Source organism: Streptomyces sp. NPDC088124, from assembly GCF_040685895.1.
GTDB lineage: Bacteria > Actinomycetota > Actinomycetes > Streptomycetales > Streptomycetaceae > Streptomyces.
Map to the genome: position 1 here is coordinate 114,533 of NZ_JBFBJB010000015.1, position 57,671 is coordinate 172,203.

Sequence of the window (57,671 nt, forward strand, 5' to 3'; positions counted from 1 at the left end):
TGGCCCCGGGGCGGCCCCGGAGCGGCTCTACCGCACGGGCGACCTGGCCCGGCGGGACGCCCGGGGACTGATCCACCTCCTCGGCCGCGCCGACGCGCAGCTCAAGGTGCGCGGCCACCGGATCGAACCGGGCGAGATCGAGTCGCTGCTGGTCTCCCTGCCGGGGCTGAGCCGGGCGGTCGTCACCGTCCGCGCCGACGCCCGCGGCGAGTCCGTGCTGTGCGCGTACTACGTCCCGGTGGCGGGCGCCGCGCCGGACGCGGGCGAGCTGCGCCGTCATCTCGCCACCCGGCTGCCCACCTATCTGATCCCGGCGCGCTTCACGGCGCTGGACGCCCTGCCGCTCACCGCGAACGGCAAGGTCGACGTCGCCGCGCTGCCCGAGCCGCCGGCCGAGTCCGGCGAGGAGAGCCACGAGCCGCCGGTCACGCTCTACGAGCAGCGGATGGCGGCGCACTGGGGGGCCCTGCTCTCCCAGGAACAGGTGGGGCTGCGCAGCGACTTCTTCGCCTCGGGCGGCAGCTCCATCAAGCTGATCGAGCTGATCCACCGGCTCCAGGCAGAGTTCAACATCACCGTGCCGGTCAGTCTGCTCTTCAAGGTCACGACGCTCCACGGCATGGCGAAAACGGTCGAGTCGATCATCACCGGCGAGATCTCCGGCGGAAGCCCGTATCTGACCTTCAACGCGGGCCGGGGTCCGACCCTGTTCTGCTTCCCGCCGGCGGGCGGGCACGGACTCGTCTACCGGCGGTTCGCCGAACACCTGCCCCAGCATGAGCTCGTCGCGTTCAACCATGTCGACGGCGACGACAAGGTGATCCGTTACGCGGATCTCATCGAGTCGCTCCGCCCGGACGGCGCCTGCTCGCTCTTCGGATACTCCCTCGGCGGCAATCTCGCCTTCGAGGTCGCCAAGGAACTCGAACGGCGCGGGCGCGCGGTCCCCCATGTGGTGATCATGGACTCGTACCGGATCGTGGAGGCCCAGGCGCTCGCGGACGAGCACATCGAGGCGTTCGAGAACGAGCTGCGCGGCCATCTGTACCGCCACACCGGCTCCACGGCGGTCGCCGACGCGACCCTCGCCCAGGCCAGGGAGTACCTGGACTTCTGCGGCCGTACGCCCAACACCGGCACCGTCTCGGGCACGGTCAGTGTGATCTCCGACGAACGGAAGACGGCGTTCTACGCGGCGGGGCAGCGCGGCACCTGGCACTCCACCTCGACCAGCCGTACGGAGCTGCTGCGCGGCCATGGCACCCACGCGGAGATGCTCGACGAGAAGTACCTGGCGCGGAACGCCGAACTCACCCTCGCCGTCATGACCGGAGCAACCGACCTCGCCGGAGATGAGCCCCATGTCGCGTGAGAACCGCCCCGTCTGGCACCCGCGTGAGCGGGTGCCGGGCGACCGTCCCCGCGTCATCGTCATCGGCGCCGGCATCGGTGGTCTGTCCACCGGCTGCTACGCGGAGATGAGCGGCGCCGAGACCCGGATCTTCGAGCGGCACGTCCTGCCGGGAGGGTGCTGCACGGCCTGGTCCCGGCAGGGGTACGTCTTCGACTACTGCATCGAGTGGCTCACCGGCACCGGCCGGAACAACGACGCCAACCGGTTGTGGCGGGAGCTGGGCGCCCTCGACGGCAAGAGCATCGCGAACTTCGAGATGTTCAACACCGTCGTCGACGAGTCCGGCCGGGCGGTGACCTTCTACAACGACCCCGACCGGCTGGAGGCCCATCTCCTGGAGATCTCGCCCGCCGACGCCCGGCCGATCCGCGCCTTCTGCCGCGACCTGCGGCGCTTCATCGCCATCAACCACTATCCGTTCCTCACCCCGCCGCCCCTCCAGTCGGTCCGGGAGAAGCTCGCCACGCTGCGGATCGTCCTGCCGGACTTCCTGCTGTTCTGGCGGACGGCGGCGACCCGGATGGAGCGGTTCACGGAGCGGTTCCAGGATCCGCTGCTGCGCCGGGCGTTCCCGTTCATCTTCTTCCAGGACCACGAGGTCTTCCCGCTGCTGCCCTACCTCTTCAACATGGCCAGCGCCCACCACAGCAACGCCGGCTTCCCGCAGGGCGGCTCGCTGGGGCTGGCGCGCTCGGTCGAGGAGCGGTACACCTCGCTGGGCGGGCGGGTGGACTACCGGGCGCGGGTGGAGCGCGTCCTGGTCGAGAACGACCGGGCGATCGGGGTGGAGCTGCGCGGCGGGGAGCGGCACTACGCCGACCATGTGGTCGCCACCTGCGACGGCTACACCACCATCAACAAGCTGCTGGGCGGCGCGTACTCCAGCCCGAAGGTCGACACCCTCTTCAACGAGATGATGGACCGCCCGGAGATGCTCTACCCGGGGGTCGTCTCCGCCTTCGTCGGCCTCCGGGGCGAGTTCGGCGAACGGGAGCGGCACAGCACCACCTATCTGCTCTCCGACGAGGACTGCGCGGCCCTGCCGAGCGTGCGTCAGAAGAGCCTGGTCGTGCAGCTCCGTTCGCGGTACTCGGACGGTTTCGCGCCGCCCGGGAAGTCCGTCGTGCACTGCACGTACTTCAGCGACTACGCGTACTGGAAGCAGTTGCGGCGCACGGACCGCAAGGGGTACTGGGCGCGCAAGCAGGAGGTGGCCGACTTCGTACGGGCCTTCCTGGAGCGTCACCATCCGGGCATCGGACCGTCCATCGAGGTCATCGACGTGGCATCGCCCGTGACCACGGAGCGGTACACGGGGGTGCAGGGCGGCTCGATCCTCGCGTGGAAGTCGTTCACCGACGCCGACGACGTGGTCACCGCGCTCGTCAACAAGGACCGGATGCGGCTGCCGGGGCTGCGCGGTTTCTCGCTGGCCGGGCAGTGGTTCGGCGGCGGGAGCCTGATCAAGGCGGCGTCGAGCGGACGGTTCGTGACGCAGTACCTCTGCGCGGAGCTGGGCCTGGAGTTCCGGGCCTGGGAGAGCGGCGGCACCGAGCCCTGGCACCCGGGAAAGCTGGGGAAGCTGCCGCAGCTCGAACAGCGGGGAGTCCGGTGAGCGCCCCCGCGGCCGGGAGACGGGAGCACGTGGCGGACCGTCGGGAACACACCGCCGGCCCCCGGGAACACCTGCAGGACAGTCGACGAGGACACCGAGGAGAGCACGGCATGGCGCCTGCCCGACCCCGCAGAAAATCCATGATCGTCATCGGTGGGGGGCTGGGTGGCCTGTCCACCGGGTGCTACGCGCAGATGAACGGCTACAGCAGCCAGGTCTTCGAGATGCACGAGATCCCCGGCGGCTGCTGCACCGGCTGGGGCCGCGGCGACTTCACCTTCGACTGCTGCATCAGCTGGCTGCTGGGCAACGGGCCCGGTAACGAGATGCATCAGATCTGGCTCGAACTCGGCGCCCTCCAGGGCAAGGAGATGCGTCACTTCGACGTGTTCAACATCGTGCGCGGCCAGGACGGCCGGGCCGTGTACTTCTACTCCGACCCGGACCGGCTCGAAGCCCATCTGCTCTCGCTCTCCCCCGCCGACGCCCGTCTCATCCGGTCGTTCTGCGCCGGGCTGCGCAAGTTCCGTACCGCCCTGCCCGCCTACCCGTTCCTCAAGCCGGTGGGGCTGATGGGCCGGTGGGAGCGGTGGCGCATGCTGGCCGGCTTCGTCCCGTACCTCAATCTCTTCCGCACGTCGATGTCCGTCCTGATGACGGAGTACTCGGCCCGGTTCAAGGACCCCCTGCTGCGGGAGGCGTTCAACTACATCCTGCTGGAGAAGCACCCCAACTTCCCCGTGCTGCCCTTCTACTTCCAGATGGCGTCGCAGGCGAACCAGTCGGCCGGGGTGCCGGAGGGCGGCTCGCTCGGGCTCGCCCGCTCCATCGCGGACCGGTACCGGCGGCTGGGCGGCGAGGTCACGTACAACGCGAAGGTCGAGCGGATCCTCGTGGAGAACGACCGCGCGGTGGGCGTGCGGCTGGTGGACGGGCGGGAGTACCGCGCGGACATCGTCGTCTCGGCGTGCGACGGCCCCGCCACCCTGATGAAGTTCCTCGACGGCCAGTACCTCGACGACGAGTACCGGCGGCTGTTCACCAAGACCATCGAGGAGCCGGGGATGGTCTTCCCCGGCTATGTCAGTGTGTTCCTCGGGCTCCGGGCGCGGTTTCCCGAGGGGGAGCCCACCACGACCCACCTCCTGGACGAGGCGACGGCCGCCAAGCTCACCGGGATCCGCCATCCGAGCATCAACGTCCAGTTCCGCAGCCGGTTCTACCCCGAGCTGTCGCCGGACGACACGACCGTCATCTACGCCACGTACTTCTCCGACGTCGAGCCCTGGCGGGAACTGAGCGAGGGGCCCGAGCAGTTCAGCCGGCTCCGCCGCGGCGGTGAGCTGCACACCCTGCCGGTGCGGCGGGGCCGTCCCTACTCGGCGGCGAAACGCCGCGTGCGGGACACCGTCGTCGACCTCCTGGAGGAGCGCTATCCGGGGCTGCGGAACTCCATCGCGGTACGTGACACCTCCACCCCGCTCACCCAGATCCGCTACACGGGCAGCTACAACGGGACCGTCCTCGGCTGGCAGCCCTTCGTCGAGAGCGGCGAGACGATGGAGGAACTCGTCAAGAAGCACGGTCCCGCCCTGCCCGGTCTGGAGAACTTCTACCTCTCCGGCGTCTGGGCCACCACCGGCGGTCTGATCCGGGCCGCCGCCGCCGGACGACAGGTCATGCAGTTCATCTGCCGGGACGACGGCGTCGACTTCACCGCCTCGGTCGACGACACCGCGCCACCGCCCACCCATGTCGTCGTGCCCGTAGGCCCGTAACCCGCAGGCCCATAACCCGCAGGCCCGTAACCCGTGGGCCCGTAACTCGTAAGCCCGTAAGCAGCTCCTTCCAGGACCGCGCAAGGAAAGGCGGACACCCCCATGTCTCCCCAGTCGCAACAGCAGTCCACGCAGCGCCCCGAACCGCTCTCCTACCCCTTCTGGAACCTCGGCGGTCTGGACCCGCACCCCGGATACCAGCGGTTGTGGGACCAGCCCCTCGCCCGGGTGCGCCTGGCCTACGGCGAGGACTCCTGGCTGGCCACCCGGCACGAGGACGTCCGCGCCGTCCTCTCCGACCCCCGCTTCAGCATCGGCGAGGCGGTCCACCGCGACCATCCCCGCATCGAGCGGATGCCCAGGATCAGCGGCGGCCTCCTCACCAGCGCGGACCAGGACCACGGCCGGATGCGCTCCCTGCTGAGCAAGGAGTTCACCGCACGCCGGGTCGAGCGCCTGCGGGACCGGATCAGGCGGACCGCCGACGGGCTGCTCGACCGTATGGAGGAGGCCGGGCCGCCCGCGGAGATGATCGAGGACTATGCCTTCCCCCTGCCCATGACGATCATCTGCGAACTGGTGGGGATCCCCTACGCCGACCACGTCCACGTACGGCACTGGGCGGACGTCGTCTGCTCGGGCAGCACCCCGCCCGAGACGATCCTGGAGGAGGCCGGCCTCTTCAACGCCCGGATGAACGGCTGGGTGGAGGCGCGCCGCCGGGAGCCGGCCGACGATCTGCTCACCATCCTGGTCCGCGGGCTCGACGAGGAGGGGATCATCGACGAGGGCGAGCTGATCGACATCCTCGGCGAACTCCTCATCGGCGGGTTCGTCACCACCACCAACCAGATCGGCAACTTCTTCTCGCTCATGCTGCTCCACCAGGAGAACGGCGACGACATGCTGGGCCGGCTGCGGGCCGACCCCGACCTCATCCCGAAGGCCGTCGAGGAGCTGCTGCGCTTCGTGCCGCTGCTCAACGGGGTGGTCCTGCCGCGGTACGCGATGGAGGACATCGAGCTGGGCGGTGTGCTGATCCGGGCGGGAGACCCCGTCATCGTCTCGCCGACCGCCGCCAACCGGGATCCCGGGGTCTTCCCGGAACCGGACCGGGTGGTGCTCGACCGTCCGGGCAACACCCACGTCAGTTTCGGGCACGGAGCCCACTACTGCCTGGGCGCGCACCTCGCCCGGCTGGAGCTCCAGGTGACGCTGGAGCAGGTGATCAACCGCTGGCCGGGGCTGCGCCTCGCCGTGGGGGTGGACGAGCTGCGCTGGCGGTCGAAGGAGTTCTTCAGCGGCCTGTACGAGCTGCCCATCACCTGGTGACCGGCCGGCCGCTCCAGCTCCGGTGACCGGCCGGCCGGCCGCCGCTCCCTTCCCCGAGACCGGCGGAACGAAGCGCTCCCGCCCCTCCGGGACGGGAGCGCTTCGTTCCGCGCGTCCGGCACGGGACAATAGCCCCATGACGCAAGGAAACGACGCGGCGACCGCCCACGCGTGGGCGGCGCTCGGCGGCCGGGACGGGCTCGCGCGGTCGGTGACGTACGAGGGCGCGGGCGAGGTGCTGGCCGCCCGGCTCCCCGTGCGGGAGCTGGCACGGGCGACCGTGGGCGCCTGCTCGCTGGCCGCCGCGGAACTGCTCGCGCTCCGCCGCGGGGTGTCCGTACCGGCGGTGCGGGTACGGGAGGGGGCGGTCGCCACGGCGTTCGTCAGCGAGCGGTACCTGCGGATCGACGGGCGGACGCCCACGGCGTTCGCGCCGCTCTCCGGGTTCTGGCGCACGGCCGACGGATGGGTCCGTACACACGCCAACTACCCGCACCACCGGGCCCGGTTGCTGGGCGCCCTGGACATCCGGGACGCGGGTGACACCCCGGCGACGACCCGCCGGCTCACGAAGGAGCTGGCGACACGCCCGGCCCGGGAGATCCAGGAGGCCGTCTACGCGGCGGGCGGCCTCGCCGTGGCCGTGGCGCCCACGCCGTCGGACCCCACCGTCCCCCTCTCCCCCGGCGGCGAGGCGCTGCCGCTGGCCGAGACCCGGGCGGCCGGGGAGGGCCCGCCCCGGGTGCTGCCCTCGGCCGCCCTCCCGGCCGAGGGCGTACGGGTGCTGGACCTGACCCGGGTCATCTCGGGCCCGGTCGCGACCCGGACCCTGGCGCTGCTGGGCGCCGATGTCCTGCGGGTGGACTCGCCCCGCCTGCCGGAGCAGCCCGACGCGCACACCGACACGGGTCCGGGCAAGCGCTCGACCCTGCTGGACCTCGCCGCCTCCCGCGACCGGCAGGTCTTCGAGGAACTGCTCGACACCGCGGACGTCGTGGTGACCGGGTACCGCCCCGGCGCGCTGGACCGGCATGGGCTGACCCCCGACGCGCTGCTGGCCCGGCGCCCCGGTCTGATCGTCGCGCAGCTCTGCGCCTGGGGCTGGTCGGGGCCGTGGGCGGCGCGGCGCGGCTTCGACAGCCTCGTCCAGGCGGCGAGCGGTATCGCCGCGAGCGAGGCGGCGGCCGACGGCACTCCGGGCGCCCTGCCGGCGCAGGCGCTCGACCACGGCACGGGATATCTGATCGCGGGCGGGATCCTGCGCGCCCTGACGGAACGTCAGACCACGGGCCGGGGGCGGCAGCTGCGGTTCTCGCTCGCGGGGACCGCGTCCTGGCTGCTGCACGGGGTCCGGCACGCGCCGGTGGAGGGCGGCCCGTACGATCCGGCGCCCTGGCTCACCGAGACGCCGTCCGCCTACGGGCCGCTGCGCCACGCGCTCTCCCCGGTGCACTACGCGGGCGCGCCGGTCACCTGGCCGGCCCCGCCGACGCGCTGGGGCACGGATCTCCCGCGCTGGCGCTGACGCGCCGCGACACCGCCGTACGGCATCGGCCCCACCTGCCCGCGCGACCCCCTACCCGGTCCCGGTGGACATGATCCGGTCGAGCACGTCCGTGTAGCGGGAGCGCCGGTCGGGGCGGGCGTGGTCGGCGGCGTGGCGCAGCGCGGGGATCGCGCGGGCGCCGAGCGTGGCGAGGCCTTCGGCGGCCGCGGCCCGTACGGCGGGATGGGGATGCGCGAGCCGTTCGACCACGGTGGGGATCGCGGATTCCCACGCGGCGCGGCAGAGGGTTCTGATCGCCATGCGCTGGATGTCGGACTGGGCGTCGTGCAACAGGAGTTCCGTATGGCGCAGATGGGCCGTACGGTCCAGCATCGCCCGGGAGACCCGGTGTGCGCGCAGCCGGATCGCGGCCCGGGGGTGGGTCAGCAACTCGGTGAGCACGGCGTGCAGTTCGGGATCCTGGTCCGGCCGGGGGCCGGTGTGCTCCTCGGCCAGCCGGGTGAGCGCCCGGCGGACCGGTTCCGGGGCGCCCGTGCGGGCCAGGTCCAGCAGCTCCCGCCGGGACGGCGGGGACGGCCGGGGGGCGTTCCCCGCCGAGGGGTGTTCGCGGAGCGCGGCGAGGGCGGCGGCGTCCTGCCGCTCTGCGTCGGGGCCCCGCAGCGGACCGGCCGCCAGGGTGAGCGCGTCGGCCCGTTCGCCGTGCCCTTCGGCCCGCAGCTGCCGGCGGAGCCGGCTGAGCGCGGGGGTGCGGAGCGGCGCCCGGCCGGCGAGGAGGTCCGCGAACCCCCGGGCGCCCGCGGCGAGCCGCTCCTCCAGGTGGGCCGCCAGGACATCGGCGCTCACCCTGCCGAGCAGCTCCGCGGCGGTGCGGCGCGCGTCGGGGGATCCGTGTTCCCACCGGTCGAGCAGCACGGGGAGCAGCGGCTCCAGCTCCCGGCCGGTGGCCGCGCGGGCCACGGAGCGCAGCCGGTCGTCCCGTATCCCGGCGCCGCTCAACTCGGCCCTCCCCTCCGCGGTACGGGCGAGCGAGGTCAGCGCGTGCTGGAGCCCCGTGGCGCCGGGCGCGGTGACCCGGCCCCGGAGGAAGGCGCGGAGGACGGTCCGGGCGGTGTCCGGCTCGGGCCAGGTCAGCAGTGTCACGGCGGCGGCGTTCCGGCGCTCCTCGGGCCCGTCCTCCAGCAGGGCCAGCAGGCGGGTGCGGAGGGCGTCGGAGCGCGGCTGGTCGAGGTCGTCGCCGCGTACGGTCCGCGGTGCGGGCGGGGGTGCGGCGGCGTCCTCGGCGAGGGTCCAGGGCGGGGTGCCGAGGGGCTGGAGTCCGGTCATCCGGTCGAGCAGGGCGGCGCGCTCCTCGGCCCCGCCGTCCGGGTAGCGCGCGGCCAGCGCGGCGAGCCGGTCGCGGGAGCGGGGCACGCCGTCGGCGCGGCGGAAGGGGTCCGGTGCGGTGCGGGCGGTTACGGCTGCGCCGTCGGGTGCGGTGCGTGGCGCGGGGGTGTCGGTCCGCCCGGCAGGCCGAACGCCGAACGCCTCGTGCAGTACGGCCTGTTGGGCGGCCGTGGGGTCGGCGGCGAGCCGGGCGGCGGCCAGCGCCCGGTCGAGATCGGCGCGGACCAGGACGGCGTCGCAGGCCCGCAGCAGGGAGAGCGCGGAGCGTGTTCCGGGGTTGGCCGGGGGCAGCGCCCGTACCGCGTCGGCGACGGCCGACCGCTCCAGGGCCGGCAGCGACGGCACGGCCGCTTCGAGTACGGCGACGAGGTCACGCGCGTAACGGTCCGCGCCGCCCGCGTCCCGCGGGTCCGCGTCCCGCCGGTCCATGTCTCCTTGTAGGTCGGCGAGTCCGGCGAGCAGGGTGCGGGCCGAGCGCCCGAAGGTGTGGCGTTCGTGGTCCGTCCAGGGCGCGGGACAGATCCGGAGTGTGAGCCGCAGGACGTTCTCACGGGTGGCGGGCGCCGATCCGGCCAGCCGGAGCCAGTCGCCCAGCATCGGTCGCAGCCCGCGCAGGAGTTGGGGGGCCGGCGGCAAGTCCCGTTCGGCGAGCCGCAGGGCGATCGCGTCCTGCCAGCCTTGGGAGAGCAGCGATCCGGCGTCCGGGTCCGCCGCGAGTCCGGCGGGCAGGCCGGAGGCGAGGCCGATCCGGCCGTCCGCCACCAGGGCGAGCAGCACGGGGCCCAGCGGTGACGCCTGGTCGGTCAGGGCGGTGACCGTGCGCGCCGTCAGCACCCCGTCGAGCCCGGCCGTCAACAGCCTCAGGTGGCGGGGCTCTTCGGGGTCGCGCTCGGCTGCGGCGAGCAGGGTCGCCAGGTACGCGTCGCCGAGGACGGCTCGCAGCGCCGCGACGAGTGCGGTGCGCAGCCCCGGGTTGGTCTCCCGGCCCAGGTGGCGCAGGAGTGCCGGCACCGCCGCGGGTGCGCCCGCGCGGGCCAGTACCCCGGCGGCGGTCTTCCTGATGTTCATGTTCGGGTGGTCGAGACACGCCGCGATCGCGGGCGACGCCCAGTGGGCCCGCGCGTGGCCGAGGGCCAGCAGCGCCTGGCGTACGGTCTGGATGTCCGGGGCGGTGGTCAGGGTGATCAGGCTCGCCGAGAGCGCCCGGGCGTCGTCCCCCGTGTCGTCCGCGGCGAGCAGCGCGATCACCTGCTTGCGTACGTGGCGGTCGCGGTGGCGCAGGAGGCGGTGCACCCGGGGTCGGGTCGCCTCGGACGGAACGGCGAGGAGCAGTCCGAGCAGGATCGCGCGTTCGCCGTCGGTCAGCCCCGGCCGGTCCAGCAGGTCGAGCGCCATGGTCGCGACGAGCGCGTGACCGGCCTCCCGGGCGTCGGCCGCGCCGAGCAGACAGACCGGCCGGATCCGGCGCCGCGCGTGGAGCCGGCCGCCGAGGACGCACAGGGCGTCCACGACCTCCTGGGGCACGGCGGGTTCGGCGGCGGGCGCGGTGGGCCGCCCGTCGGTGAACCGCCCCGCCTCGGGGCGGGCCGGCTCCGCACCGGGCTCCCAGGACGCCGCGCGTCCGGCCACGACGCGCAGCAGCAGATCGGCGAGGACCGGCACCGTACCGGAGCCGCCGTGCGCGGCCAGCCTGAGCAGCGCGGCGACCGGCTCGGCCGGGTCGAGATGGGAGCGGAGCAGGGCGAGTTCCCGCTCGTCGGGTCCGCCGAGGTCGGCGGCGATCCCGGGCGGGAGCCGGGTGGGATCGAGGCGCCCGAGGAGGTGCCGGCGCCGTTCCGGGTCGGTGTTCAGCGACCAGAGCAGCTCCAGGGCCCGGTGGCGCACGGCGCGCAGCGGTGGGGCGATGGTTTCCGCGCCCGCCTCCCGGGTCAGGCCGAGTCCGTCGGCCAGCATCCGTACGGTGCGCTCTCCCCCGAGCGCCTCCAGTGCGTCCAGGGCCGCCGCCGGCGCGGAGGGCAGTGCGGCGATGACGGCTTCCTCGGCTTCGGTGTGGCGCAGTTCGCGGAGCGCGTCGAGAAACGGCTCGGGCTCGGCGGCCGACGGCAGGACGCGGGTGATCGCGTCGCCGATCGGCAGCTCCCCCGCGCCCTGCCGGGCCACCTCGACGAGCAGGGCGAGCCGTCGTGGCCAGTCGGGGGCGTCCGCCGGCACGTCGACGAGCGCGTCGTACACCTCGCGTCGGCAGGTGAAGAGGACGGTGGCGAAGGCGCGGGGCTCGACCGTGTGGTCCGCGAGGGCCACTCCGACGAGCGCGGCGACGGCCGGGGGCGCCGGGAAGTGTCCGCGCCGGTGGAGCCCGCGCAGACAGGTCATCGTCGCTCCGCCGAGGAGCAGGGGGTCACGGGCGGCGAGGGCGGTCAGCCCGTGGATGTCCGCGCGTTCCGCGAGTTCGCCGAGCAGTTCCATGGCCCGCCGCCGCAGGGCGGGTGGCCGGGCCTGATCGGCGACGACCCGCCACAGCGGGTCCCGGTGCCCGTGGCGGGCGGCGACCAGGAGCGCGGCCTCGGACGCGGGGCCTCCGGTACCCGTGTCGGTGTCGAGGAGTCCGGACGGCTCTCCGGGCGGCAACGGCTCCAACGTCGCCCAGGGCTCGGCGAGTTCGGTGAGCGCCGCGGCCGCGGTGGCGGGATCGTCCGGCCGCGCCAGGTCGGTCAGCCGGGCCCGGACGAGCGCGGGCGCGAGGAGTCCGGCGCGCAGCCCCTGCCGGGCGAACCGGACCGCGTAGGCCCGCACCCCGGGGTCGCCGCACCGCACCAGCTCCGCCAGCAGGCTCTGGGGCCGGTGGGCGCGGGTCACGTCCAGCCCCCGGACGGCCTGGTACAGCAGTTCACCCGGGGGTTCGGTACGGAGCACCTCGGGCTCGTTGTGCAGTTCGGCGCGGAGCCAGGCGATCCGTACGCGCTCCGGCAGTCCGGCCGTGCGCCACGACGGGCGGCGCCCCCGCGGGACGTACGGCCCCAGGCACTCGTACAGCTCCGCCAGCACGAGCGCGGACTCGGGCGGCCCGGTCACCGACAGCGGGAGCAGCGCGGCGAGTTCGGCCCTCCCGGGCAGGTCGGCGGCCCCGCTCCCGGACGCCCCGTCCGGGGCGGGGCCCGGGGCGAGTCCCGGGGCGGGACAGGCGGCGAGAGACTCGGCGAGGAGTACGAGTCCGCGGTGGCGCACACGGGGATCGGGGTCCCGGACAAGGCGTCCGATGCCGGCCGACGGAGAAGCGGGGATTCCATGGAACGGTATGTCCGTCGGCGTCTTCACGTTCGGATACTAAGTGGGATATTCACGTCCCCACCAGTGGAATTCGTCCGGCCGCGCCATCTTGACACCCGCCGCTCCGAATGGTGGTTTAGACCAATCGGTCACCGGCCGGTGACCGAGTCCAGCTCCCCTTGGAGTTGCCGTGCCCCGTTGGTCCCGAAGGCACCACCCCGGACATTCTCTTCTCGGCCTCCCCCTACTCGGCGCCCTGGCACTGACGTTCACCGCCCTCGCCCCGCTCACCGGCCTCACCCCGCCCGACTCCCTCACCGCGGCGCCCGCGGGCACGTCCGCCGCGCCGGACCCGCTCCCGGTCGTCACTCCCACACCGCAGCGCATGACGGCCGCGGGACGCGCCCTGTCCGTACCGGACCGGGTCCGGCTGGTCGTCGGCGAGGGTGCCGACGCCGCCGGTCTCGATGTGATCAGGAAGGCCCTGACCTCGGCCGGGGCTCGCACGATCGACGAGGTGGCGCTCGATGAGGTGGCGCTCGGCGAAGCCGCCGTCGGCGCGGCGGAATCCGCCCGGCCCCCGGCCCGTGCCAGCGGCGCACGGGGGCCCGGCCTCACCGTCGTGGTCGGTTCGATCGGGGACGGGCCGGTGTCCCGCGCGCTGCGCGCGGCGGGCGGAAGCGTCCCCGACACCCTCGCCGCCGAGGGGTACTCGCTCGCCACCACCGCGGGCGACCGCCGTACCGGCTCCACCGCCGTCCTCGCGGGCAACGACGCGGACGGCGTCTACTACGCGGCGCAGACCTTCCGGCAGTTGGTGACGGCGGCGAGCAGGACCATCGCGGCCGTGTCGATCACCGACCATCCCCTGATGGCCCTGCGCGGCAGCATCGAGGGTTTCTACGGCGCTCCCTGGTCGCACGCGGACCGGCTCGACCAACTCGCCTTCTACGGCGCGGTCAAGGCCAACACGTACATCTACGCGCCCAAGGACGACGAGTACTTGCGCGAGAGCTGGCGCGACGCCTACCCGGCCGACCGGCTGGCCGCCCTGCGCGAGCTGATCGGGCGCGCCACCACCCACCATGTCGACTTCACCTATGCCATCTCCCCCGGCCTCTCCATCTGTTACAGCGATCCCAACGACGTGCGGGCCCTGGAGAGCAAGCTCGAATCCCTCTACGCGCAGGGCGGGCGCAGCTTCTACGTGGCGCTGGACGACATCAGTTACACGAGCTGGAACTGCGACGCGGACCGGGCGAAGTACGGTGCGCCGGGCCGGGCGGCCGCGGGGCAGGCACAGGCCGATCTGCTCAACGCGGTGCAGCGCGACTTCATCGGGACGCACGCCGGCGCCCAGCCGCTCCAGATGGTGCCCACCGAATACTCCGACATGGCCGACTCGCCCTACAAGAAGGTGCTGCGGGAGCAGCTCGACCCCCAGGTGGTCGTGCAGTGGACGGGCAACGACGTCGTCCCGCCGTCGATCAGTGTGGCCGACGCCCGTGCGGCCTCGGCGGTCTGGGGACGCAAGGTGTTCCTCTGGGACAACTATCCGGTCAATGACTACGGGCAGACCACGGGCCGGCTGCTGATGGCCCCGTACGACCGCCGCGAGGCGGGGCTGCACGAGGAGTTGAGCGGCATCGTCCTCAACCCCATGAACCAGGCGGCCGCGAGCAAGGTCGCGCTCTTCGGCGGGGCGTCCTTCGCGTGGAACGACGAGGATTACGACGCCGGGCGGACCTGGCGCGCGGCGGCCGGCCATCTGTCGGGCGGCGACCCCGCGACCACGCGGGCGCTGCTGGCCTTCTTCGACACGCAGCATCTCGCGCCGACGTTCGGCCCGGAGAACTGGCAGCCGCAGGCACCCGCGCTGCGCGCGGCGCTGGACGAGTTCCGTGCCGTATGGGCCACGGGCTCCGTCCAGGAGCGGCGGGCCGCGCTGGGCGAACTCTCCGCCCGGGCCCGTGAGCTCGCCGACGCGCCGGAGCGGATCCGGGAGGGAGTGGCGGACCAGGGCTTCCTCAGGGAGACGGCGCCGTGGCTGACGGCGCTCGATCTGTGGGGCGGCTCGCTCGACGCCACCGTGAAGGGGTTGCGGGAGCAGCTCGGCGGCGGCAGCGGGGAAGCCCGCTTCGCCGAGGCGGCCGAACTGGCCCGCCGGGCCGCCGCGGTCAGGACGGTCCCGGGCACGACCCGGCCGCAGGGCACGATCAAGGTCGCGGACGGGGTCCTGGACACCTTCATCCGGGAGGCGCCGGGCCTGCGCGGCTGAGCACGGCGAGGACGGCCGAGAACGGCAGGGACGGCTGAGAACGGCAGGGACGGCTGAGAACGGCAGCGACGGTCGACCCGGCGGGGCAGTGGCCCGGCCGGGTCACTGCCCCGGTTTCATCACAATCAGGTTTCGGGATACCCCCGAAGTCTTGCCTTCCGCACGTGTAATCGATTCCAATCCCTCATGTAATCGATTCCACGAGGAGGTGGACCGACGATGGCGGCCATCAAGGACGTCGCGGCCGAGGCAGGTGTCTCCGCCGCCACGGTGTCCCGCGTACTCAACGACCATCCGTCGGTCAGCGCGGAATCCCGCGCCCGGGTGCTCGCCGCCGTCGCCGCGCTGGGGTACCGGCCCAACGCGGTGGCCCGCTCCCTGCGGACCGACGAGACCCGCACCCTCGGCCTGGTCATCAGCGATGTGCTCAACCCGTACTTCACCTCCCTGGCGCGCGCCGTGGAGGAGGAGGCGCGGGCCCTCGGCTACAGCGTGATCATCGGGAACGCCGACGAGCGGCCCGAGCTCCAGGACCACCACGTCCGTACGCTGCTGGACCGCCGGATCGACGGGCTGCTGCTGTCCCCCGCCGACCGGGGGGCGAAGCTGATCATCGACGCGGTGCGCGCCGCGACGCCCGTCGTCTTCGTCGACCGGTGGATCCCGGGGGTGGACGTGCCGGTCGTCCGGGCGGACGGGCGCGCCGCCGTACGGGAACTGGTCGCCCATCTGCTCGCCCTCGGCCACCGCAGGCCGGCGATCATCGCGGGCCCCGCGGCCACCACCACCGGCAGCGAGCGCGTGGACGCGTTCCGCGCGGCGCTCGGTGAGCACGGGGTGGCGCTGCCGGAGGCGTACATCGGCCAGGGGGACTTCCAGGCGGAGAGCGGACGCCGGGCCGCCGAGCGCTTCCTCGATCTGCCGCGGCCGCCGGACGCCGTGTTCGCCGCGGACAACCTGATGGCCCTCGGCGCGCTCGACGCGTTCCGCGCCCGGGGTCTGCGGGTCCCCGAGGACATCGCGCTCGCCGCGTTCGACGACATCCCCTGGTTCGTGCACACGGACCCGCCGATCACGGCCGTCGCGCAGCCGACGGACGAGCTGGGGCGGGCCGCCGTACGGGCGCTGGTGGAGCGCATCGCGGGCCGCGAGCCGCCGTCCGTGACCCTGCCGGCCCGGCTGGTCGTCCGCAGCTCGTGCGGCGCGGGCCGCCCTCCGGGCCGCGTCGGCCCCCCGCGGGGCCGTGTGGACCCCCAACCGGACGCCCCACCGGGCCGCACGGAGCCGGAATCACCGGAGCCGGGGGCACCGGATCCCGTCCCGTCGGAACGAAACCCATCAGCACGATCGCGAAGGAGCGACCCGTGAGTCACCCGGACGAGTTGCTGCGTGTCGAAGGGATACGCAAGACCTTCCCCGGCGTGGTCGCGCTCGACAGCGTCGACTTCGACCTGCGCCGCGGCGAGGTGCACGTCCTCCTCGGTGAGAACGGCGCAGGCAAGAGCACCCTCATCAAGATGCTCTCGGGTGCCTATCGGCCCGACGCCGGACGGGTACTCGTCGGCGGCGAGGACGTACGGATCCACGGCGCGCAGGACGCGGAGCGGCTCGGCATCGCCACCATCTACCAGGAGTTCAACCTCGTCCCCGACCTGACGGTGGCCGAGAACATCTTCCTGGGGCGCCAGCCGCGCCGCTTCGGCCTCGTCGACCGCAAGAGGATGGAGGCCGACGCGGCCGCCCTGCTGGAGCGGGTCGGCGTCACCACGCCGCCCCACACCAAGGTGCGCGAACTGGGCATCGCCCGGCTCCAGATGGTCGAGATCGCGAAGGCCCTCAGCCTGAACGCGCGCGTGCTGGTGATGGACGAGCCGACCGCCGTGCTCACCTCCGAGGAGGTCGAGAAGCTCTTCCGGATCGTGCGCGCCCTGCGCGAGGACGGGGTGGGCATCGTCTTCATCACCCACCACCTGGAGGAGATCGCGGCGCTCGGCGACCGGGTCACCGTGCTGCGCGACGGCCGCAGTGTCGGCCAGGTGCCCGCGTCGACGCCGGAGGACGAACTCGTACGGCTCATGGTGGGCCGCAGCATCGAGCAGCAGTACCCGCGCCACCGCACCGGGGCCGGCACCGCCCTGCTCAGTGTGAGCGGGCTGACCCGGCATGGTGTCTTCCACGACGTGGGGTTCGAGGTGCGCGCCGGTGAGGTCGTCGGCATCGCGGGGCTGGTGGGCGCGGGCCGCACCGAGGTGGTACGCGCCGTCTTCGGCGCCGATCACTACGACACCGGCACCGTGCGCGTGGCGGGAACTCCCCTGCCGCGGTACGACGTCGGCGCGGCGATGGCCGCCGGGATCGGCCTCGTGCCGGAGGACCGCAAGGGCCAGGGGCTGCTGCTCGACGCCTCCGTCGCGGAGAACCTCGGCCTGGTCACCCTGCGCTCCGCGACCCGCGGCGGGCTGGTGGACCGCAACGCCCAGCACACCGCCGCCGCCCGGATGGCCGGACAGCTCGGCGTGCGGATGGCGGGACTCGAACAGCGGGTGGGCACCCTTTCCGGTGGCAACCAGCAGAAGGTCGTCATCGGCAAGTGGCTGCTGGCCGATGTCCGGGTGCTGATCCTGGACGAGCCGACGCGCGGTATCGATGTCGGCGCGAAGGTCGAGATCTACCAGCTCATCAACGAACTCACCGCCGCGGGCCATGCCGTGCTGATGATCTCCAGCGATCTGCCCGAGGTGCTCGGCATGAGCGACCGGGTGCTGGTCATGGCCCAGGGCCGGATCGCCGGTGAACTCGACGCGGCCGAGGCCACCCAGGACGCGGTGATGGCGCTCGCCGTGAGCACCGGCCCGTCCGCGGCCGGCACCGCCGCCGCCCCTGTAACGAACACCGCAACGCACACTGCAACGAACACCGCGACGGACACGGTGACGGACACCGTGACGAACGCGCACACCGACGAAGAAGGAGTGGAGGGCTCCCGTGGCCACTGACACGCTCAAGAGCGAGAAGAGCACGACAGGCGGCGGTGGCGCCCCGGGGCTCCGCCGTCTCCTCCTCGACAACGGCGCCCTGAGCGCCCTGGTCGTCCTGGTGGTGGCGATGTCGCTGCTGTCCGGCGACTTCCTCACCACACAGAACCTGCTGAACGTCGGTGTGCAGGCCGCCGTGACCGCGATCCTCGCGTTCGGTGTCACCTTCGTCATCGTCACCGCGGGCATCGACCTGTCGGTCGGTTCGGTGGCGGCGCTCTCCGCGACCGTACTGGCGTGGTCGGCCACGTCCGAGGGGGTGCCGGTGTGGCTGGCCGTCATCCTCGCCGTCGCCACCGGCATCGCGTGCGGGTTCGTCAGCGGCGCGCTCGTCTCGTACGGCAAACTCCCCCCGTTCATCGCCACACTGGCCATGCTCTCGGTGGGCCGCGGCCTCTCCCTGGTGATCTCGCAGGGCAGCCCGATCGCCTTCCCCTCCTCGGTCTCGCGGCTGGGCGACACGCTCGGCGGGTGGCTGCCGGTGCCGGTCCTGGTGATGATCGTGATGGGGCTGATCACCGCGGTGGTCCTGGGCCGTACCTACCTCGGCCGTTCGATGTACGCGATCGGCGGCAACGAGGAGGCGGCGCGCCTCTCCGGGCTGCGGGTCAAGCGCCAGAAGGTCGCCGTCTACGCGCTGTCCGGACTCTTCGCCGCCGTCGCGGGCATCGTCCTCGCCTCCCGGCTCTCCTCGGCGCAGCCGCAGGCCGCGCAGGGGTACGAACTCGACGCGATCGCCGCGGTCGTCATCGGCGGCGCGAGCCTGTCGGGCGGGGTCGGCAAGGCGTCCGGCACCCTGATCGGCGCGCTGATCCTCGCCGTGCTGCGCAACGGCCTCAACCTGTTGTCGGTGTCGGCCTTCTGGCAGCAGGTCGTCATCGGTGTCGTCATCGCGCTCGCGGTGCTCCTCGACACGGTGCGGCGGCGCGCCGGATCGACCCCCGTCGCGGGCGGCGCCGCCGGTACGGGCGGGCCCGGGGGCAGAAAGACGCAGGCGGTGAAGTACACGGTCGCGGCGGTGCTGGTGGCCGCCGTCATCGGCGGTGTCTCCTTCTGGAACAACGGCTCGTCCGGCGGCGCGACCAAGCTGGGCATGTCCGTCTCCACGCTCAACAACCCCTTCTTCGTGCAGCTGAAGGCCGGTGCCCAGGCGGAGGCGGCGGCGAAGGGAGTGGAACTCACCGTCACCGACGCGCAGAACGACGCCTCCCAACAGGCCAACCAGATACAGAACTTCACCAGCGAGGGCATGTCGTCCGTGATCGTCAACCCGGTCGACTCGGACGCGGCGGGCCCCTCGGTGCGCGCCGCCAACAAGGCGGAGATCCCGGTGATCGCCGCCGACCGCGGGGTCAACCAGGCGGAGGTCGCGACGCTCGTCGCCTCCGACAACGTCGCGGGCGGCGAACAGGCGGCACGCACACTGGCCGAGAAGCTCGGCGGCACGGGCCGGATCGTGATCCTCCAGGGGACGGCCGGCACCTCCGCGAGCCGGGAGCGCGGCGCGGGCTTCGCCCAGGGCCTCAAGGCGTTCCCCGGTATCAAGGTCGTCGCGAAGCAGCCCGCGGACTTCGACCGCACCAAGGGCCTCGACGTGATGACGAACATGCTCCAGGCCAACGGTGACGTGAACGGTGTCTTCGCCGAGAACGACGAGATGGCGCTCGGCGCGATCAAGGCGCTCGGCGGCCGGGCGGGCGCGTCGATCCCGGTGGTCGGCTTCGACGGCACGCCCGACGGGCTGAAGGCGGTCGAGGCGGGCACCTTGTACGCGTCGGTGGCCCAGCAGCCCAGGGAACTGGGCAAGCTCGCCGTACGCAACGCGATCGAGGCCGCCACGGGCGAGAAGATCGACGCTACGGTGAAGGTGCCGGTGAAGGTGGTCACGGCGGAGAACGTGGCCGACTTCTCCTGACGGCCGCCGCGGACCGCGCACGCCGGTTCTCACCGCGCGCGCCGGTACCCACCGCGCGGGCCCGTACCCACCGAAGTCCCCCGAGGAAACGGAGAGAGACAGCGATGTACGACTACGACCTGCTGGTCGTGGGGTCGGCCAACGCCGACCTGGTGATCGGCGTCGAGCGGCGCCCCGGCCCCGGCGAGACCGTTCTCGGCTCGGACCTGTCGGTCCACCCGGGCGGCAAGGGCGCCAACCAGGCCGCCGCCGCCGCCCGCCTCGGTGCCCGTACGGCGCTGCTCGCGCGGGTCGGTGACGACGCGCACGGCCGGCTGCTGCTCGACTCGCAGCGTGCGGCCGGTGTCGACACGGCGGGGGTACGGTCCGGCGGGGCGCCCACCGGGGTGGCGCTGATCACGGTGGACCCGTCCGGGGACAACAGCATCGTGGTGTCCCCGGGCGCCAACGCCCGGCTCACCCCGGAGGACGTACGGGACGCGGCGAAGCTGCTGGCGGGGTCGCGGGTGGTCTCCGCCCAGTTGGAGATCCCGTTGGAGACGGTCACCGAGGTGGTACGGGTGCTGGCGCCCGGCACACGCTTCGTCCTCAACCCGTCGCCCCCGGTGGAACTGCCCGCCGAGATCCTCGCGGCGTGCGATCCGCTCATCGTCAACGAGCACGAAGCGCGGGTCCTGCTGTCGGCCGGTCCGTCCTCCGAGAACTCCCCCGAGAGCTCCCCCGGGGACGAACCGGCCGACTGGGCCCGGGCGTTGCTCGCGCTGGGGCCCCGCTCGGTGGTCATCACCCTGGGTTCGCGCGGGGCGCTGGTGGCGGACGCCCGCACCACGGCGCTCGTGCCGTCCGTACCGGTACGGGCCGTGGACACGACGGGCGCCGGTGACGCGTTCACCGCCGCGCTGGCCTGGCGGCTCGGCACCGGCGAGGAGTTGGCCACGGCGGCCGCCTACGCGGCGCGGGTCGGCGCCGTGTCGGTCACCAGGGCGGGCGCCCAGGCCTCGTTCCCGACGGCGTCGGAGGTGGCGGCGCTGTCGAGCGGTGACCCGTCGGAGCGGGGCGTGTCCCGGTGAGGAAATCGGGCATACTGAACCGTCATCTCGCGGGTGCGCTGGCCGAGTTGGGCCACGGGGACGGGGTGCTGGTCTGCGACGTCGGGATGCCGGTTCCGGTCGGCCCGCGCCTGGTGGACCTGGCCTTCGTGGCCGGTGTGCCGTCCTTCGCCGAGGTGCTGGAGGGGCTGCTGGCGGAGCTGGTCGTGGAGGGCGCGACCGCCGCCCACGAGGTGCGGGAGGCCAACCCGGAAGCGGCGCGGCTGCTGGCACCGCTCCCGGACCTCGGCTTCGTCCCGCACGAGGAGCTGAAGAGGCTCTCGGCGGGCGCGCGGCTGATCGTACGCACCGGTGAGGCGCGGCCGTACGCCAATGTGCTGCTGCGATGCGGTGTGTTCTTCTGACCGTGGTACGGCGACGGCTCACCCCAGGCCGGTCACAACTCCCCGCAGCAGCAGTCCGCAGCCGAGGGCGAGCACAACGGTGGCCGAGGCGAACGGGGCCATCCGGTGGGTCAGTGCGAGGAACCGGCCCCGGGGCCGGGCCGCCAGCCTGCGGGTGGTGGTCTCCCGGAGCCGTACCACCGCGAAGCCGGCCCCGGCGAGGGTGACGGCGAGCCCGGCACCGTACGCGATCACCAGCAGGAACCCGAACCACGCCTGGCCGAGGGCGGCCGCGCCGACCAGCACCACGACGGCGGACGGGCTCGGGACCAGTCCGCCCGCGAAGCCGAGGAGGATGATCCCGCGCAGACCGGGGGCGGGCGGAAGGTGGCTGTGCGCGTGGCCGTGGGCGTGCGCGTGGTCACCGTCCTTGACATGGTCGTGACCGTGGCCGGGGCTGTGGCTGTGGCTGTGGCCGCGCGTGTGCTCGGGGTCCTCGCGCTCCACCGTGAGCGTGGCCACCGGGGCTTCGGCCAACTCGCGCTCGTGGGCGGGTTCGTGGCGGTGCGCGGAGGCGAGCACCGGGAGCCGGTCCTCGTCCGCCGCCTCATGGGTGTGTCCGTGCGGATGACCATGACCATGGCTGTGCCCGTGCCCGTGCCCGTGCGCGGGATCGTGGCTGTGCCCGTGAGGGTGGCCGTGGCTGTGCCCGTGGGGACGGCCACGGTGCCGCCATGCCCGGCGCAGCAGCAGCGCGCCCGCGATCGCGACCAGCGCGCCGCTCGCGATGGAGAGCGAGAACACCACGGTGGGCGCCGCGGCCGAGCCCGCCACGATCAGCGCGCCCAGGGCGAAGACACCGAGGGTGTGTGTCATGGTCACCGAGAGCCCGAGGGCCAGCACATCGCGCAGGGAGCTGCGACCGCCCGCCGTCGCCGCGGCCGCCATCATGGTCTTGCCGTGCCCCGGGGCGAGCGCGTGCATGGCGCCCAGCAGCAGGGACACACCGAGCGCGAACGCCGCGAAGCCGAGGGTGAGTTCGTGCCGGGCCACCAGTCCGGTCAGCGCCTGTGCCCAGCGGTCCGCCCCGCGCGGCAGCACCCCGGCCACCGGGGAACCGCCCTTCTCGTCCTCGCCCCCGGCCAGCGCGGGGCCGCCGGCGTGGACGGTGAAGGCGGCCGACTTCTGGTCGGGCGGTGAGGAGAGCAGATCGCCGGGGTAGGAGGTCAGCCGCCGCGAGAGGGAGTCGCGCGGCAGGTCCCCCGACTCGCTGAGGGCCATCCGGTCGCCCTGCGCGGTGATCTCACGCCAGCCCGCGCCGGTCGCGACCCCCGCCGGGTGGTAGGTGAGCCGCAGCGGCTCGTCGTCCGGCAGCGGCGCGGTCAGTTCGCACGTCACCCGCAGGGTCCGCAGTCCGGCCTGCCCCGGGCGCTCCTGCGCCTTCGCGCCGCCCGCCGTGACGGCGACGGCCTTCCCGCCGCCCTCCCCCACCATCAGCCGCGCGCCGTCGGCGGCGGTGTCGCACCGCGCCGTGGCCCACGCGGCCAGTTCGGCGGCGTCCAGCTCGTCGTTCCCGTCGGTGTCGATACGGCCCCGCTCCTGCGCGGCCGGGATCTCCGCCAGGTCCTCCACGTGGTCCACCCGCAGCGCCTCCGGGGCGACGACCAGGCCGTCGTACTGACTGACGGTGAAGTTCCCCAGCGGGTGTGCCTGCGCGGCCGAGGCGGGCAGCAGCGCGAGCGCCGTCCCGGTGACGAGGGTGGCGAGCGCGGTGGCGGCGGTCCGTCGGTGCACGGACCGCACGGACCGCCCCGCGCGACGCCCCGCCGAGAAGCGTCCGGTCACGGAACCTCCGGTCATGAAGCCTCCGGTCATGAGTCCTCCCGGGATCCGGATCCGGCCGGCGCGCCCAGCGCGGACCTGGCCTCGCGCGCGCCCGTGGGCGAGAAGCCGGGGTTCAGGTCGAGCGCGGCCGTCAGGTGGCGGCGCGCGGACCGGTCGTCGCCGAGGGCGCGTTCGATCATGCCGCGGTGGTAGAGGAAGGACGCGTTGCGGTAGCCCGGTGACGCGGCCGTCGCCTTCTTCGCGTACGTCAGCGCCTCGCGGTCCTCGCCGTTCGCGTGCAGCGCCCAGGCGAGCGCGTCCGCCGTGTGCACGCTCTCGCGGCGGGACCACTCGGCGCGCGCGGCTTTCAGCGCCTGCTTGGCGTCGCCGTGGTCCGCCTCGATGAGCGCGGACTCCAGGTCGGTGGCGACACCGTTGGCGCGGGCCAACCGGGTCCAGACACCGACGAGTTCGTACTGTTGCCCGGCCTGCTCCCGCTGCCCGGCCGCCTCGCGCAGTTCGCCGAGCGCGGCCAGCTGGCCCGGCAGGGGGAAGCGGCGTACGACCTCCTCCAGATCGCTCAGCGCCTCCTTGGTCCTGCCCTGAGCGGCATGGGTACGGCCACGTCCCTCCAGCGCGGGGACGTACCGCGGATCGGCCCGCAACGCGGTCGTGTAATGGCCGAGCGCCTCGTCGTACTGCCCCTGGCTCCAGGCGAGTTGGCCGAGCGCGGTGGCGACGTACGCCACATCGGCGGTGCCGGACGCCGATTTCAGCGCGCGCAGCAGCACCTCACGCGCGCCCTTCGGGTCGCCCCGCAGCTCCCGTACGTACGCGTACCGGGTGAAGACGGGGAGGCCGGGACGGCGGTCGTCGGCGAGTTCGACAGCCTTCGACGCCTCGTCGTAACGGCCGAGTTCGACCAGCGCGTCGACCCTCGTGGCGAGGGCGCTCTCGCTGTACGGATTGACCCGCAGCGCCCGGTCGGCCTGGCTCAGCGCCGCCGGGAAGTCGTGCCGCGCGGCGGCCAGCGCCGAGCGCCCGGCGAGGGCGGTGTCGTTCTCGTCGGCGGGGCGCAGCGCGAGCGAGCGCTCGAACGCCTGCTCCGCCTGCGGATAGCGCGTCGGGTCGCCGCTCGTCCTGGCCTGCTCGACGTAGGCCGTGCCCAGGGTCGCCCACCCGGTGGCGTCCTTGGGCTGGTCCTTGAGGTGTTTCTGGAGGGACGCGATGCCCTGTGCGAGGTCCCCCGAGGCCAGCCGCTCGACGGGGACGCTCGCCGCGAGCACGGGCGCGGCGGATACGCCCCGGTCCTCCTCGCCGCCGGCGCCGAGCGCCACCGAGGTGGCGGTGAGCACCAGCGCGACGGCCGTGACGGTGAGGACACGGCGGCGGCGCCCCGTACCGGCGGCGCTCCCCCGACCCTCGCACTCATCCTCGCCCTCACGCTCACGCCCTCGCGCGAACTGCGGCTTCCGTACGAGCATCGGTCTCGCCTTCCTCGGTTCTCATGGTCGGGTGGTACGTGGTCGGGTGGTACGGCGGGGGTGGGGTGGCCCGGCGGCGCCCGTGGGGGAACGGATGACGCCGCCGGGCCGGTCAGGTGGCCCCGGACTGCCGGTGGTCCGGAGCTCAGCCGACCCAGGACGGGCGCGAGCGGCGGGCCCGGAACCAGGTGGCGACGAGGCCGATCAGCAGGGCGACGACGGCGCCCACGCCGGCGGAGACCAGCATCACCGTGGTGTTGGACCACCCGGCGGTGAGCGAGTTCATGCCGCCCGTCAGCCCGGTGCCGGACGCCTTGGTCTCCACATCGGCGGCGTCGACGTCGGAACCGGCCTTGGGCAGGGCCACGTACGGGAAGTTCTTGTCGAACTCCTTGTCGTTGGCGTCGACCTCGTCGCCCAGGTCGTTCTCGGCTCCGACGAGCTCACCCTCGACGACCTGGAGCGCGATGTCGAGCACGTCGTCCGAGAGCCGGCGCCCGTTCGGGAAGCCCGCGTTGTCACCGTCCAGCACGCCGAGCCGCTTCGGCTTCTCGACCGGCTTGATGGAGGTGTTGAGGCGCAGCATCTCCGACGGTGTGACCTTCGGCGGCTGGTTGAGGTCCTTCACACCGGTCAGGAAGACCGAGACGAGGTCGTCGCGCGGCTCCGCCGGGGCCTTGATGTCGTAGATCGCCTCGATGAGCTTCGGCAGTTCCGGCTCCGTGACGTTCTTGAGGAAGTCGCCGTCGTCCTCCGGAGAGGAGGCGTTGAACTTGTCCTTGTCCTTGACGGGGTTGACGACCTCGTTGACGAGCGGCATGCCGAGCCGGGACACCCGGGTGTACTCGCCGGAGGCGTTCTGGCGCTCCGTGGTCGAGTAGATGCCGATGATCGGCTGTTCCTTCGACTCCTGGAGGTACGAGTTCGGCACCTGGAGGGCGATGGAGTTGACGCTGTAGCCCTTGAGGGTGTCGTTGCCGACCTCCGACAGGTCGCCGCCGTACAGCAGGTCGAAGACCCGCAGATCGGCGAAGAACGGGTCGTCGGCCTGACCGGCGAACGCCTTGATCCCGCCGGCGACCTTCGTCACCGCCTGGTCGCGGAGCTTCTGGTAGTCGGGCATCGACGCCTTGCCGACGTTCGACGGGGCGACCGGCAGGTTCTCGGCGACCTTGTGCTGGGAGACGACCTTCTTGTGCTCCAGCCGCAGCAGTTCGATGTCGTAGGTCTGCGTGAAGTTGAGCTCCGGGGAGTCCAGGCTCTCCACCACACCGGTGTTGTAGAGGAAGGTGTCCTCGTTCTTGCGGTGGTCCTTGAACGTGAACCGGTAGACGAGATCGTCCTGGGCATCGCCGTTGTTGTCGATGCGGATGTCGTAGCGGGCGTCGGTGGCGAACGTGAAGAAGTTCGGTCCGCCCGCCGGCTCCTGGAAGGGAAGGACGTTCGCGATGATGGTCGTGGTGTCGGGGTGGTCGGGGCTGACGAACGCGTAGAGGTCCGTGTTGTCGAACTGGGGCTGTCCCGAGATCAGGGGAGCCTCGCGGTGGCTGGAGGCCTGCGCGGCCTGTGGCGCCAGCGCGGCCACGCCGGTGGCGGCGAGCCCCCCGGCGGCCAACGCACCACAGGCGAGCAGCGCGACGCTCCCGCGTCCTCGCCACGTACGCCCGCTTCTGGTGATTGGGGTCATCGAGTCCGTCCTTCGTCCGCATCGGGGCCGTTCCGGCTTGCTGTACACGTCCTTACGTGCGTGACCCCGTTCTTGTTCGGTCTCGTTCGCGGCGAGTTGGGGCGCCGGAGGGCCGGCGGCGGCAAGAAGGCATGGCAGGGCTGGGGTGTAGCCCGATCGGACCTCTTCAAAAAAATTTCCGGCCGGACCAATCCATCCGGGGCCGTGCAACGAAGAAGAGAAGACGGGGGGTGTTTCCGCACGTCAGAACGGTCTGTGGCGGGTACCCCGGGCATGCGCGCGCCGGTCCCGGCGAGCGTGCGGCACGCTCGCCGGGACCGGCGGTGGGGGGTGCCCGTCGCGTCGGACGGACCTCGCTCAACGGACCCGTGCACCGGACCCGCGCATACGGACGGGTCCGGTCACGCCGGACGGGTCCCGTCACACGGCACCGGTCCGGTCACACCGAACAGGCGCTGCCACACGGACACCGCCACGTCGGACGGGTCAGGTGAAGTTGACGTCGCTGCACAGGAAGTACGTCTGGTCCATGTGCGAGGCCTGCCAGATCGTGTAGACCACATGACGCCCGGTGTATCCCGAAGTGCTGACGTCGATGGCGTAGTTCTGGCTCTGGGCGTAGCTGCCCGTCCTCTTGACCAGTTGCAGGTCGTTCCAGGTCAGCGGCTGCGTGGTGGGGTCGAAGCCCTGCCTGGTCACGTACACCAGGAAGTAGTCCGCGCCGTGGCTGGCCTGGTCGTACAGGTTCAGTCTGAAGTTGGCGGAGATGTTCGTCGTCTTCCACGCGCCGGGGGTGTCGAGGGACCGGTACCGCCCGCCCTCGGTCCGGCCGCCGCTGCACAGCTGCCCGTTGGGGATGACGGCCTGGAAGTTGCCCGCGGAACCGTCGCGGTACAGCCCGTTCCAGTTCCACATGGCGTTGGGGTTGTCCTGCCACGCCTGCCAGCACATCGGGTCGAGCTGTGCCATGGCCGGGTTCTGGAAGTCGCTGCCCCAGCGCTGCCAGCAGCCGTAGTTGCGGGAGGCGGGGTCGATGACGGAACCGTGCGCCGACGCGGTGCCGACGGAGGGGATCAGGCAGAACAGCACCGCGGAGAGTACGCCCAGAACGCGTGCGGCCCAGCGGCCCGATAAGCTCCGCCTCTTGTCGTGATCATGACATTTCATGGAGTCTCCATCTTCCGGTTGTGGGGTGTTCCGAAATGGGAGCGCTCCCAATTTACCGCGTCGTTACGCGGCGGCATAGAGCGGAAACACGGGTTTCCCGGCGCGGTCGCCGCGGCGACCAGAGTGGAAGGATGGGCACCCGGGCCACGGATCTCCGGCACGTGGCAGACGCGAAAGGTGTCCAGGCGCATGGCAGTTGTCCACCGCACCACGATGACCCCCACCAAGCTGGAGCTGCTCGCCTCCTGGCTCCCCGCGCGGCCCTGGTACCGCGGCGGGGGAAACGCCCCGGAGCTGAGCCGGACCGGCGGGTTCCGGCTCGACGATCCGCGGGGCGAGGTCGGGATCGAGTTCATCGCGGTCACCGACACCTCGGGCGACCGGCCCCTCACGTACCACGTGCCGCTCACGTACCGGGGCGCACCGCTCGACGGGGCCGACGAGGCGCTCGTCGGGACCAGCGAGCACGGGGTGCTGGGGCGGCGATGGATCTACGACGGGGCCCATGACCCGGTGTTCGCCGCACAGCTCCTCGCCCTGCTCACCGGCGCCGCCGAGCCGCAGGCCCAGAGCCTCAGCGACACCCCCGACCCATCCGTCGCCGGCGACCTCGCGGGGGCGGGCCCTGCGGGTACGTTCGCGTCCCTGAGCGTGACGGACGGTCCGGACGGCACCGATCTCCTGGTCCGGACGACGGGCGGCGGCGCGGCCACCGGCGCGACCGCCGGCGAGCCCGGGGCCTCGCTGGCCATCCGCGTCAACCGGACCCTCCTGGCCGCCCCGGATGCCCCCGCCGGCACGCCCGGGCCCCTCGGCCATGTCACCGCGGGATGGAGCCTCCCGGACGGGACCACGGCACGCGGCCGATACATCGTCGTGAACGGCTCCGCACCCGCCTGAGGCCCCATCCGGACAGGTCCTGATGACCGATTCGGGCAGCCCCTGTCCGGCACGGGCCCTGTCCGCCCCGTATCCGCGCACGCGAAGCCGGCCGACGAGCAGGTCGGCCGGCTGACCATCGCGCGCCTCAGGCGATCGCGGGCTCCTGCTCCGGGGCCGCCTCGGCCTCGGCCTTGGGCTTCCCCGCGGCCTTCACGGAGGCGCCGGCCGGGGCGTTCCCCGCGGCCTCCGCCGACCCGTCGGCATCTTCGGCGCCGTCCGCGCCACCCTCGGCGATGTCCAGGAAGTGACGGATCGCGTCGACCGACAGCTCGAGTTCGTCGGCGGCGTCCAGCTCGCTCCCGAAGACCTCGACCGCTTCCGCCACAGCCTCGGCCAGCTCCGCCTCGGCCTTGCGCAGCTTGGCCTCGGCCTTGTCGACGGTGTCGACCACCGCCAGCTGCCGGCGCTGCTTCTCCTGGAGCTTCTGCTTACGGGACGGGCTCTTCTCGGGGGTTTGCGAAGTCATGACCAAGATCATATGCCGACCGTCGGCGATCCCCGAAATCCCCAACTGGCGGCCGTCGAAGGCCTTTCCACAGGAGGGTACGTCAGCCCCGGTCAGCCGGTTCCGGCGACGCCCGGGACGGCCGCCCCGGCAGTCACGCGGCACGAGGGGTTGTTATTCCACAATGCAGAAAATAGTATCCACATCGTAGAACCTGCCCGTTGCTGCCGATGACCCCGGAGGAGACCCCATGGCACGCATGTTCCTCAACGGCCAGGCGATGGAGGGCGGCCCCTTCCACCACCACCTGCGCGGCGCCCCGCTGATCGCGAAGACCCGTACCGCCCCCGGTCACCGCTTCTTCTCGATCCGGGACACCTGCCCCGGTCTGCTGCCGGACCGCGGCGTCGACACCACCGTGGAGGGCGAGGTCTACGACGTCCCCGACGAGGTGCTCCGCGACGAGCTGCTGCCCAACGAACCGGCGGAGCTGGAGTTCGGCATCATCGAGCTCCAGGACGGCTCCTCGTGTTTCTCGATGGTGTTGCGCCGTGGGGAGCTGGAGCGGGGCGGCCACACGGAGATCACCGCGTTCGGCGGCTGGCGCGCCTATCTGAAGAGCCTCGGCCGCGACGCCTGACCCCGAACACACCACGAGACGACGACAGAAGGAACACGCACGATGAGCGCAACCCCTCGGAAGATCGCCTTCATCGGTCTGGGCATCATGGGCGGCCCGATGGCGGCCAACCTCGTGAAGGCCGGTCACACCGTGACCGGCTACAACCGCGGCCGCTCCCCCGTCGACACACTCGTCGCCGCCGGTGGCCGGGGCGCCGGCAGTGTCGCCGAGGCGGTCCGTGACGCCGAGGTCGTGATCACCATGGTCCCGGCCGACGCCCAGGTCAGAGAGGTCGTCCTCGGCGAGGACGGTGTCCTGCGGCACGCCGCGCCGGGCACCCTGCTGATCGACATGAGCAGCGTCACCCCGGAAACCGCGCTGGAGGTGGCGGCCGCCGCGCGCGAGAAGGGCGTCCGTACCCTCGACGCACCCGTCTCCGGCGGCGAGGCCGGCGCGATCGAGGCGGTCCTGTCCATCATGGTCGGCGGTGACGCCGGTGACTTCGCCGACGCCCGGCCGGTCTTCGAGGCGCTGGGCACCACCGTGGTGCACGTCGGCCCGCACGGCGCCGGCCAGACGGTCAAGGCCGCCAATCAGCTCATCGTCGCCGTCCATCTGGAGGCCCTGGCCGAGGCCGTGGTCTTCCTGCGGAACGCCGGGGTGGACCTCCCGGCGGCGCTCGACGTCCTGGGCGGCGGGCTGGCCGGCTCCACCGTCCTCGCCCGCAAGCGCGAGGCCATGGTGAGCGGTGACTTCACGCCCGGCTTCCGTATCGACCTGCACCACAAGGACATGGGCATCGTCACCGACGCCGCCCGCGCGGTGGGCGCCCCGCTGCCGGTCGGGGCCCTCGTCGCCCAGCTCGTCGCCTCCGCGCGCGCCTGCGGCGACGGCGGTCTCGACCACTCCGCGCTGCTGCGGGGCGTCGAACGCCTCGCCGGCCGCACCCACCTCTGAACCCCGACCCGTTGGAGAACCCCATGGCTCGCATGACTGCGGCACAGGCCGCGGTGGAGATCCTGAAGCGTGAGGGCACCACCCACGTCTTCGGTCTGCCCGGCGCGGCGATCAACCCCTTCTACGCCGCGATGCGCGGCGACGGCGGCCTGACCCACATCCTCGCCCGGCACGTCGAGGGCGCCTCCCACATGGCGGAGGGCTACACCCGGGCCAGGCCGGGCAACATAGGCGTCTGCGTGGGCACCAGCGGCCCCGCGGGCACCGACATGATCACCGGCCTGTACTCGGCCGCCGCGGACTCGATCCCGATCCTGTGCATCACCGGCCAGGCACCGGTGGCCAAGCTCCACAAGGAGGACTTCCAGGCGGTCGACATCGCCGCGATCGCGGGACCGCTGACCAAGATGGCGATGACCGTCCTCGAACCCGCGCAGGTGCCCGGCGCCTTCCAGCAGGCCTTCCACCTGATGCGCTCGGGCCGCCCAGGCCCGGTCCTGATCGACCTGCCGATCGATGTCCAGATGGCCGAGATCGAGTTCGACCCGGAGACGTACGCGCCTCTCCCGGTCTACCGGCCGGCCGCGACCCGGGCCCAGATCGACAAGGCGATGGAGCTGCTCCAGGCCGCCGAGCGGCCGCTGCTCGTCGCCGGCGGCGGTGTCGTCAACGCGGACGCGAGCGAGCTGCTGGTGGAGTTCGCGGAGCTCACCGGCGTTCCGGTGGTGCCCACCCTGATGGGCTGGGGCGCCATCCCCGACGACCATCCGCTCATGGCGGGCATGGTCGGGCTCCAGACCTCCCAGCGGTACGGCAACGCCACGATGCTCGCGTCCGACTTCGTGCTGGGCATCGGGAACCGCTGGGCCAACCGGCACACCGGCGGCCTCGACACGTACACCCGGGGACGCACCTTCGTCCATGTGGACATCGAACCGACCCAGATCGGCCGCGTGTTCGCCCCGGACCGGGGCATCGTCTCGGACGCCGGGGCCGCGCTGGAGCTGTTCGTCGAGGCCGCGCGGGAACTCCGGGACTCCGGGGCGCTCAAGGACCGGTCCGCCTGGTCGGACAGTTGTCGGGAGCGCCGGCGGACGATGCTGCGCAAAACCCACTTCGACAATGTGCCGGTGAAACCACAGCGGGTCTACGAGGAGATGAACAAGGCGTTCGGCCGTGACACGAGGTACGTCAGCACGATCGGGCTCTCGCAGATCCAGGCGGCGCAGATGCTGCACGTCTACCGGCCGCGGCACTGGATCAACGCCGGGCAGGCGGGGCCGCTGGGCTGGACCCTGCCCGCGGCGCTGGGGGTCGCGACGGCCGATCCGGACGCCACGGTCGTCGCGCTCTCCGGTGACTACGACTTCCAGTTCCTGATCGAAGAGCTGGCCGTCGGCGCGCAGTTCAAGATCCCGTACCTGCATGTCGTCGTCAACAACGCCTACCTCGGGCTGATCCGGCAGGCCCAGCGCGGCTTCGACATGGACTTCTGCGTCCAGTTGTCGTTCGACAACGTCAACGCGCCCGAAGTGGGCGGTTACGGGGTCGACCATGTCAAGGTCGCCGAGGGGCTGGGCTGCAAGGCCATCAGGGTCTTCGAGCCGGACCGCATCGGGCCGGCGCTGGAGGAGGCCAGGAAGCTCATGGCCGAGTACCGGGTGCCGGTCATCGTGGAGATCATCCTCGAACGGGTCACCAATGTCTCCATGGGCACCGAACTCGACAACGTCACCGAGTTCGAGGAACTGGCCACCGACGCGGAGCAGGCGCCCACCTCCGTCCTCGCTCCCGCTACCGGCGCCACGGCTCCCCTCGGCTAGGCCGCCGGTGTGCCGCGCCGGTTGTGCGGTGCCGGCCGCGGCCGTACGTACGGCGGGAAGGCTGGGCCAGGCCCGGTCTGCCCGCCGTACGGGGAGCAGGCCGTCGGCGGAAAAGATGCCGGGGTCATGGGCCGACGGCCGCGGTGTCCCTTCCGCTGCTGGTCAGTTGGATCCCCTGGCCCAGCAGCCCGCGCAGGATGAGCCCGATGCTGTCGGTCAGCGCGCGCATCGCGACCGGGTTGATGATCGGCTCCAGGCTGGGGATGCCCAGGTCGAACTCGCAGGAGAACAGCACCACCACGTCCCGGTCGGCCTGCCGGACGTCCCAACTGCCCGCGAACCGGGCGAAGTCCCCGGTGAGCTGGTCGAAGGTGATGTGCCGGGCGACGGGGTCGACGACGTCCCGTTCGGTCCAGTACAGGACGCCGCCGCGGAAGTTCACGGCCCAGGACGAGTCGACGGTACCCGCCTCGTCGGCGGTCACCTTGATCTCGCGTACCGCGTCGGTGTGGTCGGAGTACCGCTCGAAATCACGGATCAGGCCGAACACCCGGTCCGCGTCGTCGTCGGTCAGCAGTCCCTCGATGTGCAGGTGGCAGGCCATCGCATTCCTCCGGTGGGTAAGGGGTCGGCAAGAGGGCAGTACGCGGAACGCCGGCGCCCGGCCGACGGGGCCGGGGCACGACCGGCGCGGTCACCCCAGGACGAGCGGGCCTCCGGCGTAGGCCGTGCACAGTGCCTCGGCGGCCCGGCCGAAGGACGGCGGATGGAACTTGAGCGCCCCGGCGCAGGCGGCCAGGTACGACGTCTCGTCACCGGAGACGTAGGACATGCCGCCGAGCGCCTCCAGACAGCGCGGCACCACACGGTCGACGGCGGCCTGCGCCGCGAACCGGCACACCAGCGACCGCGCCAGTTCGGCCTGACCGACCGGCCCTCCGGTGTCCAGCGCCGACGCGGCGTCCGTCACGCCGCCCATGGCCGCTTCCAGCTCCACCAGGATCCGGGCCCGTTCGGCGGGGTCCCCCTTCCTCCGGTCGAGCACCCGCTCCGCCAGCGCGCTCGCCATCCCCAGGTACGAGGCCGCCATCAGCAGCTCGAACCAGACGAACCCCACGGTCTGGACGGGGTCCATACCGCCGTCCTCGCCCCGCTCCGTACGGACCACCATGTCCGGTGAGACCCGGACGTCCCGCAGCCGTACCTCGTCGCTCTCCGCGCCGGCCAGCACGGTGCTGCCCCAGAACGGGTGCACCGAGATGCCGGGCGTGGTGGCGGGGATCACCGCCACGGCGAGCCGCGGGCCGCCGTCGGTGTCCAGCAGGACGGAGGCGGTGAGCAGGTCCATCGACGCGGACAGGCTGCACGGCTTCTTGGCACCGTTGAGGACGAGGTCGTCGCCGTCCTGACGGGCCGTGATGGAGGAGGCGAGGATCGACTGCCCGGACCTGCCCTCGGCGAACCCGGAGGCCATCAGCAGCCGCTGCTCGGCGACCGCTTCGAGCAGCATCCACTCCAGGCCCTTGGTGACCTCGTACGCCTGGACCATCCCGGCGACCGAGAAGTGGTGCATGGTGGTGGCCACCGCCAGGGACGGGGCGCGCGACCCCACGGCCCGCTGGAGCAGCACCGCCTCCACCGCGCTCGCGCCCAGCCCCTTGTGCTCCGACGGCACCAGCAGCCCCGCGCCCCCCGCCTCCTTGAAGAGGCCGAGCGCGGGACCGCCGGGGCGTTCCAGCTCGTCCTGGGGCAGGGCGGCGAGGCGGCCGTCCAGTCCGGGGAGGAACCCCTCCAGTGCCGTACGCTCGCGTTCAAGAAACCTCATCGCCGTCTCCTCCGGGTCCGTTCCAGGGTGGTGCCGTGAGCGCCCCGCCGATCCACCGGCCGATCGCGGCGGCGATCGGCTCGGAGCGTCTGACCCAGCCGGTGTGGCCGAGCCGTTCGCCGTGGTGCCGGCGCGTCACGTCCGCGCCGCGCAGCAGGGCGCACAGGGCGTCCACCGCGCCGGGCGGCGCCAGCCGGTCGCCGCCGACCGAGAACGCCAGCACCGGCAGCCTCAGGGCCGCGATCAGCTCCTCGTACGGGACGTCCGCCCCGGCCGGCCGGTAGCGCCCGGTGCGGGCCATCCGGGCCCAGTCGCCCACCAGCACCCGGGACTGCCGCCCGGCGAAGCCCAGTACGTCGCCCGGCCAGTAGCCGCGCAGCCGGGCGACCGCCGCGACGGCGTTGGTGCCGAGCAGCGGGATGAGCCCGGTCGGCGGCGGATACGCGCGGAAGTACGGAGTGCCCGCGGCGACCAGCAGGATCCCGGCCAGATCGGCCGGATGCCGGGCGGCGTACAGCAGGCCGATCTGTCCGCCGATGCTGTGCCCGAGCAGGAACACCGGGCTGCCGGGCGCCTGTTCGCGCAGCGCGGCCACGACGGCCGGACAGTCCACGGTGGCCAGCTCGTGGTAGCCGTACCGGGCCGAGGCGTCCGGCCGGGGCAGGCTGTCGCCGTACCCGCGCAGATCGGTCACCGCGACGCCCAGGCCGTGCGCCGCCAGGGCGGTGGCGAACGGCCGGTAGAAGCGCGCCCGTACGCCGAGCGCGGGCCAGACGACGACGAGCGGCCGCCCGGCCGGCGCCGGCCAGTGGTGCACCGCGAGCGCGGCTCCGTCCGGCAGTGTCACCGTCAGCCGTACGGAACCGGCCCCGGCCGGCGGCTCGTCGGGCCGGTCACTCACCGGCCAGGCCCATGTAGGCCAGCCGGGCTGCCTGGGTCTCGGCGGACCACTCCAGCGCGGCCTTGATCCGCTCGTCCGGCGTGGTGTCCAGCAGGCGGCGCCCGGGCCAGATCTCGTGGTCGCCGATGACGTCGGCGATCTGCTGGACGCCTTCCTGGAAGAGTTCCTCCCGGCGTTGCAGGACCTCGAACACCGGGAGGGAGGCCCAGAGTTCGTTGCCGCGCTTCAGGAGGTCCGCCGCATGCTCCGTGAGCCCCGGGTCCCGGGACAGGTGCCGCTTGACGATCTCGCTGCCGACGGTCAGGTGCCGGATCTCGTCGATGCCCGCCCCGCGCTCCACGCTCGCCGCCGCGGGGTCGACGATCTTCCACTTGTGCTCGCTGAGTTCGCCGGTCGGCGCCAGCACCCCCTCGACCAGAACGGTCAGTACGAGCACCCCGGAGAGGAAGGGGTGCGGCCCGTTCATCACGTCCAGCCCGAACTCCTCCAGCGGGTCCAGCACGTGGGTGCGGTGCTCGCCGGCGTACCGCTCGACGACTTCGTCGATCTCCGCCTCCGCGACGCCCACCTCGGTCATGTGCGCCCGGAACGCCTGGGCGTGCCGGGCCTCGTCCAGCAGTTGGGTGGCGTAGAACTCCATGGACTTCGCGTCGGGCGCGTTCGCCACCAGCGAGGTAATCGCCCGCGCGGCCTTGTCCTCGGCGATGGAGCGGAAGGAGAACTCCGTGAGGAGCGCGTCCCGCAGGGGGCCCGGCTTCCTCATGTGGTCCGGCGTCACCGCCTCGGGCCGGTGACCGTTGACCAGGCCCCGGAGCGTGCCCTGCGCGACATTGACCAGCCAGTAGTCCAGGTCGCACCGCTCCGGCGTGAGCCTCAGCTCGCGGGCGCCCGCGAGCACGTCGGGGGCCTGGTCCCAGTCTGCTTCCGGTGCGATGTTCGTCGTCATCGTGCCACCTCAAGGTCGGTCGGATCAGATGGTGTTGGTGATGCGGAGCAGCTGCCAGAGGGAGGACGGCCGGGGTCCGCCCCGGAACGCCACGTACTCGGGCTCGATCACCTGCGGCGCCCATTTGAGTTTGAACGCCTGCTGTGACCGGGCCGGGTAGAGAGACGCTCCCCGCTCGGCGATCAGCCGAACCGCGCGGCTGATCAGCGGACTCGCGTTCGCCGGCTCGGGGCCCAGCCCGGCGAACGGGGTGAGCCCGAGGTGCAGCCACCCGGCCCCCTCCCCGGCGAAGGCCGTCAGGGCCGTGAGATTGATCAGCTCGATCGTGCCGACCGCGGCCTCCGGGGTGCGCCGGGTCAGGTCGTACAGCCAGCCGGGCCGGCTGCCGTACGCGGGCGAGTAGGAGACGTACCCGATGACCGCGCCGTCGCGGTGGGCGGTGAACAGCCGCCGGTGCGGGGCCCCTCGGCCCTCGCGCTCGCCCACCAGGAACGTCATCCGCTTGACGTGCCGGCCCTTGTCCCGCAGCCACTTCCGGTCGATCTCGTCGAGCACCGGGAGATGGGTGCCGGCCGGTGCCTCCCGGACGGTCACCCCTTCGCGCCGTGCCCGGGCCAGGTTCTGCCGGATCTTCGCCGGCGCCTTCCCCTTCAGCGAGAAGCGCCCCAGGTCGATGCTGTACGAACTGCCGAGCTGGTTGACCGTCCAGCCCCGTCCGGCGAACAACTCCACGTCCGCCGCCCGGACCTGTGCCGCCACCAGCCCGCGGCGTCGGCCGGCCACCCGCTCCTGGAACTCGGCCAGCAGCGCGCCGCGGTGCTCGGCCGGTGCGAAGGGGCCGCCGAAGACGAACACACTGCCACCGCGGCGCCGGTACGCGATGACGCCCGGCACCGAGGCGGAGGTGAAGTGCTCGGCCCCGTCGTTGTACGCGATGAACCCGCTGGGGTGATCGGCGTACGCGGTGATGCTCTCCAGCGCGTCCGGCGACGGGGCGCTCATAGGGCGTGCGCCCCCGCCCGCCGCGCCTGGTGCGCCTTCTGCCGCCTGGTCTCCAGGTGCTCGAAGGGCAGGCCGGCCGGCTTGGCGTAATTGCCCAGCAGACCGCGGTCACCGAACAGATGCAGCGGGACCACCAGCAGCGCCCACTCCGGACGCACCAGCCACGCCCACAGGAGGACCACCGCTCCCGCCGTCAGCCAGGTGTGCATCACGTTGTAGAGGATGTGGAACACCGGGTGGATCCGGCCGTCCCTGGAGAGCGTGTACGCGATCAGGCCCGGGATGTAGCCGATGAGGTCGATGTAGAGGAACAACAGGATGGCCGGGCCCCAGCGCACCTCGTCGATGTGCCACAGGAAGGCGACGGCGGCCACCACGAGGACGCCCAGGTACTCGGCCCGTGTCGTCAGGTAGTTCTGCCGGTGCCCGAAGGCCTGCTCCGCGCTCATGGATCTCCTTCGCTCGTGACGGCTGAGGACCTGATCCGCCGGCGGATCCGGCCGGATCGCACGGGGCCCGTCACACGGGGCCCGGCGCGGATACACGAGAGCCCGCCCGGGCGTAGATGTGGTGCCGCGTCCTGACCAGGTGGCGCACCGACGCCCGCCACGCCTCCTCGTTCGCCCGGAGGTCCGCCGCGGCCTCGCAGCCGGGTATCCCCGCCAGCGAGCTGGGGAGCGGATGCCGGTGGAAGAGCACGGCGGTCTGGTCCAGCAACCGGTCGAGTCTGGTCTTCGCCCAGCCCGGCACCACATCGAAGAAGGCCGGGCGGATCAGACGCTCGATGACGTCGGGGGCGAGGATCCGCAGGGGCTCGACCCGGATGCCCTCGGCGGCGGCCTCCTCGATGATCAGCTGGACCAGCCGCTCGGTGGTGAGCGCGTTCGCGCCGCCGCTGAGCCAGTACTCGCCGGTCCGTACACCGGAGTCCAGCAGGGAGACGATCGCCCGCGCCACGACGTCCCGCGGTACGAAGTCCACGTAGCCGGTGGGATCGCTCGGTGTGAAGGGCAGCCGGTTGAGCAGCACCTGGTGGGCGAAGGTGTGCAGCCCCTGCGCCTCGGAGATCTCGCCGGTGACGGAGTCACCGATGATGATCGACGGGCGTACGATCACCACCTGCGCGCCGCTGCCGGTGACGATCTCCTCGCCGACGACCTTGGACGACACGTACAGGGAGGGGCTGCTGCCCGCCCGCCCCGTCCGGTCGCCGCCCGCGGCGAGGATCTCCTCGCGCCGCGCCACGTAGGCGCTGCTGACATGGATCATGGGCGCGCCCGCGTCGACCGCGAAGCGGGAGATCCGCCGGGCCCCTTCGACGTTGTGGGTCCGCATCTCCTCGGCGGTGCCGCTGAACTTCACCATGCCCGCCGCGTGGACCACCACGTCGACGTCGGCGCACAGGGTCCGGTAGCGGGCCGGGTCGAGCCCCAGCAGTGGCCGGGAGATGTCACCGCGCACCACCTCGTCGCAGCCGGCGAGGGGCCGCCGGCGTGCCAGGCCGATGACGCGGTAGTCGCGCAGTTGGGGGATGAGCGCCGTGCCGAGCACCCCGGCACCACCGGTGAGCAGGAGAGTTCTGGGTGGCGAAGTCATATTCGCGGCCTTTCGCGTGCTGTCGCTGAACGGGTTCGCGTGCTGTCGCTCAAAGGGGTGCGCGTGCTGTCGCTCAAAGACGCGCGTGTCGCTGAAGGGGTGCGCGTGTCGCGGAACGGGTCAGGAGAAGTTCTTCGCCATGGCCGTCAAGGAGTCGTCGAACGCCGTCAGCAGCTCGGCCTCCTCGGCCGGGGTGAGAGTCGCGGGCGGGGTGAGCCGGACCACCGGGTGGGCGTTGAGCGAGTGGTTGACCACGACATGGCGGTCGACCATCTCCAGCAGCAGTTCGCCGGCCATGGCGGCGTTGTCGAGCTCGACACCGATCAGCAGACCGGCGCCACGCACCTCCCGGACCAGGCGCGGTGCCCGCTCGGCGGCGATGGCGCGCAGGGCGTCGAGGAGCCGCGCGCCGGTCACCGCGGCCCGGTCCACCAGTTCCTCGTCCCGGATCACCTCGACGGTGGCGCGTACCGCCGCCATCGCGATCGGGGCGCCGGAGTAGGTGGAGGTGTGCAGGAAGGGATCGGTGTCGAAGGGCTCGAACATCTCCGGGGTCGCCAGCACGGCGGACACCGGCATGACACCGCCGGACAGCGCCTTGCCGACGAGCAGCATGTCCGGCCGTACCCCGGCGAGTTCACTCCCCCACCAGGCGCCGAGCCGGCCCAGTCCGGTCATCACCTCGTCCACGACGAGGAGGGCCCGGTGCTCCCGGCACAGCGCCGCCACCTCCGCGAGGTAGCCGGGCGGCGGCATGATCACCCCGGCCTCGCTCTGCACCGGTTCGACCACGACGCAGGCCTCGCCCTCGCCGGTACGGAGCGCCTCGGCCAGTGCCGCGACCTCACCGAAGGGGACGTGGGTGACATCGGGCAGGAGGGGCCGGAACGGGTCCTGGTAGAAGGACCTGGCCGTCAGCGAGAGTGCTCCCACGGTCTTGCCGTGGTATCCGTTCTCCATCGAGATCAGCCGTCGTCTGCCGTGTGCCCTGGCCAGTTTGACGGCCGTCTCGGTGGCCTCGGCGCCGGATCCGGAGAAGTGCACCCGGTCGAGCCCGGCCGGTGCCACGGAGGTCAGCGCCTGGGCGGCGAGACCCACCGCGGGGTCGAGGAAGAGGCGGGTGGACAGGGCCTGGCGTTCGGCCTGCCGCTGTACCGCCTCGACGACCCGCGGGTGTCCCGCGCCCGTGAAGAACACACCGTAACCGCCGCAGTTGAGGAATTCCTGCCCGTCGGTGGTGGTGACACGGGCGCCGGAGGCGGAGTCCTCGACGAGACCGCCGAAGAGTGCCGCCAGTTGACTGCGCCCCCTGCCCAGATGCTTCCGGTGCAGGTCGATCGGTTCGTTCTCGGAGGGTCTGCTGTCCGACAAGCCGGCGTTCATCGTGAACACTCTCCATGGGAAGGCACCGGCTCAGGCCCGGCGCGGTGCCAGATCGGGGGCGAGCGAGGCCCACTTGTCCGGGGCGCCGTTCCACTTCTCGGCGTCGTCGAGGGGCTGGACACGGATGGTGGCCAGCGGCAGCAGCGGCGCGAGCCGCGCGTTCCACTCCAGGGCGGGGGCCAGTTCGGCGGGCACCTCGTTCTCCGGGTAGATCGCGTCGCTGGGGCACGCCTGGACGCAGTTGCCGCAGTCGATGCACTCGTCGGGGTCGATCACGAGGAAGCTGTCGGCCTCCCGGAAGCAGGCCACCGGGCAGTAGGTGACACACTCCGCGAACTTGCAGTGAACACACTGTTCGGTGACGACATGGGTCATGATCCACTCCCGTTGGTCAGCAGCTCTCCGTGGTCGTCGGCGAAGCGGTGGCCCGTCTCCAGGCCCAGCGCGTAGGCACCGACGAGCCCCTCCTCGGCGGCCGCCCCGTAGTCGACGCCCAGCGTCTTGAGGTCGTCGGCGGGCCGCACCACCAGGACCCGGGCGCGGCCCAGCAGGGCACCGTCCACGATCTCCTCGGAGCCGTAGAGGTCCCGGTACAGCGGGAACGGGTCGGAGCCGATCACGATCAGCGAGGACACCCCGGTCTCCGCCACCTCACGGGCGGGGCAGGCGCAGGTGTACGAGGCGTCCACGTACGGCTCGCCGTCCACCTCGGCCGGTACCGCCCACGCGTGCAGCATCCGGGTCGAGGCATACGCGACGGCGTCGTAGTTGGCCTCCGTCAGCCGGGCGGCGCCCGGCCCCGCGCGCTCGGGGCGGGTGGCGAAGACGACCGGCGCCAGGTGGCGTTCGACCCAGCTCCGGTCGCCGCTGAGGGTGTCGCGCAGCAGTTGCCGGCCCAGCCGCTTCGCGCCGGGGCCCTGGGTGAGTTCGGCGCCCGCCTCCGTCGTGACCCTGCTGGTGGCGAGGAGCAGATCGGGCGCGTCGTCCCGGAACAGCCCGGCGCGCAGCGTCGGCCCGTACTCCCGGATGCTCTCCAGCGCCACCTGGCTCATCCCGGTGCGCGCCGCTCCCGCCGCCGCCCGCAGCCAGTAGTCCACCCCCACCTCCCGCGCCCTGCCGATGGCGGCGAGGCCTCCGGAGAGGCCGGACGAGGAGGCGGTCCCGTACACCCGGGCGCGCAGCCCGCGTTCCTCGAAGGCGGCGAGCACACCGTGTCCGAAGACACCCTTGAGCATGCCGGACGCCACGGCGATGCCCGTGCCGCCACCGGGGCCGGTGGCGCTGTCGGTCGTCACGTGAACGGTATTCCCTTCTCCAGCTGGGCGGTCATATGGGTACGCGCCGGTTTTCCGCTCGCGGTGCGGGCGATCCCGCCGCGCTTGACCTGGAGTACGGCGCGGGGCGCCACACCGAAGTCCGCGGCGATCCCGGCGGCGACGGCGGCGGTGTCCACGGTCGCCGTCCGCTCGGGCACGACCAGGACGGTGAACCCGTCCTCGTGTGCCAGGGCGACACACTCGGCGACGCCCGGCTCCGTCGTCGCGCGGTGCTCGATGTCCACGACGAACACGTTCACCCCGTTGACGGAGACGCGGTCGCCCCGGCGCCCGTGCAGATAGAGCCGGCCGGCCCGCAGCCGGCCCAGATCACCGGTGTCGAACCACTGGACGCGGTGATCGGTGGCCCCGTCGTAACCGTTGAAGAGGGTGCGCCCGCGCAGCCGTACGGTGCCGAGTTCGCCCTCCGGGCGGCGTCCCCCGTGCTCGTCGACGATCTCCAGGTCGAGCCCGGGGACCGGGGCGCCGAGGCAGGCGGCGCCCGGGGCGCCGCCGGTGGCGGACTCCTCGGCGAAGTTCGGGGCCTCGTCGGTGTACCGGTGGGAGGTGGCCATCAGCCCGGCCTCGGCGAGTCCGTAGCAGAAGACCAGCGCGGACGGCGGGAATCCCCAGGGGCCGGTCGCTGCCAGGAAGTCGCGCACCGAGTCCCGGCGGATCGGCTCGGCGCCGCTGAACACGGTGTGCCACCGCCGCAGCAGGCCGGGGTCCGGCCCGTCCGCCCGCGCGGCCTCCCCGATCCTGGCCGCGAGGTAGCGCAGCATGAAGTCGGGGAGCGCGCTGTGCACGGCCGGGGCGTCCCGGACCAGCCGCAGCGCCGCCATGGGCCGGCGCAGGAACGTACCGGGTTCCTCCACCACGACGTTCAGGGCTCCGGCGAGTCCGGTGAGCAGCCCGACGAGGCCCATGTCGTGATGGAGCGGCAGGGCGATCAGGCCGGAGTGGCCCGGCCGCATGCCGGCGACGGCGCGGATGGCCTCGGTGTTGCCGACGAGGGCCCGGTGGCTGAGCGGGATGGGCCGGGGCATCCCGGTGGATCCGCTGGAGTACTGGACGAAGGCGATGTCCTCCGGGTCCGCCTGCGCCGGCTCCCGCACCGGCCGCGCGTCGTCCATCGGCGAGATCTCCCGCAGCCCCGGGCCGCTGATGCGGTACGCGTGCCGGGCGCCCTGCTGCCGCGCGACGAGGGCGGTGTACTGGCCGGTGATCGTGCCGGGCACCCGGGGCTTGACGGAGACCGGCACGGCCCCCAGGTGCATCAGCCCGAGCAGCGCGAGCACCCCGTCCCGGGAGCTGCTGATCCGCAGCAGGACCCGGTCGCCCGGCCGGACCCCCTGGGCGGCGAAACCGCCGGCCGCGGCGGCGATCCGCTCGGCCAGCAGGGGGTAGTGCAGTGTTTCCCGCCGGGGCGAGGTGCCGAAGGTGACCGTGGCGTCCTGCCGGTACGCCTGGCTCGCGATGGCCTCGGGGAGTGTGCCCGCCGCCATCAGCCGGCCCGTCCCGGGGTCCGGCGCAGCGCGGCCAGGTCGGCGCGGTGGATCCGCCGGGTGCCGCGTTCGACGAGGCCGAGGCGGACCCGTCCCCTGGCCACGACGGTGCCGTCGAGTTCCTCGATGTCCTGCGCGAGGGTGAAGCTGTACGCGGACCGTTCGGCGAGCGAGGTCCGTACGGCGACCTTCCCGACCGGGTTCCACTCCACCGATGCGAGGTAGTCCAGGCGCAGTTGGAGCACGACGGCCACCAGCTCGCTGTCCCGCAGGTCCACGTCGTTGGCGAGTGCCCACTGCCAGCGTCCGGTTTCCAGCAACTGCGGGTGGACGCTGTTGTTGAGGTGTCCGGCCCAGTCGAAGTCGTTCGGGCGCAGCTCGATCTCGGCACGGTGTTCCGTCACGTCCCACTCGTCCGCCGGCGTCGGGGCCGGCGCCGGTGGTGGCAGTGTGGTGGTGTTGTCTCCCATTCCCGTTCCCCTGTCTTCCAGCAGTACGGCGACGGATCCCGCCAGGTCTCCCGTGTGGCTGATCGAGATCTCGGCGGCGAGCCGGCGCTCCGCCCACCAGCCGGCCAGCCGCCCGTGCGGCCGCAGCCGGGGCTGCCCCGCCGGCCCGTGGGTGATCTCGATCTCGGGAAAGGTGTACGGCGGTGCTCCGCCGAGTGTGCTCAGCGCCTTGACGCAGGCCTCCTTCGCGGAGAACAGTCCGGTCAGCGAGGCCGCGGGGTCGGGGCGGGAGCGGCAGTGGGCGAGCTCGGCGGCGGTGAAGACGGCCCGGCTAGTGAGCAGATGCCGTTTCGCGCGCAGCTCCGGCACGGACTGCAGATCGAATCCGGTCGATATCGTTGGTGCGGAGGCTGGCGAAGTAGGCGCGCTTGAGGTCATCGTAGGACTCCGCCTGGATTCCGGTCGCCTCGCGGACGAGGGCGAAGACGCTGGAGAGCTTCTTGGCGTGGATGGGGCCCTCGTGGAGCGAGTCGTCCGCGAGCCCGTACTCCTCGTCGCCGGTACGGACCCGCTCCCACCAGTTCACATGTCCCTGACGCTCCGTCTGGGCCTCGCGCGCGGAGCCGAAGGTCTCGCCGCCGTCCGGCCGCACCCAGCTGTACGCCATCGACAGCACGTCCTTGACCGGGTAGACGCCGGTCTCCACCAGGGCCTTGGCGAAGGAGGCGAAGTACTGGCGGTGCTGCACCTCGTCCTTCATCACGGTGTGGAAGACGTCGTGGACCAGTTCGTCCTCGGTGCCGCGGGCGGCCCAGCCGTAGGAGACACACGCCTCGATCTCCACACACGCCTGGAGGACGCAGACCCGGGCGTAGTTGTCGCGCGGCAGTTCGCCGCGGCACTCGACCACCTCGGTCTCCTCGATCGGGTCGATGCCGGCCATCTCCATGAGGCGGCCGAAGGCGATCTCGTGGTGGGCCTCCTCCTCCAGCCAGTAGCGGGCCGACCAGGCGGCGGCGATGTGCAGGACGTCGGACCCGAGCGGGTTGGACTCCCGTATCTCGTTGGCGAGTTTGACCCCGTCGACGGCGAGCCTGATACCGGCGGGCTGGGTGGTGAGCTCGGCGCGGGCGGCGTGCCAGAGGGCGGCCCGGTCGGCGGCTGAGGGCCGGCTGAGGCGGCGTCCGTCGAAGAGGGCGTCGGTGCCCCAGCGGCGCTGCTCGTGGTAGCTCTGCTGGGAGCGCAGGACGTCGGTGATGGTCGCCCCCGCCTTCAGCTCCTGGACGATATCGGTCATGATCAGCATGGGTGCGGCCTTCCGGTCGGAGGGTGCGGTACGTGGCTGTCGCGACGGATCCGGTGGTGCGGTTGCCCAGTGCCGCGACCGGCAATGTTTGCCCCGAAGGAGCGTCGTCCAGTGCACTGCACTCGCTCCGCTCGCTCCGTCTCGGCACATCGATTCGTCCTCTGGACGCCGAGCGCGATCGCAAGGCGGCCGGAAGTCCTTGGATGGGGTGTCCCCTGCTCGAACGAAGTTGAGAGCTTGGGGAGGGAGCTACCAGGGCTTTTGGCCAACGCCGCGAGCGTGCGTGCTGGGCGGCGCGACGGGGCAAAGCTTGCCGGGAGGGGCACTAGGTGCCGGTCGGGGTCAGGAGGGTTCGGCGGCGGTGAGCTGCGCTCCGAGCACCGCGAGGACCTCGTCCGCGGTGTGGTTGAGGGTCATCGTGGGCAGTTCCGCGTCGTCGTCGCCGAGTCCGGCGTCGGCGAGTGCGCCCGCGAAGGCGTCCAGGAGATCGATGGAGTTGATCGCCGTCGGGGAGGCGGCCAGGACGGCGGAGAGCGGGCGGTCCGCGCCGAACACCTCGTCCTCGGGCAGCCCGAGGCGTCGGGCGACATGGGTTCTGAGCTCAGCGAACATGGGTGTCCTCCGGTAGGTGGCGATCGGTCTCGGCGGTCGTGTCCCGGACCGGGGTCCAGTCGGGGTGCCGGCCGAGCGCCGTCAGTACGTGTTCCAGCGGCCCGGCCGGTGCGGACGGCGTCCGAGCGGGCCGGAACTGTGCCCCGGGCTCGCGCCGCCGTTCGTCGTCGGGCACCATCCGGGCCAGGGGCAGCGCGGCCCGCACCACGTCCTCGGGCAGGGTGAGCGGCACGCCGAGGGCCGCCGCCAGGTCCCAGCCGTGCACGACGTGGTCCAGGAAGTGGAAGCCGATGGCGAGTCTGCCGGGGAAGGCCCCCTGGGGCCTGATCTCCGGCAGCAGGAACGGCGCCTCGGTGATCCCGGGTCCGGCGAAGGCGTCGAGCGCCCGCTCCGCCGCCGCCCGGTAGCCGGCCCGCGGGTCGGCGCCGAGCGGGAGTTCCTTCCAGTCGGAGAGGTCCCCGCCGCCCCCGCCCGCCGACGCGGCGAATCCGTGGTGCTGCCCGGCCATGTGCTCGACCAGTTGACGCAGCGTCCAGTCCGCGCAGGGCGTGGGGCTGTCCCAGTCCCCGGGGGCGGCCAGGCCGATGATCCGGACCGTCTCCAGCACGGCGCTCCGGTCGAGGGCGACGATGTCGGTCGTGTCCACGGGGTTCCTTTCAGCGGGGGGTACGGGTCTGCCGCGCGGCCGCGGGCTCGCCGGGCGGGACGGGGCCGTCGGACGGGACGGGGCCGTCGGACGGCTCTTCCGGGAAGAGCTGTTCCTCGATGATCCGGTCCAGCTCGTCCTTGAACCGCTGGTTCGGTCCCGCCCTGGTGGGAAGCGCGGCGAGTCCCGGTGCGTTCGGTGCCATGTGTCCTCCATCAGGCGGTGGGTGGGCGCGACGCCGGTCCTCCCGGTGGACCGGACGGCCCGGGCCGGCCGGGCGGTGCCGGCGCGCGGCCGGGTGACGGCCGGCCGGGGCGGTGCGCCCGGCCGGAGAGGACGTGCTCGGCGGACCGCCGGGCCGTGTCCGGACTTCGAGGGCGTGGCTTCACCATATAAGAGCACGGTCGTTCGTGCTAGCATTTTGCCTCCTTAGTGGCCTACGGAGGAGACCGGGCATGGATCCCACCGCGGCAGTAGCCGGCACCGTCCTCAACACCCTCTCCCGCGTCTCCGGACGGCTGGCGGGCACGGGGGCCTTCACGCTGTTCCGGCTGCCGCTCGCGCGGGGCAAGGCGCGTCCGGCCGACCGGCGGCTGATGGAGACGGCGACGACCGGACAGGTGGAGGTCAACGGCAAGACAGCGGTGACCTACCGCTGGGGCACCGGCGAGCGTCCGGTGCTGTGCGTCCACGGATGGCAGTCGCGCGGCTCCCGGTTCGCCGACTTCGTCCCCGGGCTGCTCGACCGCGGCTACAGCGTCATCACCTTCGACACACCGGGCCACGGCGAGGCCACCGGGCGCTCCACCACGATCGTGGAGTACCGCGCCATCATCGGCGAACTCCACCGTGAGTACGGGGACTTCGAAGCGGTGGTGGCCCACTCGCTCGGCGTCCTGGCGACCTTCCTCACCCTGCGCACGAAGGTACGGACGGGACGGATCGCCGCGCTGAGCGGGGTCCCCGACTTCGACTACCTGGTGGACGAGTTCTGCGCCCGGCTCGGACTGCGCGCACCGCTCAAGGCCGCGCTGCGGGGCCGGATCGAGCGGGATCTCTTCGCCGGGGAGCCGGACATCTGGACCCGCTTCTCCGTGCTGGACCGGCCGGAGGACATCCAGGTGCCGATCCTGCTGCTGCACGACAAGGACGACGAGATGGTCGGGGTCGCCCACGCGCACCGGGTCGCCGACGCCTACGGCGACCGGGCGCGGCTGACCGTCACCGAGGGGCTCGGGCACCGCCGTATCCTCGGCGACCCCGGTGTGGTGGCCACCGTTCTGGACTTCGTGGACGAGGGACGCCGGGAGGAGACCCCCGGCACCGCGCCGGCGGCCGGCGAGCAGTCGCAGGAGACGATCCGGTGAGTGGACTGCTGGCCGGCAAGAACATTCTGGTCACCGGCGTCCTGATGGACTCCTCGATAGCCTTCCATGCCGCCAGGCTGGCCCAGAACGAGGGCGCCCGGGTCGTCCTCACCGGCTACGGACGGCTGAGTCTGGTCGAGCGGATCGCGGGCCGGCTGCCGAAACCCGCCCCCGTCATCGAACTGGACGTCACCGACCAGCACCACCTGGACGGACTGGCCGGCCGGATCCGCGAACACCTGGGCGAGGACGCCCGGCTGGACGGAGTGGTCCACTCCATCGCGTTCGCGCCGGGCGACGCGCTCGGCGGCGGCTTCCTGGACACCCGCTGGGAATCGGTCGCCACCGCCGTACAGGTCTCGGCGTACTCCCTGAAGTCGCTGACCATGGCCTGTCTGCCGCTCATGGAGCGGCACGGGGGCTCGGTCGTGGGGCTGGACTTCGACGCGACGGTCGCCTGGCCCTCGTACGACTGGATGGGGGTGGCCAAGGCGGCACTGGAGTCCACCTCCCGCTACCTGGCGCGGGACCTCGGCTCCTCCGGCATCCGGTGCAACCTCGTCGCGGCGGGGCCGGTCAAGACCATGGCCGCCCGCTCGATTCCCGGCTTCGAGACGTTCCACGACGTCTGGACCGATCGCGCGCCCCTCGGCTGGGACCTCTCCGATCCGGAGCCGGCCGCCCGCGGTGTGGTGGCGCTGCTGTCGGACTGGTTCCCGCGCACCACTGGCGAGATCGTCCACGTAGACGGCGGCGTGCACGCCGTGGGAGCCTGACACGCTCCTCGCCGCGCGGTCCACAATGCCGTGACACCCCGCACCGGCCCGGCTCCTCCGCATATTCCCCCTCCGGGGCCCTGCCAGGCACCGGAACGGCAGTAGGCAAAGGATGCGATCACCCATGGACGATCACGCGAACTCCCTCGCCGTCGTCGGAATGGCGGGCCGGTTCCCCGGCGCGCCCGACGCGGAAAGCCTCTGGACGCTCATGATGGAACGCGGGGAGGCGATCCGCCCCGTCCCGCCGGACCGCTGGGACGCCGCGCGTCAGCTCGACCCCGCCAAGGACGTGCAGGCCGTCGGCGGTTTCCTCGACGGGGTCGACCAGTTCGACGCCGGCTTCTTCGGGATCTCCCCGCGGGAGGCCGCCGACATCGATCCCCAGCAGCGATTACTCCTGGAAGCCGCCTGGCGCGCCGTGGAGGACGCGGGGCAGCGCCCCGCGGATCTCGAAGGCTCCCGCACCGGGGTCTACATCGGGGCGTCGTGGCACGACTACGAGATCCTCCGCAAGGAACGCGGCACCCCGCCCACCCAGCACAGCATCGTCGGCGGCGCCCTGGACGTGCTCGCCGCCCGGATCAGCTACCTCCTGCGGCTGCGCGGCCCGAGCCTCACGGTCGAATCCGGCTGCTCCTCCTCACTCGTCGCCCTGCACCTGGCCGCGCAGGCGCTGCGGCAGGGCGAGGTCGACGCCGCGATCGTCGGCGCGGCCAACCTGATCCTCGCCCCCGACGTCTCCGTCGGCCTCACGCACTTCGGCGGCCTCTCCCCCGCCGGCCGCTGCGCCGCGTTCGCCGCCTCCGCCGACGGCTTCGTCCGGGGCGAGGGCGTGGCCGCGCTCTGCCTCAAGACCGTGGAGCGCGCGCTGGCGGACGGGGACCGGATCCACGGCGTCATCCTGCGGACGGCGGTCAACAACGACGGCGGGGGCGACAGCCTCGTCACACCCGACCCGCGCGCCCAGGAGGAGCTGCTCGGCGACGTCTACGGGGACGGTCCCGGCGCCGTGGCCGCCGACTCCGTCGCCTATATCGAGGCCCACGGAACGGGCACACGACGCGGCGATCCCGCGGAGGCCGCCGCGATCGGCCGGGCCGTGGCCAGGCACCGTCGGGGCGGCCCCCTGCCGATCGGTTCGGTCAAGACGAACATCGGGCATCTGGAGGCCGCCGCGGGCATGGGAGGGCTGTTCAAGGTCCTCCTCGCGCTGCGGCACCGGGTCGTCCCGCCGAGCCTCCACGCCGAGGTACTCAACCCGGACATCCCCTTCGACGACCTGAACGTACGGGTCCTCCGCGAGCCGCTCGACCTGCCACGGACCGGACCGGTCCGGCTCGGGGTCAGCTCCTTCGGCTGGGGCGGCACCAACGCCCATGTGGTCGTGGCCGCTCCGCCCGAGGGTGCGGCCGGCGGCCGGAGCGCCGGCGCGGCTCTCCGGCCGGGCACCGGTCCGGCGCCGGCCGCGGCCCTGCCGGAGAGCCGGTCCGGCCGCCCGCCCACCGGGCTGCCCGCCTTCGTACCGCTCTCGGCCCAGGATCCCTCCGTACTCGCCGAGCGGGCCGCGCAGTTCCAGGAGCGGGTGCCCGGCACCGAGGCGGCCGTGACCGAGCTGGCCGGGACGCTCGCCTGGCGCCGCGGTCACCTCCCGGTGCGGGCGGCGCTCCTGGCCACCACGCCCGGCGACCTGTCCGCCGCGCTCGCCGCCGTGTCCGAGCGGCCCGAGGACGACGGACACACCGCGGTGGTGACGGGACGGGCGGTGGCCCGCGGGCGCACCGCGTTCGTCTTCCCGGGGCAGGGCTCCCAGTGGAGCGGCATGGGACAGGAACTGTTCCGGGAGAGCCCGCTGTTCGCCGAGGTCGTGGGGCGCTGCGCCGAGGCGCTGCGTCCGCACCTGACCTGGGATCCGCTGGACGTCTTCGCGGGGAAGTCCGGCGACGGGTGGCTGGAGCGGGTCGACACCCTCCAGCCCGTGCTGTGGGCGATGTCCCTGGGACTCGCCGAACTGTGGCGGGCCTCCGGTGTCGAACCCGACGTGGTCATCGGCCACAGCCAGGGCGAGATCGCCGCCGCCACGCTCGCCGGGATCCTCTCGTACGAGGACGCCGCGCTCGTGGTGGCACGGCGCAGCGCCGTCGTCCGCCGGACCTGCGGGCGCGGGCTGATGCTCGCCGTGGACCTCGACCGCGCGGCGGCCCTGGCGGCGGTCCGCCCCTCCGGGGGCCGGGTCGCCCTGGCCGCGCACAACGGACCGACCTCGTGCGTCCTGTCCGGGGACACCGACGCCGTCCTCGCGCTCAAGGAGTCACTGGACGCGGACGGCACGTACTGCCGGCTCGTCCAGGTCGACTACGCCTCGCACAGCCCCCAGATGGCCGAGCTGCGCGACGAGTTGCTGGCCGGACTCGCGCCGGCCGTCCCCGGGCCGGGGAGCGTCGAACTGCTCTCCACGGTGTACGGCGAGCCGCTGGACGGCCAGCGGATGGACGCGGCCTACTGGGCGGACAACCTCCGCGGCACGGTGCTCTTCGCGGACGCCCTGACCCGCTCCCTGGACAACGATGTCAGCCATGTCGTGGAGATCAGTCCGCATCCGGTCCTGACCCCGGCCGTCGAGCAGCTGATCGCCGAACACGGGGCGTCCGCGGCGGCGTTGACCACACTGCGCCGGGGCGAGGGCGGCCCCGGCGCGTTCGCCCGCGCGCTCGCGCGCGGCTACGCCGCGGGGCTCGAACCCTTCGGCGGCCTGCCCCGGTGCCGTCCGGTCCCGCTGCCGGCGCACCCGATGCGGCCCGAGCGCCACTGGCTCCCGGACGGCGGCGCGGCGCCGCGCCCCGGGGCGGCGCGCGGGCTCGACGTCCACCTCACCCCCTCCCCCGGCGAACGGGACGTCTGGCACGGGCCGATGGAACTCGCGGTCGCCGACCTGCCGTGGCTCGCCGACCACCGGGTCCACGACACGGCCGTCCTGCCGGGTGCCGCGACCCTGGCGCTGGCCGTGAACACCGCGCGCGCCCGCACCGGTTCGGCGCCGCGCGCGCTCCGCGACATCACACTGAGCGCGGCCGTCGCCTTCGGTGAGGGCCCCGGGCACCTGGCCGTCGAGTGGCGTGACGACATCGCCGAGGGCGGCAGCTTCCGGCTGCTGTCGCTGCCGGAGGGCGGCGCCTCCTGGACCGGGCACGCCACGGCCCGCGCCGACTACCGGGACGACGCCGCGCCCGTACCCGGCCTTCCCGGGTGGCTGGAGACGGCGCCGGTCACGGAGCCCGGCCCGTTCTACGCGGCGTGCGCCGCGCGGGGGCTCGACTACGGGCCCGCCTTCCGCTGCGTACGCGCCCTGTACCGGGGACCGGACGGGGACGAGGCGGTGGGCGAGGCGGAACTCGCCGCGCCGCTGCGGGCGGGCGCGCGGCCGTACGTACTCCATCCGGCGCTGTGGGACGGCGCGCTGCAGGTCTCGCTGGCGCTGTTCGAGCGGGACGCGGCGGGCACGGCCCTGGTGCCCACCTCGATCCGGGCGGTCCGGGTGGCGCAGCGCCCCGCCGGGCCGCCGGTCACCCGGGTGTGGTCCCATGCCGTCCGGCACGGGGACGGCACCGTCGACGTACGGGTCTTCGACGGTGAGCGCCGCCCGCTGCTGGCCATGGAGGGGCTGCGGCTGGCGGAACTGGCCGGCTCCGGCGCGGGCGCGGCCGGCACCGACGCGGCCCGGCTGCACCGCCTGCGGTGGATCGAGTCCGCCGGGGCGCCCCGGTCCGGCGCCGCGGTGCCCGCCGGACCGTGGCTCGTCTGCGGCAACCCGGGCGGCCTCGCGGAACCGCTCGCCGCCGCGCTCGCGGCCGAGGGCGCCGAGGTGGTCCGGGTGACCGGGGCCGAGGAGCGGGGCGCGCTCGGCGGCGTGACCGGGGCGGCGGGGGTCGTCTTCGCGGCGCCCCCGGCGGGCGCGGGCCTCGCGGCCCAGCAGCGGGGACTGGACGCGCTCACCGACACCGTCCGCGCCTGCGCCGCCCTCGCGGCGGCGCCCCGGCTGACCGTGGTCACGGCCACGGGCCAGGCGGCCGCCGCCGGGGACCGCCCCGACCCCGGGGCCGCCCTCTACTGGGGCTACGCACGGGTGCTGCGGCGCGAACACGGGGAACTGGAGCCGCGCGCCGTCGATGTGGACCCGGCCGACGACGGCTGGGCCGGCGCGTGCGCCGCGGAGATCCTCGGCGCGGACCGCGAGGACCAGGTCGCCCTGCGCGGGCGGACCCGGCTGGCCGCCCGGCTCACCCGCACCGGCGGCTTCGGGGAGCCGGACATCCCGCGCCCGCCCCTGCGCGCCGTGCGCCAGCCGTTCCGGGTGGCCGCCGTGCGCCCCGGCCTCTGGGAGGGCGTGGAGTGCGTACCGCTGGCCGGACGGCCGCCCGGCCCCGGGGAGATCGGGATCGAGGTCGGCGCCGCCGCGCTCAACTTCATCGACGTGATGAAGGCGCTCGGCACCTACCCCGACCCCACGGGCAGCGCCCGGCTCCTCGGCGGGGAGTGCGCGGGCCGGGTCGTCTCCGTCGGCCCGGACGTGACCGGGTACCGCCCCGGGGACCGCGTGGTGGCCTGTGCGTTCGGCTCCCTCGCCGACCGGGTGACCGTACGGGCCGACCACGCCCGCCCGATCCCGGACGGGCTCGGCGACCCGGAGGCCGCCGCGCTGCCGCTCGCGATGGCCACCGCCTGGTACGGGCTCGCCGAACTCGGCCGCCTGGAGCGGGACGAGACCGTCCTGATCCACTCGGCCGCCGGCGGCGTCGGGCTCGCCGCCGTCCAGGTCGCCCGGCTCCTGGGCGCCCAGGTCGTCGCCACCGCGGGGAGCGGGGCCAAGCGCCGGTACCTCACCGGCCTCGGCGTCACCGACGTGTTCGACTCACGGGATCCCGGCTGGGCGGCGGCGGTCCGCGCGGCCACCGGCGGACGCGGCGTGGACGTCGTCCTCAACTCGCTGACCGGGGCGGCCATCGGCGCCGGTCTCGATGTGCTCGCCGAGGACGGGCGCTTCGTCGAACTGGGCAAGAAGGACATCCACGGCGGCCACCGGATCTCCCTGGACGCCTTCCGCAAGGGCGTCAGCTTCGCCGCCGTGGACCTGGCCGGGCTGATGGAGCGCAGACCGCGGCGGTTCGCCCGGATCCTCGCCGAGGTCTGGGAGCACGTCACCGAGGGCAGGCTGACCCCGCTGCCGCTGCGCGCCCGCCCCTTCGCCGAGGCGGCGACCGCGCTGCGCGAGATGTCGCACGGCGACCACATCGGCAAGTTCGTCCTCACCGACCCGGGGAGCGTCCCGGCGGTGGCGCCCGTACCGCTGCCCGACGGCCGTTTCCGGGCCGACGCCACCTATCTCGTCACCGGCGGCCTCGGCGCGCTCGGCCTCTCCCTCGCGGAGTTCCTGGCCGCCCGGGGAGCGGGCGCGCTCGCCCTCCTGGGCCGATCGGCCCCCACGGCCGACGCCGAGCGGCGCCTCACGGCACTGCGGGCGGCCGGCACTCGGGTCGAGACGGTACGGTGCGACGTCGCCGACGAGCGGGCGCTGGACGGGGCGCTGCGCCGCGTACGGGAGGAACTGCCGCCGCTGCGGGGCGTCTTCCACGCGGCGGGCGTCCTCGCCGACGCCACGATCGACACCATGACCCCGGCGTCGGCCGCCGCCGTCCTGGCCCCCAAGGCCATGGGTGCCCGCAACCTCGACGCGGGGACCGCGGACGACCCGCTCGACCTGTTCGTGCTGTTCTCCTCCGCCGCCGCGCTGGTGGGCAACGCCGGGCAGGCCGCGTACGCCGCCGCCAACGCCCACCTCGACGCCCTCGCCGAGCACCGCCGCGCCCGGGGCCTGCCCGCCCTGAGCGTGCAGTGGGGGCCGTTCGAGGACATCGGGCTGGCGGCCGCGGACGAGCGGCGCGGCGCCCGGCTGACGGAACGGGGCATGGGCGGCTTCCCCGCGCGGGAGGCCTGGCCGGCGCTGCTCCAGATGCTGGAACACGACGAGCCGGTCGTCGGTTACGTACCCCTCGACCCGCGGCAGTGGTTCGAGACCTACCCCGACACCGCCGCGCTGCCGAGCTGGGAGCCGCTGCGCGCCGCGGCCGACGGCGGCGCGGTCGCCCGGCCGGGCGACGGGCTGCGCGACCGTCTCCTCACCGCGCCCCCGGACGCCCGGGCGGGCATCGGTGAGGCCGCGGTGCGCGAGCTGGCCGGACGGGTGCTGCGGCTCCCTCCGGAACGTGTCGGCCTGGAGACACCGTTCAGGACGCTCGGCCTCGACTCCCTGATGAGCCTGGAACTGCGCAACCGGCTGGAGGCCGCGTTCGGCACCGCGCTCTCCCCGACCCTGCTGTGGACCCACGGCACCGTACGGGCCCTGTCCGGGGCACTGGTCGAGGACCTGGTGGCCGCTCCCCCGTCCACGCACTGAACGGGTCCGGCACCCCCCGGCTGTCGGCCGACAGCACCGGCTTGTTGTCCGAGGAGGAGAAATGTCCGATCCCCAGCACCTGCCGCTGACCGCCTACCAGCGGGACATCTGGGCCGCGAGCGCCATCGACGAGAGTCATCCGCAGTTCAACTGTGTCGTGCACGAACGCCTCACGGGACGCGTGGACGTTCCCGCCCTGCGGGCCTGCCTGGCCCGGGCGGCGCGGCGCCACGACGCGTTCTCGCTCTTCTTCGACGCGCGGGACGAGGTCCCCCACCAGTGGCGGGACCCCGAAGTCGGTTCCGCCCCGGACGGCGCCCTCGTCGGCCTCGTCGACCTCGGCGACGAGCCCGACCCGCGCGCCGCGTGCGCCGCCTGGGTCGAGCGGTCGCTGGCCCGCCCCTTCCCGCTGCGCCGCGGCCGGATGTGCGAACTCACCCTGCTCCGGGAGGGGCCCGGCGCCGTACACCTGGTCGTCAAGGCCCACCACATCATCACCGACGGCTACGGCATCTTCCTCTTCACCGAGCGGGTCTTCGAGGAGTACGAGCGGGTGAAGGCGGGCGCCGCTCCGCTGGACGGGCCCGTCCCCTCGTACGTGGACTTCCTCGCCGAGGAGGCCCGCTACACCGCCTCGCCGGAGTTCCGGCGGGACCAGGACTTCCACCGCCGGGCGCACAGCGCCGCGGAGCCCGCCCTGTTCACCCGCGCCACCGCGCGGGCCGACCGGCCGACCGGGCGGCACGCGTTCACCGTCGACCGGTCTCTCGTCCGGCGCCTGCGCGAGCAGCAGCGGCTGGTGTTCCCCGTGGTGGCCGCGGCGTTCGCGACGTATCTCGGGCGGATCCACCGCACCTCTGAGGTGGTTCTCGGCATCCCCCTGCTCAACCGCCGCGGCGGCGAGCAGCTGGCGACCGTCGGGCACTTCGCCAACAACCTCCCCCTGCGGGTGCGGACACCCGCCACGGCGACGATGCGCGAGATCGGCGCGGCCGTCGAGACCGGCAGCGAGGAACTGCGCGGCCACGAGCGCCTGGCCCTCGGCGACGTGCTCCGGACGCTGCCGCGCGGCAGCGGGGCCGCGCCGCAGCTGTTCGACGTGACGCTGTCGTACCTGCCGATGCCCCCCGGCCACGCCGTCGCCGGTCTCACCCGGGAGACGAGGGGGTCCGCCCCCGCGCACGCCCAGGACGCCCTGGCGGTCCATGTGCTGCACACCCGGGGCACCGACGACGTGCGGATCACCCTCACCTACGGGCGCGACGTCTTCGACGAGGACTTTCCCGTCGAGGCGCTGGCCGGCCAGGTCGCCGCCCTGATCCGGGGCGCGGTCGAGGATCCCGACCGGCCGGTCGGAGAGCTGCCCATGCTGGGGGCGGCCGAGCGCCGGAGACTGGCGGGCGCCGCGCGCGGTCCCGTGGTGCCGTACGCCGACGGGCGCACCCTGCACGGTCTGTTCGAGGAGCGGGCCGCGCGCGACCCCGGCCGGCGCGCGGTGCTCCCGGCCGGCGGGGACGAGGGCGCTCCGCTGACCTTCGGCGCACTCGACGCGGCGGCCGACCGGGTCGCCCACGCCCTGCGCGCGGCCGGGATCCGCCCCGGCGACCGGGTCGCCGTCCTGCTGGAGCGCGGTCCGCTAATGCTCACGGCCGTGCTGGGCGCGCTCAAGTCCGGCGGCGCCTACGTACCGGTCGACCCCGGCTACCCGGCCGAGCGGATCACGTACGTCCTGGAGGACAGCGGCGCCAAGGCCGTCCTGGTCGGCCCCGGCACTGGCGGCGGGGAAGCCGCAGCGGCGGCGGGCGGGGCCCTGGTACTGCGCGTCGACGATCTGCCGGACGCCCCGGCCACACCGCCAGGACCGCCGGACGCCCCGGCCACACCGCCAGGACCCGCCGCCACCTCGCGCGATCTCGCCTATGTCATCTACACCTCGGGCTCGACCGGCCGGCCCAAGGGCGTCATGGTCGAGCACCACTCCGTCGTCAACCGCCTGGCCTGGATGCAGCGCGCCTACCCGATCGGCGCGGACGACGTGATCCTGCAGAAGACCCCGATCTCCTTCGACGTCTCGGTGTGGGAGCTGTTCTGGTGGGCCGTCGAAGGGGCCGCGGTCGCGCTCGCCCCGGTCGGCGCCGAGCGGGACCCGCGGGCGCTGGCGCGTACCATCGCCGAACGGCGGGTGACCGTCACCCACTTCGTGCCGTCGATGTTCGGCCCCTTCCTCGACCTGCTGGAGGAGTCGCCGGAGCTGCGCGCGGACGTCCGCTCACTGCGGTACGTCTTCTGCAGCGGCGAGGCCCTGCCCCCGTCCCGTGTCGACCAGTTCAACCGGATCTTCCACCCGGCCGGCGGCGACGGGCCCGCCCCGAAGCTGGTGAACCTCTACGGGCCGACGGAGGCGACCGTCGACGTCTCCTGCTACGAGTGCCCGGCGGACCCGGCGCTCCCCGTCCGGCGGGTGCCCATCGGCAGGCCGATCGACAACACCGAGCTGTACGTGCTCGGGGAACACCACGACGAGCCGCAGCCGTTCGGGGCGCCCGGCGAGCTGTGCGTCGCGGGGGCCGGTGTCGCCCGCGGCTACCTCGGCCGCCCGGAGCTGACCCGGGAGAAGTTCACCCCGTACCCCTCGGCCCCCGGTGGGCGCGTCTACCGTACGGGGGACCTCGCCCGGGTACTGGCCGACGGCACCGTCGAGTACCTCGGCAGGATCGACGGGCAGGTGAAGATCCGCGGCAACCGGATCGAGACGGGCGAGGTGGCACACCGCCTGTCGACCGCCCCCGGTGTGCGCGACGCCGTCGTCGTCGACCGCACGACGCCCGCCCGGGGCACCCATCTCGTCGGCTACTACGTGGCGGACGAACCGGTCGAGGACGGCGAGCTGCGCGCCCATCTCGCCCGCGCCCTGCCGGAGTTCATGATCCCGGCGTATCTGGTGCGGGTCGACGGCATTCCACTCTCCCCCAACGGCAAGACCGACCGCCGCGCCCTGCCCGAACCGGGAAGCGCCGGGTCCGGGGAGCCACCCGCCGCACCGCGCGACGAGACCGAGGCGACGCTCGTCTCCGTATGGTCCGAGGTGCTGGGGCAGGAGAACATCGGCGTCCACGACGACTACTACGCGCTCGGCGGTGACTCCCTCCTCACCATACGGATCCAGGCGCGGGCGGCCCGGCTCGGCGTCCACTTCGCCCCGGACGACCTGGTCCAGCACCCGACCGTGGCGGCGCTGGCCGCCCGCTGCACCGGCGGGCCCCGCGAGCAGCCCCCGGAGCCGGCACCCTTCGCACTGGTCCCCGAGGAGTCCCGGGAGCGGCTGCTCCGGACCGGGAACGCCGAGGACGCGTTCCCGCTGACCCGCCTCCAGTTGGGGCTGATCTATCACAGCGCGGCCGGCGAAGGGTCCGCCGTCTACCACGACGTCTTCCACTACTCCTTCCGGCTGCCCTGGCAGGAGCCCGCCTTCCGGCAGGCGTTCGACCGGCTGCTCGCCCGCCATCCCGCGCTGCGTTCCTCCATCGACCTCGGCGGCCACGCCGAACCGCTCCAGATCGTCCACCGGCGGGTGACGGGCGGACTCGCCGTCGTCGACCAGCGGGGCACCGAGGAGGCGGCGGCCGACGCGGTCCTGAACGAGCACATCGAGCAACGGCGGTACCACCGCTACGACTTCGCGA

Annotated in this window: 41 protein-coding genes (2 of these 41 running past the window's edge); 19 read left to right on the forward strand and 22 right to left on the reverse strand. The window is 73.2% G+C overall.

The window, feature by feature from the left end; all coding sequences use genetic code 11:
• The 5 genes from AB0P17_RS14840 to AB0P17_RS14860 all read left to right on the forward strand — a co-directional run.
• Nucleotides 1-1,372, forward strand: the final stretch of a protein-coding gene (locus AB0P17_RS14840; RefSeq protein ID WP_365810953.1) for an amino acid adenylation domain-containing protein. 8,177 nt of this gene lie to the left of the window's left edge; only the last 1,372 of its 9,549 coding nucleotides appear in the window; its start codon lies beyond the left edge, outside the window; its stop codon occupies nt 1,370-1,372.
• On the forward strand, nt 1,362-3,029 hold the full coding sequence (locus tag AB0P17_RS14845) for an NAD(P)/FAD-dependent oxidoreductase (protein WP_365810954.1): 1,668 nt from the start codon (nt 1,362-1,364) through the stop codon (nt 3,027-3,029). Before AB0P17_RS14840 ends, AB0P17_RS14845 begins: the two co-directional genes overlap by 11 nt.
• A gap of 110 nt (nt 3,030-3,139) precedes the next feature.
• On the forward strand, nt 3,140-4,807 hold the full coding sequence (locus AB0P17_RS14850) for an NAD(P)/FAD-dependent oxidoreductase (RefSeq protein WP_365810956.1): 1,668 nt from the start codon (nt 3,140-3,142) through the stop codon (nt 4,805-4,807).
• Nucleotides 4,808-4,909: 102 nt separating this feature from the next.
• Complete coding sequence (locus AB0P17_RS14855) at nt 4,910-6,139, forward strand: cytochrome P450 (RefSeq protein ID WP_365810958.1); 1,230 nt, start codon at nt 4,910-4,912, stop codon at nt 6,137-6,139.
• A 136-nt stretch (nt 6,140-6,275) separates the two neighbouring features.
• Nucleotides 6,276-7,664 carry a CoA transferase gene (locus tag AB0P17_RS14860; RefSeq protein ID WP_365810960.1) on the forward strand — a complete coding sequence of 463 codons (1,389 nt, stop codon included), beginning with the start codon at nt 6,276-6,278 and terminating at the stop codon, nt 7,662-7,664.
• A 51-nt stretch (nt 7,665-7,715) separates the two neighbouring features.
• Here the strand turns inward: AB0P17_RS14860 and AB0P17_RS14865 are convergent, their stop codons facing one another.
• Nucleotides 7,716-12,344 carry a HEAT repeat domain-containing protein gene (locus AB0P17_RS14865; RefSeq protein ID WP_365810962.1) on the reverse strand — a complete coding sequence of 1,543 codons (4,629 nt, stop codon included), beginning with the start codon at nt 12,342-12,344 and terminating at the stop codon, nt 7,716-7,718.
• 142 nt (nt 12,345-12,486) lie between these two features.
• Between AB0P17_RS14865 and AB0P17_RS14870 the strand changes: the two genes are divergently transcribed.
• From AB0P17_RS14870 to rbsD, 6 genes are all read left to right on the forward strand, one after another.
• Nucleotides 12,487-14,574: a beta-N-acetylglucosaminidase domain-containing protein gene (locus tag AB0P17_RS14870; RefSeq protein WP_365810963.1), complete on the forward strand. Its 2,088-nt coding sequence runs from the start codon at nt 12,487-12,489 to the stop codon at nt 14,572-14,574.
• A gap of 219 nt (nt 14,575-14,793) precedes the next feature.
• The gene (locus AB0P17_RS14875; RefSeq protein WP_365810965.1) at nt 14,794-15,942 is read left to right on the forward strand and encodes a LacI family DNA-binding transcriptional regulator; all 1,149 of its coding nucleotides are present in this window, start codon (nt 14,794-14,796) and stop codon (nt 15,940-15,942) included.
• Entirely contained in the window at nt 15,939-17,570 is a 1,632-nt protein-coding gene (locus AB0P17_RS14880) for a sugar ABC transporter ATP-binding protein (RefSeq protein WP_365810966.1), read from the forward strand. Before AB0P17_RS14875 ends, AB0P17_RS14880 begins: the two co-directional genes overlap by 4 nt.
• Entirely contained in the window at nt 17,560-19,524 is a 1,965-nt protein-coding gene (locus AB0P17_RS14885) for a substrate-binding domain-containing protein (protein ID WP_365810968.1), read from the forward strand. The genes AB0P17_RS14880 and AB0P17_RS14885 overlap by 11 nt, the downstream gene beginning before the upstream one ends.
• Nucleotides 19,525-19,628: 104 nt before the next feature.
• The gene (locus tag AB0P17_RS14890; RefSeq protein WP_365810970.1) at nt 19,629-20,594 is read left to right on the forward strand and encodes a ribokinase; all 966 of its coding nucleotides are present in this window, start codon (nt 19,629-19,631) and stop codon (nt 20,592-20,594) included.
• Nucleotides 20,591-20,977 (forward strand): D-ribose pyranase, encoded by a 387-nt coding sequence (gene rbsD / locus AB0P17_RS14895; protein ID WP_365810971.1) that lies wholly within the window; start codon nt 20,591-20,593, stop codon nt 20,975-20,977. Before AB0P17_RS14890 ends, rbsD begins: the two co-directional genes overlap by 4 nt.
• Before the next feature lie 18 nt (nt 20,978-20,995).
• Here the strand turns inward: rbsD and AB0P17_RS14900 are convergent, their stop codons facing one another.
• The 4 genes from AB0P17_RS14900 to AB0P17_RS14915 all read right to left on the reverse strand — a co-directional run bounded on the left by AB0P17_RS14900 (nt 20,996) and on the right by AB0P17_RS14915 (nt 27,118).
• Entirely contained in the window at nt 20,996-22,750 is a 1,755-nt protein-coding gene (locus tag AB0P17_RS14900) for a nickel transporter (protein ID WP_365810973.1), read from the reverse strand.
• Between the two features lie 77 nt (nt 22,751-22,827).
• Complete coding sequence (locus AB0P17_RS14905; protein ID WP_365810975.1) at nt 22,828-24,264, reverse strand: tetratricopeptide repeat protein; 1,437 nt, start codon at nt 24,262-24,264, stop codon at nt 22,828-22,830.
• A 145-nt stretch (nt 24,265-24,409) separates the two neighbouring features.
• Nucleotides 24,410-25,951 carry a DUF4331 family protein gene (locus tag AB0P17_RS14910; protein WP_365810977.1) on the reverse strand — a complete coding sequence of 514 codons (1,542 nt, stop codon included), beginning with the start codon at nt 25,949-25,951 and terminating at the stop codon, nt 24,410-24,412.
• Nucleotides 25,952-26,437: 486 nt separating this feature from the next.
• Complete coding sequence (locus AB0P17_RS14915) at nt 26,438-27,118, reverse strand: lytic polysaccharide monooxygenase (protein WP_365810979.1); 681 nt, start codon at nt 27,116-27,118, stop codon at nt 26,438-26,440.
• Nucleotides 27,119-27,307: 189 nt separating this feature from the next.
• Here AB0P17_RS14915 and AB0P17_RS14920 point away from each other — a divergent pair, with 189 nt between their 5' ends.
• Nucleotides 27,308-28,018, forward strand: a complete 711-nt coding sequence (locus AB0P17_RS14920) for a 1,4-alpha-glucan branching protein (RefSeq protein WP_365810980.1) — start codon at nt 27,308-27,310, stop codon at nt 28,016-28,018.
• 127 nt (nt 28,019-28,145) lie between these two features.
• Here the strand turns inward: AB0P17_RS14920 and AB0P17_RS14925 are convergent, their stop codons facing one another.
• A complete protein-coding gene (locus AB0P17_RS14925; protein ID WP_365810981.1) occupies nt 28,146-28,526 on the reverse strand; it encodes a hypothetical protein in 381 nt (126 codons plus the stop codon).
• Nucleotides 28,527-28,755: 229 nt separating this feature from the next.
• Between AB0P17_RS14925 and AB0P17_RS14930 the strand changes: the two genes are divergently transcribed.
• From AB0P17_RS14930 to gcl, 3 genes are read left to right on the forward strand one after another with little or no spacing between them, the layout of a single operon-like run.
• Nucleotides 28,756-29,145 carry a gamma-glutamylcyclotransferase gene (locus AB0P17_RS14930; protein ID WP_365810983.1) on the forward strand — a complete coding sequence of 130 codons (390 nt, stop codon included), beginning with the start codon at nt 28,756-28,758 and terminating at the stop codon, nt 29,143-29,145.
• Between the two features lie 42 nt (nt 29,146-29,187).
• Nucleotides 29,188-30,084, forward strand: a complete 897-nt coding sequence (locus tag AB0P17_RS14935; RefSeq protein WP_365810984.1) for a 2-hydroxy-3-oxopropionate reductase — start codon at nt 29,188-29,190, stop codon at nt 30,082-30,084.
• A 23-nt stretch (nt 30,085-30,107) separates the two neighbouring features.
• Entirely contained in the window at nt 30,108-31,907 is a 1,800-nt protein-coding gene (gene gcl / locus AB0P17_RS14940; RefSeq protein ID WP_365810986.1) for a glyoxylate carboligase, read from the forward strand.
• A 124-nt stretch (nt 31,908-32,031) separates the two neighbouring features.
• On the opposite strand, the gene AB0P17_RS14945 is transcribed toward gcl, so the two are convergent.
• From AB0P17_RS14945 to AB0P17_RS15020, 16 genes are all read right to left on the reverse strand, one after another.
• Nucleotides 32,032-32,511, reverse strand: coding sequence for an SRPBCC family protein (locus AB0P17_RS14945; protein ID WP_365810988.1), 480 nt, complete (start codon nt 32,509-32,511; stop codon nt 32,032-32,034).
• 90 nt (nt 32,512-32,601) lie between these two features.
• Nucleotides 32,602-33,732 carry an acyl-CoA dehydrogenase family protein gene (locus AB0P17_RS14950; RefSeq protein ID WP_365810990.1) on the reverse strand — a complete coding sequence of 377 codons (1,131 nt, stop codon included), beginning with the start codon at nt 33,730-33,732 and terminating at the stop codon, nt 32,602-32,604.
• Nucleotides 33,719-34,633: an alpha/beta fold hydrolase gene (locus tag AB0P17_RS14955; protein ID WP_365810991.1), complete on the reverse strand. Its 915-nt coding sequence runs from the start codon at nt 34,631-34,633 to the stop codon at nt 33,719-33,721. The genes AB0P17_RS14950 and AB0P17_RS14955 overlap by 14 nt, the downstream gene beginning before the upstream one ends.
• Nucleotides 34,626-35,579, reverse strand: a complete 954-nt coding sequence (locus tag AB0P17_RS14960) for a VlmB-like protein (protein WP_365810993.1) — start codon at nt 35,577-35,579, stop codon at nt 34,626-34,628. The genes AB0P17_RS14955 and AB0P17_RS14960 overlap by 8 nt, the downstream gene beginning before the upstream one ends.
• Before the next feature lie 24 nt (nt 35,580-35,603).
• The gene (locus AB0P17_RS14965; protein WP_365810994.1) at nt 35,604-36,581 is read right to left on the reverse strand and encodes a DUF2156 domain-containing protein; all 978 of its coding nucleotides are present in this window, start codon (nt 36,579-36,581) and stop codon (nt 35,604-35,606) included.
• Nucleotides 36,578-37,030 (reverse strand): hypothetical protein, encoded by a 453-nt coding sequence (locus tag AB0P17_RS14970; protein WP_365810995.1) that lies wholly within the window; start codon nt 37,028-37,030, stop codon nt 36,578-36,580. Before AB0P17_RS14970 ends, AB0P17_RS14965 begins: the two co-directional genes overlap by 4 nt.
• A gap of 70 nt (nt 37,031-37,100) precedes the next feature.
• Nucleotides 37,101-38,177, reverse strand: a complete 1,077-nt coding sequence (locus AB0P17_RS14975) for an SDR family oxidoreductase (protein ID WP_365810997.1) — start codon at nt 38,175-38,177, stop codon at nt 37,101-37,103.
• A 120-nt stretch (nt 38,178-38,297) separates the two neighbouring features.
• Complete coding sequence (locus AB0P17_RS14980) at nt 38,298-39,560, reverse strand: aspartate aminotransferase family protein (protein ID WP_365810999.1); 1,263 nt, start codon at nt 39,558-39,560, stop codon at nt 38,298-38,300.
• 30 nt (nt 39,561-39,590) lie between these two features.
• Nucleotides 39,591-39,935: a 4Fe-4S dicluster domain-containing protein gene (locus tag AB0P17_RS14985; protein ID WP_365811001.1), complete on the reverse strand. Its 345-nt coding sequence runs from the start codon at nt 39,933-39,935 to the stop codon at nt 39,591-39,593.
• The gene (locus AB0P17_RS14990; RefSeq protein WP_365811002.1) at nt 39,932-40,855 is read right to left on the reverse strand and encodes a hypothetical protein; all 924 of its coding nucleotides are present in this window, start codon (nt 40,853-40,855) and stop codon (nt 39,932-39,934) included. Before AB0P17_RS14990 ends, AB0P17_RS14985 begins: the two co-directional genes overlap by 4 nt.
• Nucleotides 40,852-42,381: an AMP-binding protein gene (locus AB0P17_RS14995; protein ID WP_365811004.1), complete on the reverse strand. Its 1,530-nt coding sequence runs from the start codon at nt 42,379-42,381 to the stop codon at nt 40,852-40,854. Before AB0P17_RS14995 ends, AB0P17_RS14990 begins: the two co-directional genes overlap by 4 nt.
• Complete coding sequence (locus AB0P17_RS15000) at nt 42,381-43,199, reverse strand: thioesterase family protein (protein ID WP_365811006.1); 819 nt, start codon at nt 43,197-43,199, stop codon at nt 42,381-42,383. Before AB0P17_RS15000 ends, AB0P17_RS14995 begins: the two co-directional genes overlap by 1 nt.
• The gene (locus tag AB0P17_RS15005; RefSeq protein ID WP_365811008.1) at nt 43,162-44,127 is read right to left on the reverse strand and encodes a hypothetical protein; all 966 of its coding nucleotides are present in this window, start codon (nt 44,125-44,127) and stop codon (nt 43,162-43,164) included. Before AB0P17_RS15005 ends, AB0P17_RS15000 begins: the two co-directional genes overlap by 38 nt.
• Before the next feature lie 351 nt (nt 44,128-44,478).
• Nucleotides 44,479-44,748, reverse strand: a complete 270-nt coding sequence (locus tag AB0P17_RS15010; protein WP_365811010.1) for a hypothetical protein — start codon at nt 44,746-44,748, stop codon at nt 44,479-44,481.
• Entirely contained in the window at nt 44,738-45,394 is a 657-nt protein-coding gene (locus AB0P17_RS15015) for a TIGR03086 family metal-binding protein (protein ID WP_365811011.1), read from the reverse strand. The genes AB0P17_RS15010 and AB0P17_RS15015 overlap by 11 nt, the downstream gene beginning before the upstream one ends.
• A gap of 10 nt (nt 45,395-45,404) precedes the next feature.
• Complete coding sequence (locus tag AB0P17_RS15020; protein WP_365811013.1) at nt 45,405-45,599, reverse strand: hypothetical protein; 195 nt, start codon at nt 45,597-45,599, stop codon at nt 45,405-45,407.
• Nucleotides 45,600-45,849: 250 nt separating this feature from the next.
• Between AB0P17_RS15020 and AB0P17_RS15025 the strand changes: the two genes are divergently transcribed.
• The 4 genes from AB0P17_RS15025 to AB0P17_RS15040 all read left to right on the forward strand — a co-directional run.
• The gene (locus AB0P17_RS15025; protein WP_365811015.1) at nt 45,850-46,761 is read left to right on the forward strand and encodes an alpha/beta hydrolase; all 912 of its coding nucleotides are present in this window, start codon (nt 45,850-45,852) and stop codon (nt 46,759-46,761) included.
• Nucleotides 46,758-47,537 carry an enoyl-ACP reductase FabI gene (gene fabI, locus AB0P17_RS15030; RefSeq protein ID WP_365811017.1) on the forward strand — a complete coding sequence of 260 codons (780 nt, stop codon included), beginning with the start codon at nt 46,758-46,760 and terminating at the stop codon, nt 47,535-47,537. The genes AB0P17_RS15025 and fabI overlap by 4 nt, the downstream gene beginning before the upstream one ends.
• A 124-nt stretch (nt 47,538-47,661) precedes the next feature.
• Complete coding sequence (locus tag AB0P17_RS15035) at nt 47,662-53,988, forward strand: type I polyketide synthase (protein WP_365811019.1); 6,327 nt, start codon at nt 47,662-47,664, stop codon at nt 53,986-53,988.
• A 61-nt stretch (nt 53,989-54,049) separates the two neighbouring features.
• Nucleotides 54,050-57,671: the 5' end (the start) of an amino acid adenylation domain-containing protein gene (locus tag AB0P17_RS15040; protein WP_365811020.1), read on the forward strand. The gene runs 3,782 nt beyond the window's last position; 3,622 of the gene's 7,404 nt are visible here — the first part of the coding sequence; it begins with the start codon at nt 54,050-54,052; its stop codon lies off the right edge, out of view.

Bases quoted from the DNA above. Each gene is read 5' to 3' on its own strand.
- AB0P17_RS14845 (WP_365810954.1), top strand. From the start codon at position 1,362: ATGTCGCGTGAGAACCGCCCCGTCTGGCACCCGCGTGAGCGGGTGCCG.
- AB0P17_RS15025 (WP_365811015.1), top strand. From the start codon at position 45,850: ATGGATCCCACCGCGGCAGTAGCCGGCACCGTCCTCAACACCCTCTCC.
- gcl (WP_365810986.1), top strand. From the start codon at position 30,108: ATGGCTCGCATGACTGCGGCACAGGCCGCGGTGGAGATCCTGAAGCGT.
- AB0P17_RS15020 (WP_365811013.1), bottom strand. From the start codon at position 45,599: ATGGCACCGAACGCACCGGGACTCGCCGCGCTTCCCACCAGGGCGGGA.
- AB0P17_RS14910 (WP_365810977.1), bottom strand. From the start codon at position 25,951: ATGACCCCAATCACCAGAAGCGGGCGTACGTGGCGAGGACGCGGGAGC.
- AB0P17_RS14920 (WP_365810980.1), top strand. From the start codon at position 27,308: ATGGCAGTTGTCCACCGCACCACGATGACCCCCACCAAGCTGGAGCTG.
- AB0P17_RS14945 (WP_365810988.1), bottom strand. From the start codon at position 32,511: ATGGCCTGCCACCTGCACATCGAGGGACTGCTGACCGACGACGACGCG.
- AB0P17_RS14875 (WP_365810965.1), top strand. From the start codon at position 14,794: ATGGCGGCCATCAAGGACGTCGCGGCCGAGGCAGGTGTCTCCGCCGCC.
- AB0P17_RS14855 (WP_365810958.1), top strand. From the start codon at position 4,910: ATGTCTCCCCAGTCGCAACAGCAGTCCACGCAGCGCCCCGAACCGCTC.
- AB0P17_RS14925 (WP_365810981.1), bottom strand. From the start codon at position 28,526: ATGACTTCGCAAACCCCCGAGAAGAGCCCGTCCCGTAAGCAGAAGCTC.
- AB0P17_RS14915 (WP_365810979.1), bottom strand. From the start codon at position 27,118: ATGAAATGTCATGATCACGACAAGAGGCGGAGCTTATCGGGCCGCTGG.
- AB0P17_RS14890 (WP_365810970.1), top strand. From the start codon at position 19,629: ATGTACGACTACGACCTGCTGGTCGTGGGGTCGGCCAACGCCGACCTG.
- AB0P17_RS14975 (WP_365810997.1), bottom strand. From the start codon at position 38,177: ATGACTTCGCCACCCAGAACTCTCCTGCTCACCGGTGGTGCCGGGGTG.
- AB0P17_RS14935 (WP_365810984.1), top strand. From the start codon at position 29,188: ATGAGCGCAACCCCTCGGAAGATCGCCTTCATCGGTCTGGGCATCATG.
- AB0P17_RS14970 (WP_365810995.1), bottom strand. From the start codon at position 37,030: ATGAGCGCGGAGCAGGCCTTCGGGCACCGGCAGAACTACCTGACGACA.
- AB0P17_RS14985 (WP_365811001.1), bottom strand. From the start codon at position 39,935: ATGACCCATGTCGTCACCGAACAGTGTGTTCACTGCAAGTTCGCGGAG.
- AB0P17_RS15005 (WP_365811008.1), bottom strand. From the start codon at position 44,127: ATGACCGATATCGTCCAGGAGCTGAAGGCGGGGGCGACCATCACCGAC.
- AB0P17_RS15010 (WP_365811010.1), bottom strand. From the start codon at position 44,748: ATGTTCGCTGAGCTCAGAACCCATGTCGCCCGACGCCTCGGGCTGCCC.
- AB0P17_RS14860 (WP_365810960.1), top strand. From the start codon at position 6,276: ATGACGCAAGGAAACGACGCGGCGACCGCCCACGCGTGGGCGGCGCTC.
- AB0P17_RS14960 (WP_365810993.1), bottom strand. From the start codon at position 35,579: ATGACGACGAACATCGCACCGGAAGCAGACTGGGACCAGGCCCCCGAC.
- AB0P17_RS14930 (WP_365810983.1), top strand. From the start codon at position 28,756: ATGGCACGCATGTTCCTCAACGGCCAGGCGATGGAGGGCGGCCCCTTC.
- AB0P17_RS14905 (WP_365810975.1), bottom strand. From the start codon at position 24,264: ATGCTCGTACGGAAGCCGCAGTTCGCGCGAGGGCGTGAGCGTGAGGGC.
- AB0P17_RS14995 (WP_365811004.1), bottom strand. From the start codon at position 42,381: ATGGCGGCGGGCACACTCCCCGAGGCCATCGCGAGCCAGGCGTACCGG.
- AB0P17_RS14965 (WP_365810994.1), bottom strand. From the start codon at position 36,581: ATGAGCGCCCCGTCGCCGGACGCGCTGGAGAGCATCACCGCGTACGCC.
- AB0P17_RS14950 (WP_365810990.1), bottom strand. From the start codon at position 33,732: ATGAGGTTTCTTGAACGCGAGCGTACGGCACTGGAGGGGTTCCTCCCC.
- AB0P17_RS14980 (WP_365810999.1), bottom strand. From the start codon at position 39,560: ATGAACGCCGGCTTGTCGGACAGCAGACCCTCCGAGAACGAACCGATC.
- AB0P17_RS15035 (WP_365811019.1), top strand. From the start codon at position 47,662: ATGGACGATCACGCGAACTCCCTCGCCGTCGTCGGAATGGCGGGCCGG.
- AB0P17_RS14850 (WP_365810956.1), top strand. From the start codon at position 3,140: ATGGCGCCTGCCCGACCCCGCAGAAAATCCATGATCGTCATCGGTGGG.